This is a genomic window from Arenibaculum pallidiluteum (assembly GCF_017355985.1).
Lineage (GTDB): Bacteria > Pseudomonadota > Alphaproteobacteria > Azospirillales > Azospirillaceae > Arenibaculum > Arenibaculum pallidiluteum.
The window spans coordinates 1-55,063 of record NZ_JAFIQU010000009.1 but is presented as its reverse complement, the minus strand read 5'-3'; the positions used below and the strand labels follow the sequence as shown (position 1 = coordinate 55,063).

Genomic DNA, 55,063 nt, shown 5'->3' with positions numbered 1-55,063 from the left:
GGATCTCGGTCTCGACCTCAAGCACGAAGGGCCGGTCGGGCACGCCCGGGATCTCCAGCCGCTCCTCGCCGACGCGGTACGCGCCGGGGGCGAGCGGCGCCCCGTCGAGCGACAGCGCCACCAGGACCAGATCCTGCCCATCGAGGACCAGCGTGGCCGCCGAGCCCTGCGCGGCCGGATTGGGCCGCATGGCCAGGCGGGAGCGCACACGCGTCGCTTCCTCGCCGAGCTCGAAGCGCAGATCGACATCGTCGATCAGGAAGGCGGGCGGCCGGTAGTCCTTCAGGTAGATCGCTTGGGGGGCGCCCTTATCCATCATCGTCTCGCAGCATCGGAATGGGACGGCGGAGCATATCAGCCGGCCGGGACGGTCAAAACCACTGCCGTTCGCAGGGCTCCTCGTCTATAAGGTAAGGTCAGCACTGGGTTCTCGAGGGCAGTCGAGCCAAATGGGTTCCGAAGCGAGCGTCGACCATGACGGCCAGGACGTGCCCGGCGACGGGACGCCCTCCTCGGACCAGGTCCTGCCCGGCGACGACCGCAGCAGGCATTTTGCCTTCGAGCACAAGGTCTTCACCGTCGACGGCGGCTTCTTCGCCCCGATCAGCACGACCGGCGAGGCCGCATTCCACATCCCCCTGGGCGATCTCAAGGGCGCGGTGCCGCTGGAGACATTGCGCTTCGAGTTCAACCTGGGCCCTGACTCCCTGGACGGGCGGCTGCTCGATATCGTCGAGAAGAGCCTGCGCTACGTGAAGGAGATCCGCCCCGGGGACTCGATCCCGCACGAGCTGCTCGATGGAAGCGCGTCCTGGAAGGTCGAGGAGAAGCACCGGGAGATCGCCAAGAACCGCCTGACGGTGCAGCTCGTCTCCTGGCTCACGGGCGGCGAAGCGGTGATCGTGGACCTGACGCAGCTCGAGCAGATCGCAGGGGACCCGACGACCCGGCAGAAGGTCAACGAGGCCTTCACCCGCGCGGCGGAGAAGCTGGGCCTTGGCAAGGACCGCCGCGAGGAGGTCGTCAACATGGTCGACACCCTGGCGCGCGAGCTCTCCTTCATCGAGGCGCTGCGCGACCGTTTCGGCTATGTGAAGCAGATCCAGCGCAACTTCGACGTTCTGTCGAACCTCTACCGCCGCGACCAGGGCATCCGGAACGAAATCTTCCGCATGCAGGCGCTGATCAAGACGCCGGTCATGAATTTCGAGGGGATGTTCGGCCAGACCGACGCGCAGACCGGCGAGATCCTGGCCGTGCTGCGGAACATCCAGGCTCAGATCAAGTTCATCCGCGACGTGCGGGACGACCTGCATTTCCGCCTGATGCTGTGGGACGACCTGATCGCACGCTGGACCGCGACGCCGATCGAGAAGTCGCCCGAGATGGAGGCGCTGCTGAAGGAGACCTACCGGTTCCTCGCGCGCCACTTCTCGAGCCAGGTGGAGTGGCCGCTGGCCGGGCGGCGCTGAAGCCACCCGCGGCGGAGCATAGCCGCCGCGGACGAAGGGGCCGGATCCGACCCCTGCCTCGGACCTCAGACCGAGAAGCTCTCGCCGCAGCCGCAGCGGGCCTTCTCGTTGGGGTTGCGGAAGACGAAGCCCGACTGCAGCTTGTCCTCCTGGTAGTCCATCTCGGTGCCGATCAGGAACATGGTCGCCGCGGGGTCGATCAGGATGCGCACGCCCTTGTCCTCGATGACCTCCTCGAACTTCTTGGTCTCCTTCGCGTAGTCGACCGTGTAGCTCATGCCCGAGCATCCGCGCGCACGGACGCCGATGCGTAGCCCGATCACATCCTCGCCGGCCTTTTCCATCAGCCGCCGGACCCGTTCAGCCGCGGCATCCGTCAGACTCATCACCGCCCTGGTGGTGGATCCCATCGCTCCGATCTCCAGTCTCAGTACATATCCAGCGCGACCCTGGCTTCCTCGGACATCATGTCCGGGCGCCATGGCGGATCCCAGACCAGCTCGACCTTGCAGGAGCTGACCTCGTCCACGGACTCAACCGCCTGCTGCACGTTGACCGGGATCTCCCCGGCCACGGGGCAGGACGGCGCCGTCAGCGTCATGTCGATCTCGACCTCGTTCGAGGGCGTGACGTCGACGCGGTAGATCAGGCCAAGCTCCCAGATGTCGACCGGGATCTCGGGGTCGTAGACCGTCTTCAGGGCGGCTACGACCTTATCCATCAACGCGTTGGCCGGCGCGTCGGCACCGGCGCCTTCCGCCGCGTGCTGCGCCGCCTCGGTGGCGCGCGCTTCGGTGGTGTCCGGGCTCACGACTTGCCTCCGTCCGTCTCGCTGCTCGCCCGGTCCGCGCCGGCCATGGCGGCCGACAGCGTGTGCCAGGCGAGGGTCGCGCACTTCACCCGCATCGGGAATTGCCGCACGCCCGACATCACCTCCAGCCGCTCCATGTCCGACGCGTCCACATCCGGAAGATGGGTGTGGTCGGCGCCGGTGCACAGGGCCTGGAAGCCGCGGAACAGGGCTTCGGCGGCCTCGGGCGTCTTGCCGGCCACGAGCTCGGTCATCATCGATGCCGAGGCGACCGAGATGGCGCAGCCGCGGCCCTCGAAGGCGGCGTCGGCAATCACGCCGTCCCGCAGCGTCAGGAACACTTCGACCCGGTCGCCGCACATCGGGTTGTCCCCGCGGGCATGGTGCGTCGGGTCCTCGGGATGGCGATGGTTCCGCGGGTGCCTGCCGTGGTCCAGGATCACTTCCTGGTAGAGATCGCGCAGTTCGTCGCTCATCAGCCGAAGATCTCCCGGACCCGCTCCAGGCCCGCGACAAGCGCATCGACCTCCTCGCGGGTGCTGTAGAGGCCGAAGCTCGCCCGGGCCGTCGCCGGCACGCCGAAGCGGTCCATCAGCGGCTGGGCGCAGTGGTGGCCGGCGCGCACCGCGACCCCGGAGCGGTCCAGGATCGTCGCGAGATCGTGCGGATGCACGTCCTCCATGGTGAAGGACAGGATGCCGGCTCGCTCCGGAGCGGTTCCGACGACCCGGACGCTGTTGAGCTCCTGCAGCCGGCGGCTCGCATAATCGAACACGTCCTGCTCATGGGCGCGGATGCGGTCGAGCCCCAGGCCGGAGACGTAGTCGATCGCCGCACCGAGCCCGATCACCTCGACGATCGCCGGGGTGCCCGCCTCGAACCGTTGCGGAATGTCCTTGAACGTCGTCTCCTCGAAGGTGACGCGTGCGATCATGTCGCCGCCGCCCTGGTAGGGCGGCATCTGCGAGAGCAGCTCGGCCTTGCCGTAGAGCACGCCGACGCCCGTGGGCCCGTAGAGCTTGTGGCCCGAGAGGACCAGGAAGTCGCAGTCGAGCGCGCGCACGTCGACGCCCAGATGGGTGACGGCCTGGCAGCCGTCCACCAGCACCGGGATCCCTCGCGCATGGGCGAGTTCGATCACCTCGGCGATCGGCGTGATCGTGCCCAGGGCGTTGGACATGGCGGTCATGGCCACCAGCCTGACGCGGGGCGAGGCGAGCAGGCGCTCGTACTCCTCCATCACCAGCGCGCCCCGGTCGTCCACCGGCACGACCTTCAGCACGATGCCCTTCTCGGCCCGCAGCATCTGCCAGGGCACGATGTTGGCGTGATGCTCCAGCCAGGAGATCACGACCTCGTCGCCCTCGCGCAGGTTCGCCCGGCCCCAGGACGAGGCTACGAGGTTCACGGCCTCGGTCGCGTTGCGGGTGAAGACGATCTCGCGGTCCTCGGCGGCGTTCAGGAAGCGCGCGACCTTGGTGCGAGCCTCCTCGAAGCGCCTGGTGGCGGCGGCCGACAGCCAATGGACGCCGCGGTGGACGTTGGCGTACTCCGCCGTCATCACCTCGGTCATGGTGTCGATCACGTGCCGCGGCTTCTGTGCGGAGGCGGCGCTGTCGAGATAGACCAGCGGCCGGCCGTGCACCTGGCGCGACAGGATCGGGAAGTCCGCCCTGACCGCATGCACGTCGTAAGGCATCGTCGCGGGCGTCTTGGCTGCTGCGGTCAAGCGTTCCTCCGTTCGCCCGCGGCGCGGGCATCAAGCCAGCCACGGACCTTCTCGGCGAAGCCGTCGCGGACGGCCTCGATCCGGATCTCCTCGACCGCCTGCATCAGGAAGCCCGCGATCAGCAGGCTGCGCGCAGCCGCCCGGTCGATGCCGCGGGCGCGCAGGTAGAAGATCTGCTCCTCGTCCAGGTCGCCGACGGTGGCGCCGTGGCTGCAGCGGACGTCGTCGGCGAAGATCTCCAGCTCCGGCTTGCTGTCGATCTCGGCCTGGTCCGAGAGCAGCAGCGCCCGGTTGAGCTGGTAGCCGTCGGTCTTCTGGGCGTCCTGGTGCACGTTGATGCGGCCCTGGAAGACCGCCCGCGCCTGGTCGTCAATCACGCCGTGATAGACCTGCCGGCTCGTGCAGTGCGGCGCGGCGTGGTCGATCACCGAGGTGTGGTCGGCATGCTGGCGGCCGGCGACCATGTAGGCGCCCGACAGCCTGCATTCGATTCCGGGCGCGCCGAGCCAGGGGCGCAGCTCGCTGCGCGACAGCCGCGCGCCCTGGGTCAGGACGAAGCCGTCATAGGCGGCGTCCCGGTCCATGGCGAGGGTCGTCGTGGCCACGTGGAAGGCCTCGGCGCCCTCGGCCTGGAGCTTGTAATGATGCAGGCGCGCGCCCGCCTCGGCCACGATCTCGACGGCTGCGTTGCTGAAGTAGACGCCGCCCAGGCCCGCGTGATGTTCGATCACCGTCGCCTCGGCGCCGGCTTCGGCGACGATCAGGATGCGGGGGTGGTGCGCCGCCGGGGCTTCGCCGCCGACGCCGAGGAACAGCAGCTCGATGGGTCGGTCCAGCGCGGCTCCGCGCGCGAGGTGCACGAAGGCGCCGTCGGTCCAGAGCGCCGCGTTCAGCGCGGCCAGCGGCGTGTCCGGGGACGGGCGGACGCGCCCGAGATGGGGCTCCAGCCGGTCCGGCATCGTCTCCAACGCGGCAGCCAGACTTGCGACCGTCACGCCTTCGGGCAGCGACCCGGCCGAGGACAGTTCCGCGCGGAAGGCACCGTCCACGAAGACCAGCCGCGGCCCGCGGGACGCATCGTCCAGGACCGAGGGCAGGCGGTCGATCCCGACCGCGGCCGCCGGGGGCGCCGCGAAGGGAAGGCGCGCCACGTCGCGCAGGTCGGTGTAGCGCCAGGCCTCGACCTTGCGGGTCGGGAAGCCCTGCTCGGCGAAGCGCTGGATGGCGGCCTGCCGGCGTTCGAGAAGCCAGGGAAGCCGCGCGCCCGGCAGGCCCGCGGCCTCGGACCGGAAGCGGTCGACCCAATGGCCCGCGGATCCGGCGGCTGGGGAGGTTTCAAGCGATGCCATGGCGACCTCAGGCGGCTTCGTCCGCGGCGAACTCGGCATAGCCCTTGCGCTCGAGCTCCTGGGCGAGCTCCTTGTCGCCGCTGCGCACGATGCGCCCCTGGGCGAGGACATGGACCCGGTCCGGCACGATGTAGTCGAGCAGCCGCTGGTAGTGGGTGATGACAAGCATGGAGCGGCCGGGGCCGCGCAGCGCGTTCACGCCGTCGGCGACGATGCGCAGGGCATCGATGTCCAGGCCGCTGTCGGTCTCGTCGAGGACGCAGAAGGCGGGATCGAGCACCGCCATCTGCAGGACCTCGTTGCGCTTCTTCTCGCCGCCGGAGAAGCCGACGTTCACGAAGCGCTTCAGCATCTCGTCGCTCATGCCGAGCTGCTTCGTCTTGGCCTTGACGAGCTTGAGGAACTGCATGGCGTCGAGCTCAGGCTCGCCGCGGCCGCGGCGCAGGCTGTTGAGGGCCGTCTTCAGGAACGTCATGTTGGTGACCCCGGGGATCTCCACGGGGTACTGGAAGGCCAGGAAGAGGCCCGCCGCCGCGCGCTCCTCGGGCTCCATGGCGAGCACGTCCTGGCCGCGGAACAGCACCTCGCCCTCGGTCACCTCGTAGCCCTCGCGGCCGGCCAGCACGTAGCTCAGCGTGCTCTTGCCGGCGCCGTTGGGGCCCATGATCGCATGGACCTCGCCGTCGCCGATGACGAGGTCGACACCCTTCAGGATGGGCTTGTCGTCGACCGTGGCGTGAAGGTTCCTGATCTCAAGCATGTCTCTTCGATCCTTCCTGCTCAGCCGACGCTGCCTTCGAGGCTGATGCCGACCAGCTTCTGCGCTTCGACCGCGAATTCCATGGGCAGCTCCTGGAGGACCTGCTTGCAGAAGCCGTTGACGATCAGCGCCACGGCGTCCTCGGCCGACAGGCCACGCTGCCGGCAGTAGAAGAGCTGGTCCTCGCTGATCTTGGCGGTGGTCGCCTCGTGCTCGACACGGGCGCCGCGGTTCCGGTTCTCGATGTAGGGCACCGTGTGGGCGCCGCACCTGTCCCCGATCAGCAGGCTGTCGCACTGCGTGAAGTTCCGGGCGCCGTCGGCCTTCGGCATGATCTTCACGAGGCCGCGGTAGGTGTTCTGCGCCTTGCCCGCCGAGATGCCCTTGGAGATGATCCGCGAGCGCGTGTTGCGCCCGATATGGATCATCTTGGTGCCGGTATCGGCCTGCTGCATGTTGTTGGTGATCGCGACGGAGTAGAACTCGCCCTGCGAGTTGTCGCCGCGCAGGATGCAGCTCGGATACTTCCAGGTGATGGCGGAGCCGGTTTCAACCTGCGTCCACGACACCTTGGAATTCCGGCCACGGCAGTCGGCGCGCTTGGTCACGAAGTTGTAGATGCCGCCCTTGCCGTTCTCGTCGCCGGGATACCAGTTCTGGACCGTCGAGTATTTGATCTCCGCGTCGTCCAGCGCCACCAGCTCGACCACCGCGGCGTGGAGCTGGTGCTCGTCGCGCTGCGGCGCCGTGCAGCCCTCCAGGTAGGAGACGTAGCTGCCGGCGTCGGCGATGATCAGCGTGCGCTCGAACTGGCCCGTGTTCTTGGCGTTGATGCGGAAGTAGGTCGACAGCTCCATGGGGCAGCGCACGCCCTTGGGGATGTAGACGAAGCTGCCGTCGGTGAAGACCGCCGAGTTCAGGCAGGCGAAGAAGTTGTCAGCCGCCGGGACGACCGAGCCCATGTACTCCCTCACGAGGTCCGGGTGGTTCCGGATCGCCTCGGAGATCGAGCAGAATATGACGCCGACCTCCTCGAGCTTCTTCTTGAAGGTCGTGGCGACCGAGACGCTGTCGAACACGGCGTCGACCGCCACGCGCGGGTTCTCGACGCCGGCCAGGATCTCCTGCTCGCTGAGCGGGATGCCGAGCTTCTCGTATGTGCGCAGCAGCTCGGGGTCGACTTCGTCCAGGCTCTTGGGCTTGGCCTTGGTCCGAGGCGCCGAATAGTAGTGCGCGTCCTGGTAGTCGATGGGCGGATAGCCCAGCTTGCCCCAGTGCGGCTCGGCCATGGTGAGCCACTGCCGGTAGGCCTTCAGCCGCCCTTCCAGCATCCATTCCGGCTCTTCCTTCTTGGCCGAGATGAAGCGGACGATGTCCTCGTTCAGGCCCTTGGGCGCGGTGTCGGCCTCGATGTCGGTGTAGAAGCCGTACTTGTACTTCTGCTCGGCGAACTCGCGGACGGGATCGACGCTGGCAGCCATTCAACTCTCCTCAGGAATTCCTTGCGGCCCCGATGCGGCCTTCGCCGTCGGGACGGCCGGCGCGCGGCGCCATGAAGTCGGGGAAGCTCATCATCTCGGCGAGGCTCACGCGCTCCAGCGCGTCGCGCACCGCGCCGTTGACCCGCTCCCAGTTGCCGCGCATGGGGCACATCCGCTCCGCGTTGCATGCCTGGTCGGACCCTTCGACGCAGGCGGTCAGCGCAATCGGACCCTCGACGGCGGCGATGATCTCGGCTACGGAGATGTCGGTGGCTCCGCGCGCGAGGACATAGCCGCCCTGCGCGCCGCGGTGGGACACGGCAAGCCCCGCCGGCGTCAGCAGCTTCATCAGCTTGGCGACCGTCGGCGCGGGAAGGCCCGTCCGCTCGGCGAGCTGCGGGACGGTCTGCACGGCGTCGCTGCGGCGCGCCATGTCGGACAGCACCACGACGGCATAATCCGTCAGCTTGCTCAGCTTGAACATCGTCACGTCAATCCGTACCGGATCAGTACGGATTAATTGGGGCCGCGGCAGGCCCAAGTCAAGCGGATCCAAGATAGGCGGATCCGGGATGAGCGGGTCCAGGATGAGCGGGTCCGGGGCGGGCGCATGAGGGGCGGGCCCGCGCAGGTTGCCGCGACGCGCGCCCACCTGCTAGACACGCGCCGGTCCGCCGCAGCAGGGGGTGTCATGACCCGTACCATCACCGACATCGATCCCGCCGCCGCGGCGGCGGAACTCCTCACCGTCCGCGACTTCCTCCGCCATGCGGTCAGCCGCTTCTCGGAGGCGGGTCTCGTCCACGGGCACGGCGCTACCACGGCCCTCGACGAGGCGGCGTTCCTGGTCCTGGAGACCCTGAGCCTTCCCATCGACCAGCTCGACCCGTGGCTCGACGCCCGGCTGACCGCGCCCGAGCGCGCCAGGCTGGCCGAGGTCATCGACGCCCGGGTGCGCACCCGCAAGCCGGCGGCCTATCTGACCCGGCGGGCCTACATTCAGGGCGTTCCGTTCTATGTGGACGAGCGTGTCATCGTGCCGCGTTCCTTCATCGGAGAGCTGCTGTTCTCCGACCTTTTCGGCGGTGATGACTTCACGCTGGTCGAGGATCCGAGCTCGGTCCGGCGTGTGCTCGACCTGTGCACGGGCTCCGGCTGCCTGGCGATCCTGGCCGCCCGCGTCTTTCCGGAGGCGGAGATCGACGCCGTCGACTTGTCGGCCGCCGCGCTCGACGTCGCGCGCATCAACCTGGCCGAGCATGGGCTCGAGGACAGGATCACGCTGCACCAGGGCGACCTCTTCGGTCCCGTGGCAGGGCGGCGCTACGACCTGATCATCACCAATCCGCCATACGTTGACGCCGAGGCGATGGCGGCGCTGCCGGAGGAATACCGGCACGAGCCCAGCATGGCGCTGGCGGGGGGCGAGGACGGCCTCGACATCGTGCACGGGATCCTGGAGGGAGCCGCGGCGCATCTGACGCCATCGGGCGGCCTGCTCTGCGAGATCGGCACGGGGCGCGAGGTGCTCGAAGCCGCGCATCCGCGCCTGGATTTCCTGTGGCTGGAAACCGCCGAAAGCTACGGCGAGGTGTTCTGGCTGACGCGCGGCCAGCTCGGCCGCGCATAGGCGGCCGGGGAGGCGGCCGGGGAGGCGGGCCGGGGAGGCGGCATGCGCCTCCCCGGCGGCTCGGCTCAGGCCCGCGAGGCGGTGCCGCGATCCTGCCCTGCGTTCTGGGCGCCCTGGGCTGCCGCCTGCCCGCTGCCCTGGATGCCGGCCTGGGCGTCGGGACCGCCTTGGCGCTGGCCCTGGCTGCCCTGGCTCCCCTGGCCCTGGTTGGCGTCCTCGCGCACGGCCTCCCTGGCCGCCTCGTAGCCGGCCTCGGCCGCGTGGCGGGCCACCTCCGTCGCGCGTCCGACGACGTCCGAGCCGTAGCCCGCGCCACGCTCGAGGAGCGAGTCCCGGTACCGCCCGAAATACTGGTCCTCGTACCGGGAGGAGGGGATCGCGGTGCCCGCTGCGGCGCCAATCGCGAAGCCGATGACGCCGCTCACCAGCGGGTGCCGCTCCACCATGTCCCAGAGCCCGCCGGTGCCGGCCGAGTAGTTCCTGTCGCCGCGGCCAGCCACGATCTCGCGGGCGCGGCCGGCGTATTCGGAAACGGTTTCCATCGCGTCGCCGGCATAATCCGACGCGGCCGAGCGTAGGGCGGCGGTCCTGCCGCGGCCTTGCGAACCGCGCTCGGTCTCGCGGTAATGGTACTCGGAGCCCGCCGTGGCGGTGATGTCCTCGCTGCCGTAGGCCATGCCGAGGTCGTTCCGATACCGGTCCGGTAGGTTCCGGATGTCTCCGGCGGCTGCCGGATTGCCGCCATAGCCCGTCCGCCGACGCGCCCAGGAGCCGGCCTGACGCAGCTTCCGGTCCGCCGCGGGATGGCTGGTGGTCGACCAGACCAGCCAGCCGATGCCGAGGCCGATCAGGGCGATCGGCAGCATGTTGTCGCGCATCCCCTCGGTCACGTGCCCGACATCCACCGAGGGCATTCGACGGTGCGAAGCGGCCCCGCGGCGGCCGGTGCTCCCTTGGTCGGCGCCCTGGGTATGGCGCCCCTTGCTGCTTCCGAACATGTGGCTCACCTGTTCCATAAGGCGCTGCGGCCGGATGCGAGTCTGGATCTCGTCGATTGTCCGGCTCATGCGGGCCTGGGTTTCATGGATCTCGCGCTGAATCCGGTCGGGATCGCGGTTCTGTCCGGCCATCCCGTCCTCCTCAGCGGCCGAGCTGGGACTCGGCCCAGCGCTTGTCGTCCTTCAGCGTCTCGATGGTCCTGCGCGGCTCGAAGCTCGTGGCCGAGAGCTTGCGCTTGCCCACCAGCAGCATGACGACGCCGACGAGGGTGACCACCGCCCCCACGATCAGCGCGGCGGCCCAGTCGGGGACCACGCGCGTGAGGCCGTAGACCGCGGCCAGGAGCAGGAAGATCAGGCCGGCGAAGGCCACCAGGCCGCCGGCCGCGAGGGATACCGCCCCCGCGGTCGCCTGGCCGACCTTCTCGGAGACCTCGGCGCGGGCGAGTTCGACCTCCTTGCGCACAAGCGTGGTGGTCTCCGTCGCCAGGTCGGACAGGAGCTGGGTCAGCGGCCGCTCGCCCCCGGTCGTGCGGGGCTCGGGGCGCAGCGTTTCGCCCCGGATCGGTTCGTCGCGATCGTTGCCGTAGGCCGTCATGCGCCGCCCCCCTGGCCGGAGCCGCCGCCGGATGCGCTGCTGCCCGAACTCGTCGGGTCCGGCCTGTCCGTAGCCGACTTGTCGGAGCTGCCGCCGGTACCCGTGCCAGTGGCGCCAATGCCGCCAGTCCCTGTCGAGCCGGTGCCAGTCGAGCCGGTGCCAGTCGAGCCGGTGCCAGTCGAGCCGGTGGCCGTCGAGCCGGTGCCAGTCGAGCCAGTACCCGTCGAGCTAGTACCCGTCGTGCCGCTTCCAGGGGTGCCGGTCGTGCCGGCCGCAGCGACGCCGCTCGGCATCGCCGAGGCGCCGGACCCGCCATGCACCTGCGGGAAGGTGCTGGAGGCATTGTCGGCCCGGGCCGGGTTGCCCGGCATCGTTGAGCCGCCGAGCCCGCCCGTTGACGTTCCAGCCGTCAGGTCGCCTCCGACCTCGCTGCCGGCGCCGCTGCCGAGCACCGCCGTGTTGCGGTCCATGGCTCCGCTGGTGCCCGCCGTGGCGCCCGTGATCCCGCCGCTGGCAGTGCCTGTCTGCCCGCCCGCGGGACCGGCCGTTCCACCGCCGGCGCCGGCCGTGCCGCCGATGGACGAGCCCGTGAAGGAGCCCGCGGCGGTGCCGGTGCGCGAAGCCGCAGTGCCCATGCCGGTGCCCGGCATTCCTGCGCCGGGGGCTGCCGAGGCGCCATAGCCGCCGGTCGCGCCGCCGGGACGATAGGTGCGGCCTTCATCGGCGCCGACGTCCCGGGCCCGGTACCGGTAGCCGCGGTCCTGGTAATCCTGCTGGGAGGCGCGGTAATCCTCGGGGTAGTCGCCCTCCTCGCCATAGGCGTAGCCGCCGTCCCAGGCGTGGCCGCTGTGCCGCTCGTCGTAGCGCCGGTCCTCGTAGCGGCGGCCGCCGGTGCCGGCGACGCGCCAGCGCTGACCTGGCGTCGTGCTGGCGCGGGCGAAGCGGGCGAACAGGAAGCCGGCGGCGACGGCGCCCAGGACGAACAGGCCGGGCTGGCGCTCGGCGAACTGCGTGACCTGGTCCATGAGCTCGCCGGGATCCTTGTGGCGGAGCCGCTCGGCGAACTGGTCGACCTCGGCCGCGGCCCTTTCGGCATAACGCGCGGCGACGCCGGCATTGTGCTCGTCGAGCTGCTGCGCCGCCTGATGCAGCGCACGGGCGACGCCGCCAACCTCGTCCGCCGCGCGGTGCTGCTGCTCGGAGAAGACCGAGCGGACCTGCTCGCGCGCGGCATCCGCGAAGCGGGAGCCGACCTCGCGGACGTCGTTCTGGATACGTGCCGCCGCCTCCTGCGCATCGTGCCTCAGACGGTCAGGCCCATTGCTCCGGCCTTCCTGTCCGCTTCCCCCGGCGGAGGCGCCCTTGTCCGCTCCCTCTTCGTTGTGGGCTGCCATTTCTCGGACCTCCTGACGATCGATTGCCATCGCTGACCCAGTCTCGGGTTCCAAAACAGGGGGCCGAACTGTGAGGTTCCCGGGACTTTCGAGGGATGTTCGATCCATGGAAGGCGCCGCTCCGGCCGAGTCGGGGCGCTTTGCGCAATGGTGGTAGTTTGCTTGGCGCCGCGGATCCGTTAAGCTTCCATTCACCAGTTTGCCCGCAAATGATCATACGCTGTATACAGGGGATCGGGCCAAGAGAACTCGGGCTGAGACCGGGGCGGGGCCTAGAGGATCCGGAGTCGGGATGGCGTTCCGCAGTATTGTGCGGGATCTTTGTGAAGGAAAGATTTCCTGATTCTGCCGGGTTCGGCCCAGCGCGACTGCCCGGAGGAGGGGTGCTTTGCGTAAAATAGGCATAGATTTTATGCTTTCAGCACTCTTGCTCGCTGGCTGCAGCGTCGGTACTGAGAAGCAGGAGCCGGCGGCCGACCCCAAGCCGCAGGCTCGCGTCGAGGCGCCGCTGCCCACGCCGCCGCGCAGCAAGCCGCGCCCGGCTCAGGTTGCTGCCGCCCCGAAGACGGCTCCGGCGGGGCAGGCCGAACAGGCTGGTGGGGGCTCTGGCGGGACCGGTGCGGGCCGTGCGGCCGCGCTTGGCCCCGAAGGAAGTCAGGCCAAGGCGGTCTCGCCGAAGAGCCTGGTCGGGCTGGACGAGGCGGCGATGCGTCGCCTGCTCGGCGAGCCCACCTGGGCCGAGGACGTTCCTCCCGGCCGCTACTGGCAGTACGCGTCAAGGTCCTGCGTGCTGAGGGTCTTCTTCTTTCTCGAGATGGATACCCAGCGTTACCGCGCGCTCTCCTATGAACTCACAAGCACGGAAAATGCGCCCGATGTCGACGAACAATGCTTTGATCAATTCCTCCGCCAAGCCCCTGACGGCAAGGCCGCCTTCCTCGATCGCCCCTGAGCCCGCGGTGCGGGTCGCGCTGGTCGACGACGACGAGCTGTTCCGGGAATCCCTGGGCCTGAACCTCGGCGACGAGGGCTTCGAGGTCGTGTCCTTCGAGCGCGGCCAGCCTGCGCTGGAGTGGTTCCGTCAGGGCGGAACGGTCGACATCGTGCTGCTCGACTGGCGGATGCCCAAGATGGACGGGCTCGAGGTCCTGCGGGAGATGCGGTCCGCCGGCATCGACACGCCGGTGATCTTCCTGACCGTGCTGTCCGACCAGATCTACGAGGAGGCCGCGCTTGCGGGCGGCGCCGTCGACTTCGTCGAGAAGTCCCGATCGCTGCCGATCCTGCTGAAGCGCATCCAGATCATCCTGGACGGCCGCAAGGGCGACGTCGTCGCCGATCCCGTCGAGCGCGAGACCGGCACGGTGCGCTTCGGCGAGCTTGAGCTGCGTCTCGACGGCAGCCGCGCGTTCTGGAAGGGTGTCCGGGTGGACCTGACGCTGACCGAGTTCAACATCGTCCGCGTCCTCTCGGGCAAGGCCGGCCAGGATGTCTCCTACCGGGACATCTACGACCTCGTTCATGGCAAGGGCTTCATGGCGGGCTACGGCCCTGCCGGCTACCGCGCCAACGTCCGCGCCTTCATCAAGCGGATCCGGCAGAAGTTCCGGGCGGTCGACGACGGTTTCGACATGATCTTCAACTATCCCGGCTTCGGCTATCGGTGGAGCGACGGCACGGATGTTCCCGTTCCGGCGGGCGCCGAGGAGGATTGAGGTGACGGTGCGGGCCCGGACCGGGCTCGCCTGGCTGCTGCGCTCGCTGGCAAGCCAGCTCGTCCTTCTGATGGTCGTGTTCCTCGCGGTGCCGGTGCTGATCTATAACCAGCTCCGCGAGGCCGACGCCCATAAACAGGCGCTTCTGCTCGAAGGAGCGGCACAGCAGGGCTGGACCACGGCTCGGGCGCTCGCCCCGGTCCTGCTGCGCGCCACGCCCGCGAGCCTCCCGCACATGGGCGAGGAGCTCGCGCGCTTCGCGGGGCCGGGGACCGGCCTCAAGCTGCTGCTGCGGCCCACCGGCGTGCCGGGCGCGCAGGGCTTCTTCTACGTTGCCGCCGCCCCCGCGACCCCGAACGACTATCTCGATCTCGAGCGCAGGCATCTCCTGGATGGCGGCGTCCTCGCGCGGCTCGCCCAGGGCTGCGAGGGCGAGCAGCCCCTGGCGATCCGGGTGCCGACCCCTGCAGGGGGGCTCGAGCTGCTGACCTCCATCACACCGGTCCGGGCGCCCATGGGCTGCTGGGCCGTCGTCACGTCGAGCACGGCACCGGCATCGCTGCTCGGCACCTCGCTGGGAAGGGCCTACTGGCAGGCGCCGGAGATGCAGGCGGCGGCGGCCGTCTACATAGCCCTCGCGGCCCTGGTGCTCGCCGTCTTCGCGGGCGTCTGGGGCAACCTGCGGCGCTTCGGCGGCCTGGCCCGCCGGATCGGCGACCAGCCGGGCCGGCCGCATTCCTTCGCGGCGCTGAACACGGTTCCCGAGCTGGCCGGCGTCGCGGAGGATTTCGACCGGCTCGTCAACACGCTGCGCAGCTCGGCGGAGACGATCCGGCGAACGGCCGAGGACAACGCCCATGCCTTCAAGACGCCGATCGCCGTGATCCGGCAGTCGCTGGAGCCGCTGAAGCGCTCGCTGCCGGAGACCGATGCGCGCGGGCGCCGCGCAGTCGACATGATCGAGCGGTCCCTCGACCGGCTCGACGGCCTGGTCTCGTTTGCGCGACGCATGGACGAGGCGGCCGCCGACCTGCTGGAACCGCCGCGCCGCAAGGTCGAGATCTCGGATCTCGTGCAGCGCATGATGACGGGCTACGGCCCGCTTCTCGCGGAACGGCGGATCCGCCTGGCCGCGACCATCGAGCCCCGGCTGGTCGTGCTCGCGGGACGCGAGCTGCTGGAGACCGTGATCGAGAACATCGTCGAAAACGCGATCAGTTTCTCGCCGCCGGGATCGGTCCTTGCCGTGTCGCTGGCCCGCCAGAGCGGGCGGGCAGTCTTCGCGGTCCAGGACCAGGGGCCCGGCGTGCCCGAGGGAGACCTGGAGCGCATCTTCGAGCGCTATTTCTCGAAGCGCGAGCACGAGCCCGGGCGGACCCTTCGCACGCCAGCCCCGCTCCCCGATGCGGGCGAGGTGGCCGTCGCTCCCGCCGAGGGCTCAGCGCGGGAGCCGCATTTCGGCATCGGCCTGTGGATCGTGCGCCGCAACGTCGAGGCGGTGGGCGGCACGGTCAAGGCTGCGAACCGGGCAACTGGCGGCCTTGAGGTGCGGATCGAGCTGCCGCTGGCGCCCTGACAGCGATCGCCGCGGACCCGCATGTCACAGGATTGTCCCTCTCCCACCAGGGGGGCAGATCTAGATTCGGCGGGAACCCGTGGAGACCTGATCGCATGGCTGATCAGTGGAATTCCTCTATGCGCCCGCCGTCGGTGGCTGCGGGATCCGACGAGATCGCCTGGTCCCTCCGCCTTCTCGCGACGACCGGCATCCATATCTCGCTCCTGCGGATCTGCATTCCCGCTCTGGCCGCGGACCACGTGCTCGACATCGCCAGCCGCGCCTTCGGGACCGACGGGATCTACGGGCGGCGCGAGGGCAGCACGGTCGTCGTCCTGCTGGTCGACAGTCCCGAGGACGAGCTGACAGCGGAGACGCGCGCGATCGAAGCGGTGCTGGAGGCCGCCCTGATGCTCGGCGCGGACGGCGTGCTGGAGATCTCCTGCTATCACGCCTTCGCCAACGAGATCTCCGACGTGGACGACGCGCTGCTGAACCTGAGCCTGATGGCTCCGCGCGCGCTGCACATCCCGATGCGCGGAGGATCGGCCGTCGCCTGATGCCGCTGGCGCGGCTCGGAAGGGGGCTTCGCCGCCGGCTTCTCAGCGCCGGTTGACGAGGGCGACGCCCGCGGCGGCGATCCCCATTCCGAGCAGGGCGACAGGGCCCAGCGTCTCGTCGAAGAGCAGCCACGCCGTGAGCGCCGTGCAGGGCGGCACCAGGTAGAATAGGCTCGCCACCGATGCTGCGGCTCCGCGCCGGATCAGTGCGAAGAGCAGGAACACCGCCCCGACCGACAGCACGAAGCTCAACCAGGCGAGGGCAAACAGGAACTCCCCGGTCCAGCGCACCTCCATGGTCTCGGCCAGTGGCGCGGCAATGGCCAGCGCCGCCGCCGTCGCGGCGTACTGGATCGCCGTCCCGCTGCGCAGGTCCATGCCCGTGCAGAAGCGCTTCTGGTGGAGCGTTCCCAGCGTGATCCCCACCAGCGCTGCGGCGGCGAGGCAGAGCGCCGCGGCATCCTCGGCACGGAGCGCGATCTTCTGCTGCACCACCAGGAGCACGCCGGCAAGGCCGAGGACCAGACCGGCCCATTGCCGCCTGGTCACGCGCTCGCCCAGCAGCGGGCCGACCAGCGTTGCGGTCAACAGCGGCTGCAGGCCAACGATCAGTGCGGTCAGCCCGGCTGGAAGCCCATGGGCGATGGCGGTGAACACGCCACCGAGATAGACCCCGTGGACCAGCAGCCCGACCAGGACGATATGGCCCCAGTCGGCAGCGCGCCTGGGCCAGGGCGCCCGCATCGCCAGCGCGACCGCCCCGAGGACCACCGCCACCAGACCCAGGCGGATCAGAAGGAAGGTCAGCGGCTCGGCATAGGGAAGGCCGTACTTGGCGCCGATGAACCCGGTGCTCCACAGCACCACGAAGAAGGCCGGCATTCCGGCGGCCTGCGCCAGACCATGCCGGCGTCCGGCGGCGGCGGGAGGCATGGTGGCAAAGGATGCGCCTGGGGCGCGGTGCGGGCTCGACATCATCGGGCGGATGCTCGGGGGCACGCCCGGCAGGATCAAGGACGGAAATCTCAACCCAGCCTTAACCGCAGGGATGGCATCAGGGATCATGCGCCGCGCTCCGATCCCGCCCATCCCGGCGGCCCTGGCCGCCGTCCTGGCTGCCGCCTCCGCCCTGCCGCCGCCGGCTGTCGCGGCCGAGGCGCGAAAGGCGGGCTCCACTCAGACCATGAACGGCACGGCCAGCGCGCTGGAAGGCGACGTGCTGTCCCTGAACGGCACCAGGATCAGACTCAGCGGCATCGACGCGCCCGACCTCGGGCAGACATGCAATATTGGGGGTGGACGCGAGTACGATTGCGGCGAAGTCGCCCGGCGCACCCTTGCCGCGATCCTGGATGGGCGTCAGATCGAATGCATCCTGTCCGGTCCCGCCGCGTCCGACGGGATGCGTTCGGGGTCCTGCCGCTCGGAGGGCAAGAGCATAGCGGGCGCTATGGTGGTGCGCGGGTGGGCCTTCGCAGCCATCAAGCTCTCGCACGAATTCGTGGCGCTGCAGGCCACGGCCCAGAGCCGCAAGGCCGGCATGTGGGCCGGGCGTGTCGATGCGCCCTGGGTCTGGCGCAGCTTGAAGCTCCAGAAGGATCAGTGAGCGGCGCGGCTCGGAGCGGATCGCGACCTGGTATGGACGCCAGATCGCCTGAAATGCGATGAGCCAGGGGCGCTCCGAGGTTCAAGGTGAACCTCAATTCGCTCTAGGCCGCCGCCGCCGCCAGCGCCCCCGCGATGGCCCGGCCAATCGCGTGTTCAGAAAAGGGCTTCGCGACCACGGGTCCGAGATCGGCCACCCCTCGGCGGTCCAGGTCCGACGAGAACGCGCTGACGAAGATGATCTTGGTCCCGAAACGCTCCCGGATCTGCCGGGCGGCGGCGACGCCGTCGCTGAGACCGAGGCGGATGTCCATGAGGACGAGATCGGGGCGGTGCTGCTCGGTGCGGAGCACCGCGTCGGCCGCGGTCGTGGCGTAGCCGACCAGGTCGTGTCCGAGCGCCAGGATAATGTCGCCGAGATCCAGGGCTACGATGCTCTCGTCCTCGACGATCAGGATGCGGGCTGTGCGCTTGCTGGGCATGGGCTTTCGAGACGGTATCGACCTGGAATGAACGGCCTCGCCCGCCCTTTGTTCACAAAGGGGTGCCCTTACCCGAAAGAGCGGCCCCCGCGCCGGCCGCTCCTTCGGGCCCGAGGGCCGCGCCGTTAGGCCGCCCGGCGGCCGACCACCATGCGGTAGATGACCAGCAGGATGATGGCGCCCACCACCGCGCCGATGAATCCCGCGCCGTCGCCTGCCCGGTACCAGCCGATGGCCTGGCCCAGATAGGTCGCCACGAAGGCACCGGCGACGCCGAGAAGCATCGTGACGATGATCCCACCGGGATCCCGGCCAGGCATGATGAGCTTAGCCAGGGCGCCGGCGATCAGTCCGATGATGAGGGTCCCGATGATACCCATGTCCAGGCTCCTTGTTTGTCCTTCGATCCCTACAACCTGCAAACACGGCTTTTGGTTCAACCATCCTCAGGGGGCAGGGTGGGGAACACGCGGCTGGGCCGGGTGTTGACGGCGGAACGTCGCTGGAGGGGAAGGCGATGCCCATCATCGGTATCTCGGGATCCTACGGCGGGCTCAATCTCGGCGACGAGGCCATCCTCGCCTCGGCCTGCGAGCAGCTCCGCGCGGCCGTGCCGGGAGTCGAGATCGTCGCGTTCTCGCGCGATGCCGAACACACGCGCCGCCATCAGGACGTCGACCGCGCGATCAGCGCGCGGGCGGCGATGCGCGCGCAAATCCTCCCGGAGGTCGAGCGGCTGGACCTGCTGCTTCTGGGCGGCGGCGGCATCCTCTACGACAGCGAGGCCCAGACCTATCTTCGCGAGGTCGCCATCGCCCAGGAGCTGGGCGTGCCGACCTGCACATTCGCGATCGGCGTCGGCCCATTGCGGGAGCGCGAGGAACGGCGCGCCGTTCGCGACGGGCTGAACCGCATGAACGCCATCACCGTGCGCGAGGTCACGGCGAAGCGCCTGTGCGAGGAGATCGGCGTCACCGTCCCCGTGCGCGTCACCGCCGATCCGGCCCTGCTGCTGCGCCCCTCGGAATTCGACGACGAGATGCTGCGCGCGGAGGGGATCCCGCTTGACCGGCCGCTGATCGGCTTCTCGGTGCGCGAGCAGGGGCCCGCCGCCCCGGACCTCGACCGTCACGCCTATCACGACCTGATCGCGCAGGCCGCGGATTACGTGATCCACCGCTTCGAGGCGGATGCCGTGTTCGTGCCGATGGAGCAGGCGGACCGGCGCGAGATCCACAAGGTCATCGCGCGCATGGCGGCGCCCCAGCGCAGCCATGTCCTGAAGCGGCCCTACGGCCCCCGCGAGATCATCGGCATGGTCGGCCGGCTCCAGATGGCGGTGGGCATGCGCCTGCATTTCCTCGTCTTCGCCGCGCTGATGGGCGTGCCCCTCATGCCGCTGCCCTACGCCTCCAAGGTGACGGATTTCCTGGCCAGCCTGGGCCTGTCCCGCACGCCGCTCGAGCACGAGCATGCGGGCGCGTTCCTGGCCGACCTCGACCGGCTCTGGGACCATCGCGGCGAGCAGATCGCAACGGTCGCCGACCGCCTGCCCGAGCTTCAGGCGGTCGCCGCGCAGACCGTCCCCCTGGGCCTTTCGGTGATCGGACTCGGACCGGGCCGGGACGGCACACCCCCCAGCCGCAGCGGAGAGGATCTTGCCGGTATTGCCTACGCCTTCTGAACGGGACTCCGAGGCCGTGGACCTGCCGGGCCGGCGCGCGCCAATCGTCGCCCGTTGCGACGTCGTCATAGCCGGCGGCGGCCCTTCGGGAATGGGGGCGGCCCTCGGGGCCGCCTGGGCCGGGGCTTCTGTCGTCCTGGTGGAGCGCTTCGGGTTCCTGGGCGGCAATCCGACAGCCGCGCTCGTGAACCCGCTGATGTCCTGGCATACGCAGGGTGCCGTCCAGCAGGACGTCGACGACACGCGCCTGCTGCCACAGGACCACGGGCCCGGCGATCCCGTCGTGGCAGGTGCGCTGCAGGTCTTCCTGGATCGCCTGATCGCGGCCGAGGGCGCGGTGTCGCCGAGCCTCGAGACCGGTTACACGGTGCCGTTCGATCCCGAGACTTACAAGTCCGTGGCGCTGGAGCTCCTCGACGAGGCCGGCGTGCGCATGCTGTTCCATGCCTTCGCGTCCGGCATCCTGGCCGATGGAGGCCCGGCGATGCAGGGCCGGGCCGCGGCCGGCGCCCGCGGAGTTGTGCTCGAGACCAAGTCGGGCCCAATCGCCGTCGCCGCGCCGGTGGTCATCGACTGCACCGGCGATGCCGATCTGGCCGCGCAGGCCGGCGCCCGGTTCCAGGTCGGGCGGGAAGGCGATGGCCGGGTCCAGCCCATGACGCTGATGTTCCGGCTCGGCGGCGTCGACCAGGACCGCTTCAACGCGTATATCCGCGACAATCCCGGGCAGTGGCGCGGCGTCCACGGTCTCTGGGACCTGGTGGCGAAGGCGTCCGAGGCGGGGGACCTGGATCTCCCGCGCGAGGACATCCTGTTCTTCGCGACGCCCCATCGCGGGGAGCTGTCGGTGAACTGCACCCGCGTGACGGCGGCGCTCGGCACCGACGTGTTCGACCTCAGCCGGGCCGAGATCGAGGCGCGCCGCCAGATGCGCCAGATCGCCGCCTTCTTCCGCAAATACGTCCCGGGCTTCGCGTCGAGCTATGTGATCCAGAGCGGCACGACCGTCGGCGTGCGCGAGACGCGCAGGATCGAGGCAGACTACGTGCTGACAGCGCAGGACGTGCTGGAGGCGCGGAAGTTCCCGGACGCGATCGCCCGAGCAAGCTATCCCATCGACATCCACAACCCGACGGGAAAGGGCACGGTGCTGCGGAAGCTGCCGCCGGGCGAATGGTACGAGGTGCCGATGCGCAGCCTTCTGCCCCGCGGCGTCGAGAACCTGCTCGTCGCTGGCCGGGCCATCGGCGGGACGCACGAGGCCCATTCCTCCTACCGTGTGACCCCGACGGCCATGGCGACCGGCCAGGCAGCCGGGGTCTGCGCGGCGCTGGCAGTGCGCCAGCGCCGCGGGTTGCGGGACGTGCCGACGGCGGAGGTGCAGGCGGAGCTGCGGCGTCAGGGCGCCGCCGTCTGAGGGCGGCCCCGAACGCTCATCGGGGGCGGTTCAGCAGGGGGCGTTCAGCGCCGGCGGCTCAGCGGGCCGTCAGCAGCTTCGGTCCGCGGCCGGGCAGGGGGGCGGGGCTCGCTGTGCTGCCCACGATGTCCCCGGCGGCGACGACCCGCCGCGTGCTGCGCGACCAAAAGAGACCACCGGTGGTCGCGCGCAGCGGCGTGCGCGCCCGGTCGCCGTGCTCCGCGGCGGGATCGACGATCTCGGCGACGACGGTCCCGGGCTCCACGAGATCTCCGATCTCGGCCTTGTAGGCGACGACGCCGGAGAGCGGCGCGACGATGCGTTCCACGCCGGCGAGCGGCGTCGCCTCGCAGCGCGCGGGCGGCAGGGGGCCGGCCTGTCCCGAGATCACGCCGCGCCGGACCAGGAACCGGAACAGGTTGTCGGAGTCCTCGCGCGCGAGCTCGTCCGAGACATCGGAGCGTCCGCGCAGCTCGACGGTCGTCGCCAGGCAGGCAGCACCCAGCGCGTCGCGGCCGAGCCCGAGCCGGTCGCGCAGCTTCCACCAGACGGCCGAACAGGCCTCGTCGAAGGGGTCGCCACCGGAAACCTCCGCCAGGAAGACCGCCCGGGCGCCAAGCTGGGCCGCAAGGTCGGCCGCGCCGGGCCAAAGCTCCGTCCCGGTATAGAGGTGCATCAGCGATTCGGAGTCGCAATGGAGGTCGAGGACGACGTCCGCATCGATGGCGAGGCCAAGCAGGGCATGGCGGAGCGCGGCGACCGGTGTCTCGGGCTCGATCCCGGCCAGGGCGGCCTTCAGGGCTTCGCGGACCAGCGGGACGTTCGCCGCGGCCTCGGCGCCTAGCCGGCCTTGCAGGCGCTCGGCCGCAGCCTCGGTCAGGTCCGGAAAGTCGCGGTTGAAGTTGCCGGAACCGTCCAGCGCGAAGCGGCCGACCGCCTCGCCCAGCACGAACTGCTCTAGCCCGATGGGATTCGCGATCGGCACGACGACGATCTCGCCCTGGATCGCACCGGCTGCGTCCGCCGCGTCGAGGCGATCCAGAAGGTGCCGCGCCACGAGCATGCCCGGGACCTCGTTCGCGTGGAGGCCCGCCTGGATGTAGACCTTCGGCCGGGCGCCCGGGCTGCCGTAGCGGTGCACCGCAAGGGTGCGCCGCGTGCCGAGGCGGTTCCGGGACAGGGGCAGTTCGCTGACGCTCTTGGACATGTCGCGCTCGCCTGGGATCGGGCGCGCCACTCTGGCCCCGGCGAGCCGTCCGCGCAATCCCGACCCGACGCCCGGCGCCGGTCACGCCTGGTTACGCTGCCTGCCGAAGTTCTTGGCCATCAGGAAGGCGATCAGGAAGGACCGCACCGCACCGGACAGCGAGCCGCTGGGCGAGCGGACCTCGTCGATGCGCGTCACCAGCTCGCTGACCGAGATCCCCTCCTCCTCGGCGGCGAGTTCCAGGGCACGCCAAGTATCGTCGTCGAGTCGCATGCTCGTGCGGCGGTTCCCGACATACACGTTGCGAAGGACGGGGGGCTGGATCGCGAAGACGTCGTCCATGAACTTACTCCCAGACTTGCCGGCGCCCGGTTGGGACGGGGCTGGCACGTGGCAGATCAAGGGGTGAGGCGGCCGCGTTGGAGACGGCCAATGGCAGGCTGCGGCACGTGCCGGACCGGATGCATCCGGCCAGGCGTCGCGGGGGTACGGGACTCGGTCTGGCCTGCATGGAGGCTCTCCCCTGAAAAAGCCTTCGGTTGCATCCGACGGTCCGCCAGCCCTCGATGTCCAGCGCGCCTCACCTTGCGTTGGATCCGGCATGGTCCTGTGGGACCCGCCAAGGTCCGGACGGGCCCGGGGCATGCCTCATCGGCCCACGGCAAAGGCGCGGCGAAATCGGGGCGGCCTTCCTATCCTAATTGGGACATAAGGATGTAGCGACGTAAAAAAAGTTGCAGGAGCGCATGAGCCCCTGCATTTATTACTTGCGTATGAAATCTTTTAGTTCGAAAGGACGAGATTTGTCCGAGCGTGGCGGAAGCGGCATGCCGCCCACGCGCCTCAGGCCTCGTGAACCTCGTCCACCCGCTCGCCCCCCAGCGCCTTGATCAGCTCGAAGGCGCGCCGCCGGATGGTCGCGTCGGTGATGCGATAGTAGGCGCGCACCAGTTCCAGCGTCTCGCGCCGCGCCATGGCCTCGAACTCGTCCGGCTCCTCGGGGAGGCGGACCAGCGGGGCCCCTTCGGCCGCCGGCTCGCCCATTGCGCTCATCTCCTCGAAGAAATAGCCGATCGGCACGTCCAGCACCTGCGACAGGTGGTAGAGACGGCTGGCGCTGATGCGGTTCGCCCCGCGCTCGTACTTCTGCAACTGCTGGAATGTGATTCCGACTGCCTCGCCAAGCTTCTCCTGGCTGAGGCCAAGGAGCGTGCGGCGCATCCGGAGGCGGGAGCCAACGTGGATGTCAATCGGATGCGGCCCTTCCCCGCGGCGCGAGATGATGTTCGCGCTGACGGGCCGCATGTTCTTGCTCTTCATCTCAGACCCCAAATAGTCGTGCTCCGGTTGGCCCCGGGCTAGAACTTAGATTGCAAAAGAACTGAATGCCCTCCCATTGTCAACACTCGCGCCGCGGTCAAGATGCAGGATTCACGCAACCTTGATTGAAAGATTGATTCTTCCGGATGACAGCATCTCGGCAGGGAAGCTGCCGCATGAAAGCTACAGCGCGGAAAGAATCATCTTTCCGCATCGAGCAGCATCGAGATATGGAATTCCGTAACAGGAGGTTGCGCAGGGGCCGTAGCGGTCGCGCGCTGCGCTTCGGGGGCAGGGTGCCCCCGAGCTTGCTTCGGTTTGCCCCCGGGGCGGGAGCGGCGATCCGCCCTATCGCCGGGCGGTGCGGCCATCCAGCGTCAGGATCGGTCCGTACAGGTCCGGGCGACGGTCCCGGAACACGCCCCAGGACGACCGGATCTCCTGCAGGCGGTCCAGGTCGAAGCTCGCCGTGAGGACGGCTTCGCCCTCGCGTCCCGCCTCGGCCACCTTCTCGCCGTGGGGCCCCGCGATGAAGGAAGAGCCGTAGAAGGTGATCGCGCAGGCATCCCCCTGCTCGCGTCCGAAGCGATTGCTGGCGACCAGCGGCATCACGTTCGCGCCGGCATGGCCCTGCATCACGCGCTGCCAGTGATCGCGGCTATCGAGGGACGGGTCCTGGGGCTCGGAGCCGATCGCCGTCGGGTAGAGCAGGATCTCGGCGCCCTGCAGCGCAAGGACCCGCGCGGTCTCGGGGAACCACTGGTCCCAGCACACGGCGGCCCCGACCCGGCCAAACCGGGTCTCGTAGACCTGCAGCCCGGTGTCGCCGGGGCTGAAGTAGAACTTCTCCTGATAGCCGGGGCCGTCCGGGATGTGGGACTTCCGGTACACGCCCAGCATGCGGCCGTCCGCGTCGATCATGGCCAGCGAGTTGTAGTAGGCGGTATTCGCCTTTTCGAAGAAGCTGACAGGAAGGACGACGCCGAGTTCCGCCGCCAGCGCGCTCATCCGGCGCAGGACCGGATGGTCCTCGGCCGGCGCGGCCAGGCGGAAGTAATCGTGCTTCTGGTCCTTGCAGAAGTACGGCGTCTCGAACAACTCCTGGAGCAGGATGATGTTGGCGCCGCGCGCAGCGGCCTCGCGGACCATGCGCTCGGCGTTCGCGACGTTGGCGTCGCGGTCCCAGCTGCAGGCGAATTGGGTGGCGGCGAGAGTGACGGTCCGCATGGGGGCTCCCGGTCGGCGGGTGGTGGTTGGGCGCCCTTTAGATAGTCAAGACTGCGTCCCTGAAAAGGACCATTGCGATCGGCGGCCGGCGGTGTCCCGCGCGGGTCAGCGCGGGCGCAGCGGGATCACCTTGGCCTGGTGCGAGACCGTCTCGGCCACCGCCGAGATCGCCGCGGCGAGTTCCTCCTGGAGGTATGGCTTGGTCAGCCGCGGCAGGGCCAGCTCGTCGGTCTCCGACTGCGGGAATTCGGCATAGCCCGTTGCGAGGATGATCGGCAGCGAGGGATGGCTCTCGCGCAGGCGGCGGGCCAGCTCCATGCCAGTCATGCCGGGCATCGCGTGGTCCGTGATGACCACGTCGATGCGCGGGCTGGTGCGCAGAAGCTCGATGGCGTCCGCGCCCGAGTTGGCCTCGATCACCATATGGCCGAGATCCTCCAGCATCGCGGCCGTGCCCGTGCTCACGAGCGCGTCGTCGTCGACCAGGAGGATCGTGCAGGGGGCCGTCTTCGACACCGCATCCTCGCCGGGCGCGCGGTCCTCGACCGCGCCCTCCCGCGAGGTCTCGGGCGTGGCGCGGGGCAGCCACAGGTCGACCATCGTTCCCTTGCCGGGCTGGCTGGAGATCCTCAGCATCCCGCCGGACTGGGCTGCCAGGCCGTGAACCATCGAAAGCCCCAGCCCCGTCCCCTTGCCGGGACCCTTCGTCGTGAAGAACGGCTCCGTGGCCTTCGCAAGCGTGGCCTCGTCCATGCCGATCCCGGAATCACCGACGCTGATGCGGACATAAGCCCCTGGCTTCAGCCCGGGAACCGATGCCGCGGTCTCGTTGCAGGCGGCGATGCCCAGCGTGCCGCCCAGCGGCATGGCGTCCCGCGCGTTCACGGCCAGGTTCAGCAACGCCAGCTCGAGCTGGTTGGCATCGACGCGGACCTGGGCGAGGTCGGCCGGCAGGCTCTTGCTGATCCGGACGCCCGGGCCGAGGGCGCGTTCCAGCAGATCCTCCATGCCGCTGACCAGGCGCGGCACGTCGACGGATTCCGGCTTCAGCTCCTGGCGCCGCGCGAAGGCCAGCAGGCGCTGGGTCAGCGCCGCGCCACGTTGTGCGCCCTGCAGGGCGTTGTCGATGAGGCGCATCGTTCGCGGGTCATCCGGCAGCCGCTTCTTGACCAGCGCCAGGCTCCCCATGATGGCCATCAGCAGGTTGTTGAAATCGTGCGCGACGCCGCCGGTCAACTGACCGATGGTGTCCATCTTCTGAGCTTCCAGAAGCTGGGCCAGCGCGGTCTCGCGCTCGCGGGTGCGCTCCTCGATGCGGCGCTCGAGCTCGCCGTTCAGGTCGCGCAGGGCATGCTCGGCCTTCTTGCGCTCCGTGATGTCGTAGGTCACCCCGCTCAGGCGCACGGCGCGGCCCGAGGCGTCCAGGGTGGGGGCGGCGCTGGCGATGCACCAGCGCTGCTCGCCGTTCGGCAGGATGATCCGGAACTCCACGTCCGAGGCGCGGCCCGAGGCCAGGATCCGCCTCGCCCTGGTGCTCAGGCGCCCGCGGTCCTCGGCATGGACCGCGCGGAGCGCCGCCTCGGCGGAGGGCATGAAGGTCGCTGGATCGACACCAAAGATGCGGAACTGGCCCTCGTCCCAGTGGCACTCGCCGGTGGCGACGTCCCAGTCCCACGAGCCCATGCGCCCCGCAGCCAGGGCCAGCGTCCGGCGCTGCTCGCTCTGCTGGAGCCTTTCCGTCGATGCCTGCAACTCGGCCGTTCGCTCGGCAACGCGCTGCTCGAGCTCCGCGTTCAGCCGCTCCAGCTCGCGGGTCTTGCGGTAGAGCTCGGCGAAGACCTTGACCTTGGCCCGCAGGACCTCGGGCACGACGGGCACCGGGACGTAGTCCACGGCGCCCGCCTCGTAGCCGCGCAGCCGATCCGGATCGGTGATCTGAATGGCCGAGACGAAGATGATCGAGGTCTTCTGGAAGCGCGGATGCTCGCGGATCATCGCCGCAAGCTCGAACCCGTCCAGTTCGGGCATGCAGACGTCGATCAGGATCACCGCGATCTCGGTCTTCAGCAGATGCTCCAGCGCCTCGCGCGCAGAGCCGGCCTTGATCAGGTTCTCCCCAAGCTCGCCGAGGATCACCTCGTAGCTCAGCAGCTTCGCCGGCTGGTCGTCGACGAGAAGGATGTTGACCCGGTCGGGTCGCATCGCGCTCATGCGAACCTCTCCCACCTCAGCGGTGCAGCCACATCCGCAGGGCGGACAGAAGCTGCTCGGTATTGACGGGCTTGGCCAGGTAGTCGGAGGCGCCGGCTTCCAGGCACTTCTCGCGGTCGCCCTTCATGGCCTTGGCCGTCAGGGCGATGATCGGGAGCCGCCGGAAGGCCGGGTTGGCACGGATCACCTGCATGGTCTCATAGCCGTCCATGCCGGGCATCATGATGTCCATCAGGACGATCGCAACATCGTCGCGCGCCTCGATGCTTGCTATGGCCTCGTTGCCGGTCGTCGCCGTCAGCACGTGCATGCCGCGGCGTTCCAGGACGCTCGACAGCGCGAAGATGTTGCGCGCGTCGTCGTCGACAAGCAGCACCGTCCGGCCGACGAGATCGTCGTCCGAGCTGTGCAGGCGCTCCAGCATCCGCTGCTTCTCCTCCGGGAGGTCCGAGACGACGCGGTGCAGGAACAGCGCCGTCTCGTCCAGCAGGCGCTCCGGCGATTCCACGCCCTTCACGACGACGCTGCGCGCCATGGTGTGCAGGCGCGCGTCCTCCTCGGGCGACAGTTCGCGCCCGGTGAAGACGACCACCGGCACGTCGCGGACCTTCTCGTCGTCGCGAAGCTGCTGCAGGACATCGAAGCCCGACATGTCCGGGAGCTTCAGGTCCAGGACGACGCAGTCGACGGGCTCGGTGCGCAGGGCCTCGAGCGCCTCGCTGCCGGTGCCCACGGTAACGATGTCGATGTCGTCATGGCCCAGCAGGGCCGTGACGCTCATCTGCTCGGCGGCGTTGTCCTCCACGACCAGCAGGCGCTTGCGACGCGGCTGGGCGTATTCCTTGATGCGGAGCAGCGCCGCCTCGAGCCCTTCCGTAGTCGTCGGCTTGTTGATGAACGAGAAGGCGCCGCGGGCCAGCCCGTGCTGCCGGTCCTCGTCCAGGGTCACGATCTGGACCGGGATGTGGCGGGTGGCCGGGTCCTGCTTGAGCTGGCTGAGCACGGTCCAGCCCAGCATGTCCGGCAGGAAGACGTCGAGCGAGACCGCAGTCGGCCGGTACTCCCGGGCGAGGGCCAGCGCATCCGCGCCGCGCATCGCCACCAGGACCTTGAAGCCCTTGTCGTGAGCCAGGTCGACCATGACGCGGGCGTAGTGGGGATCGTCCTCGACGATCAGCAGCACGGAGTCCCCGGGCTCCAGCGCGTTGCGGTCGTCCGAGACGTGATCGAGCGGAAGCTCGGCCAGCCGCGACGCCGACATGACGGCCGGGACGCCCGTGGCCCGCACCGGCAGCTGGTCGAGCGCCGGCCGGGTCGGGATGGAGGCGCCAACATAGGTCAGCGGCAGGTAAAGCGTGAAGGTGCTGCCGACGCCCGGCTGGCTGCGCAGATGGATCTCGCCGCCCAGGAGGTTCGCAAGCTCGCGGCTGATGGCGAGGCCCAGGCCCGTGCCGCCGTACTTGCGGCTCGTGCTCGCGTCGGCCTGCTGGAATGCCTCGAAGATGATGCGCTGCTTCTCGGGCGGAATGCCGATGCCGGTATCGGAGACCTCGAAGGCCACGACCGACGGCGCGTTCTTCAGGCCCGGATGGTCGGGGCTCCAGCCGGTGGTCGCTGGGAAGACGCTGAGCTTGACGCCGCCCTTCTCCGTGAACTTGAAGGCATTGGACAGCAGGTTCTTGAGCACCTGCTGCAGCCGCTTCGAGTCCGTGATGATGCTGCGCTCCAGGGTTGGCGCCGTAGCGACCTCGAAGGACAGGCGGCGGTTCTCGGCCTCGTGGCGGAACGGCCGGGCCATCACCTCCAGAAGGTTCGAGAAGACGATCTCCTCGGCATCGACCGAGACCGTGCCGGATTCGATCTTCGACAGGTCCAGGATGTCGCTGATGAGGTTCAGCAGGTCGGTTCCCGCGCCGTGGATGGTGCGGGCGAACTCCACCTGCTTCTCCGACAGGTTTCCTTCCGGGTTCTCGCTGAGCTGCTGGCCAAGGATCAGGATGCTGTTCAGCGGCGTGCGCAGTTCGTGGCTCATGTTGGCCAGGAACTCGGACTTGTACTTGGAGGTCAGCGCCAGCTCGGTCGCCTTCTCCTCGAGGGCGCGGCGGGCCTGTTCGATCTCCTGGTTCTTCGCCTCCACCTCGACGTTGCGCTCGGCGAGCTGCTGGGCCTTCTGCTCGAGCTGCTCGTTGGTCTGCTGCAGCTCACGTTGCTGCGACTGCAGCTCGGTGGCGAGCTGCTGGGACTGCTTCAGCAGGCCCTCGGTCTGCATCGTCGCCTCGATCGAGTTCAGCACGATGCCGATGCCCGTCGTGAGCTGCTCGAGGAAGGTCATCTGCAGTTCGGTGAAGGAGCCGAGCGATGCCAGCTCGATCACCGCCTTGACCTGCCCCTCGAAGAGGACCGGCAGCACGATGGCGCTGCGCGGCACCGCCTTGAAGACGCCCGATCCGATGGGCGTGGCGTGGTCCGGCATCTCGGTGATCAGCATGCGGCGGGCGTCGCGCGCGCACTGGCCGACGAGGCCCTCGCCGAGCTGAAGGCGCTCGGGGCGGGAGCCCACGGGCGAATCCGCGTAGGCCGACAGCAGCTTGAGGAAGGGCGAGGATGCCTCGACCGTCTCCACTTGGTAGATCACGCCATGCTGCGCATCGACCAGCGGCGTCAGCTCGGACAGCAGCATGCGGCCGACCGTCGCCAGGTCGCGCTGGCCCTGCAGCATGTTCGTGAAGCGCGCCAGGTTGGTCTTCAGCCAGTCCTGCTCGGTGTTCCGCTCCGTCGTCAGGCGGAGGTTGCCGATCATGGTGTTGATGTTGTCCTTGAGCTCGGCCACCTCGCCGCGCGCCTCGACCTGGATCGACCGCGTCAGGTCGCCCTTGGTCACCGCGGTCGCCACCTCGGCGATGGCGCGCACCTGCGTGGTCAGGTTCGCCGCCAGCAGGTTCACGTTGCCCGTCAGGTCCTTCCAGGTGCCGGCGGCACCCGGCACGTGCGCCTGACCGCCCAGCCGGCCTTCCACGCCGACCTCGCGCGCGACGGTCGTCACCTGGTCGGCGAAGGTCGCCAGCGTGTTCGTCATGTTGTTGATGGTCTCGGCCAGCGCCGCGACCTCGCCCTTGGAGGCGACGGTCAGGTTCTGCTTCAGGTCGCCGTTGGCGACCGCCGTCACCACCTTCACGATGCCGCGGACCTGCTCTGTCAGGTTGGCGGCCATGACGTTCACGGTGTCGGTCAGGTCCTTCCAGGTTCCGGCGACGCCGGGCACCTGCGCCTGCCCGCCGAGCTTGCCTTCGGTGCCGACCTCGCGCGCCACGCGCGTCACCTCGCCCGCGAAGGCGTTCAGCTGGTCCACCATCGTGTTGATGGTGTTCTTCAGCTCCAGGATCTCGCCCTTCACGTCCACGGTGATCTTGCGCGAGAGGTCGCCGCGCGCCACCGCCGTCGTCACCTCGGCGATGTTGCGGACCTGGGTGGTCAGGTTCGCGGCCAGCAGGTTCACGTTGTCCGTCAGGTCCTTCCAGGTGCCGGCGACGCCGGGCACGACCGCCTGGCCGCCGAGCTTGCCTTCCGTGCCGACCTCGCGCGCCACGCGCGTCACCTCGCCCGCGAAGGAGCGAAGCTGGTCCACCATGGTGTTCAGCGTCTCCTTCAGCAGGAGGATCTCGCCGCGCACGTCCACCGTGATCTTGCGCGACAGGTCGCCGTTCGCGATGGCGGTCGCGACCTCGGCGATGTTTCGGACCTGGCCGGTCAGGTTGCCGGCCATGGAGTTCACGTTGTCGGTCAGGTCCTTCCAGGTTCCGGCGACGCCGGGCACCTGCGCCTGACCGCCGAGCTTGCCCTCGGTTCCGACCTCGCGCGCCACGCGCGTCACTTCGGATGCGAAGGCGTTCAGCTGGTCCACCATCGTGTTGATGGTGTTCTTCAGCTCCAGGATCTCGCCCTTCACGTCCACGGTGATCTTGCGCGAGAGGTCGCCGCGCGCCACCGCCGTCGTCACCTCGGCGATGTTTCGGACCTGGCCTGTCAGGTTGGACGCCATGGAGTTGACGTTCTCGGTCAGGTCCTTCCAGGTTCCGGCGACGCCGGGCACCTGCGCCTGACCGCCGAGCTTGCCCTCGGTGCCGACCTCGCGCGCCACGCGCGTCACTTCGGATGCGAAGCGGTTGAGCTGGTCCACCATGGTGTTCAGCGTTTCCTTCAGCTGAAGGATCTCGCCGCGCACGTCGACGGTAATCTTTTTGGACAGGTCGCCGTTGGCGATGGCGGTGGACACCTCGGCGATGTTGCGGACCTGGGCCGTCAGGTTACCCGCCATGGAGTTCACGGAGTCCGTCAGGTCCTTCCAGGTGCCGGCGACGCCGGGCACGACGGCCTGGCCGCCCAGGCGCCCTTCGGTGCCGACCTCGCGGGCGACGCGTGTCACCTCGCCCGCGAATGAACGCAGCTGGTCCACCATCGTGTTGATGGTCTCCTTGAGCTGCAGGATCTCGCCGCTGACGTTCACCGTGATCTTCTTGGAAAGGTCGCCCTGCGCCACGGCGGTCGCGACCTCGGCGATGTTGCGGACCTGGGCGGTCAGGTTCGACGCCATGGAGTTCACGGAATCCGTCAAGTCCTTCCAGGTGCCAGCAACGCCCTTGAGCTGCGCCTGACCGCCGAGCTTGCCCTCGGTGCCGACCTCGCGCGCCACGCGCGTCACTTCGGATGCGAAGGCGTTGAGCTGGTCGACCGTGGTGTTGATGGTCTCCTTCAGCTGAAGGATCTCGCCGCGCACGTCGACGGTAATCTTTTTGGACAGGTCGCCATTGGCGATGGCGGTGGACACCTCGGCGATGTTGCGGACCTGGGCCGTCAGGTTACCCGCCATGGAGTTCACGGAGTCCGTCAGGTCCTTCCAGGTTCCGGCAACGCCGAGCACGTTCGCCTGGCCGCCCAGGCGGCCTTCCGTTCCGACCTCACGTGCCACGCGCGTCACTTCGGATGCGAAGGCGTTGAGCTGGTCCACCATCGTGTTGATGGTTTCCTTCAGCTCCAGGATCTCGCCGCTGACATTCACCGTGATCTTGCGCGAAAGGTCGCCGTTGGCGATGGCCGTCGCGACCTCGGCGATGTTGCGGACCTGGGCCGTCAGGTTACCCGCCATGGAGTTCACGGAATCCGTCAGGTCCTTCCAGGTTCCGGCGACGCCGGGCACCTGCGCCTGACCGCCCAGGCGCCCTTCGGTGCCGACTTCGCGCGCGACGCGCGTCACCTCGCCCGCGAAGGCGTTCAGCTGGTCCACCATCGTGTTGATGGTGTTCTTCAGCTCCAGGATCTCGCCACTGACGTCCACGGTGATCTTGCGCGAGAGGTCGCCGCGCGCCACGGCCGTCGTCACCTGGGCGATGTTGCGGACCTGGGCCGTCAGGTTGCCGCACATCGCGTTCACGGAGTCCGTCAGGTCCTTCCAGGTGCCGGCGACGCCCGGCACCAGCGCCTGGCCGCCCAGGCGTCCCTCGGTTCCGACCTCGCGCGCCACGCGCGTCACCTCGGATGCGAAGGAGCGCAGCTGGTCCACCATCGTGTTGATGGCTTCCTTGAGCTGCAGGATCTCGCCGCGCACGTCGACGGTGATCTTCTTGGACAAGTCGCCGTTGGCCACCGCGATCGTCACGTCGGCAATGTTGCGGACCTGCGCCGTCAGGTTGGACGCCATGGAGTTCACGCTTTCCGTGAGGTCCTTCCAGACGCCCGTCACCTCGCGCACCTGCGCCTGGCCGCCCAGCTTGCCGTCGGTGCCGACCTCGCGCGCGACGCGCGTCACCTCCGAGGTGAAGATGCTGAGCTGCTTGATCATCGTGTTCACGATGGTCGCCGAGCGCAGGAACTCGCCCTTCAGCGGCCGGCCGTCGACGTCCAGCGGCATGGTCTGCAGCAGGTCGCCCTTGGCGACGGCGGTGATGGTGCGCGTGACGGCCGTGGTCGGCCAGAGCAGGTCCTCGATCAGCGTGTTGACCGAGGTCTCCATGTCGACCCAGGCGCCGGAGGACAGGCCGAAGCGCACGCGCGTCCTGGTCTTGCCCTCGCGGCCGACGACCTGGCCCACATGCTCGAGCTGCTGGGCCATGCGCTGGTTGGCGGCGACGATGTCGTTGAAGGTGTCCGCGACCTTGCCGAAAAGTCCGGTCTGGTTGCCCGGCAGCCGGACCGAGAAGTCGCCGGCGCGCATGGCTTGCAGCGCGATCAGCAGGTCGTTCAGGTCCATGCCGTCCTCGCGCATGTGCGGGCCGCCGTGCATGGGCATGCCGTCACCCTCCGCAGGAGCCGTCGCCACCAGCACCTCCGCTCCGCGCGAGGCAGCGCCGTTCGCATGTGCGACCTTCTCGGGATCGTTCTTCATGGTCTTGCTCCCAGGGGCATTCTGTTGGCGGGCACTTCGTTGCGCGGGATCACCGGTTCCAGCAGCCGGCAGGGTACGTCAGGAGGCCAGCGGACACACGACAGGCCCGCCGTGCGATTCGCGGGCGGGCAAGGCAGATCGGCACTTTCCGGACTTTGCACGGCCGGCGAGACATTCAGTGCGAAGCGGTGCGGCATGGCGGACTGTCTCGCGCGACGCGTGTCCCGGTGATTGCCACAGTCGATCTATACGGTCGATACGTCCGTTGTGGGTATGACCCCACCCGAAAGTGCCGAACCGCGCTCCGTCCTACCGAGACGGAAGATGACGTTCCGCCTAAGCCGTTGCCGAAGTGGAACGTTTTTCTCGCTCCAACGAATGCCATTGCGCTGGGATCGCGCGCCGATGTCTCGGCTATGCGGGTGCCGGAGGGAAAGATCGGGACGCAGGGCGAGGAATCATATTTCCCGGCCCGCATTCGATCCTTACAAACGGGTTGCGCGCGGCGCAGGATGTCGGCAAATCTTAGGTTGCTCAACGCGACGGGGTGCTCCCGGTATGGCACGGCGGCATCGAGCCACCGGGCACGCCAGGGGCGCGCGCTGGGGCCGGGCGGCGCCGATGGGCCGTCCGAACCGACAAGGGGGGAACGATGCCGGCTCTCACCAACACGCGCACCAGCGGCGTCTTTCTGGCGCCCGACCGCATGGCAAGCAGCCACCGGGCCGCCGCACCGATCGGTCATCTGGTCCGCGACCTGAACAAGGCCTTCGCCCGCTCCCTTCAGAACCGCATCGCGCTGCACGGCGTCAGTATGGGGCAGTGGTTCTTCCTGCGCGCGCTGTGGGAGCAGGACGGCCTGACCCAGCGGGAGCTGAGCCAGCGCGTCGGCATGATGGAGCCGACGACCGTGACTGCCCTGAACGGGATGGAGCGCCGCGGCCTGGTGGAGCGCGTGCGCAACGTCCACGACCGCCGCAAGGTCAACATCTACCTGACGGCCAAGGGACGGAGCCTGAGGGAGGTGCTGCTTCCCTGCTCCGACGCCGTCAGCGAGCAGGCCCGGCGGGGGATCGACGCCGAGGCACTGAACACCGCCATGGCCGTGCTGGAGCGCATGATGGGCAACTTGGAGCGTGGCGCCGACTGAGCGCCACGCCGGCGACCTCAGTCCTCGTCCTGCGGGATCTCGGGCATCGCCGCGCCCGTCAGGATCGCCCCGTCGAGCTTGGCGCCGCGGAGATTGGCGTCGATCAGGTTCGCGTCCGTCAGGTTGGCGCCGCTGAGATCCGCATTCGTGAGATTGGCGTTGCGCAGGTTCGTGCGCACGAGACTGGCCCCGACCAGCTTCACGTCGCTGAGATTGGCTGGCCACATGCGTCCGGTCGGCTTGCCATCGGGGCCCTTGATGTCGACCGAGCCGATCTCCGCCCCGTCCAGCCTGGCGCCGCTCAGGTCGGTGCCGCGGATGTTGCAGCCGTCCATGACGGCCTTCGTCATGTCGGCCTCGCGCAGGTCGCCCGCCGACAGGTCGGACATCACGAACAGCGCCTCGCGCAGCTTGGCGCCGACCAGGGAAGCGCCGCGCAGGTTGGCGCCGGAGAGGTTCACGCCCGTCAGGTCGATGTGGGACATGTCCTCGCCGATCATCTCGGCCCGGTAGCCCGTGGTGCCGCCGGAGTTGATCCAGGTGAAGTGCTGCTCCAGGCTTCGCTGGATCGACTGCGAGAAGTTCTCGGCCGAGCGTGCGATGTTGGCGCCTGCGCAGTCGGCGGAGGTCAGGTCGACCCCTTCGAGCCTGGCACCGAGCAGGTCCGCGTTGCGCAGGTTGGCGCCGGCGAGGAGGGCGCCCGACAGGTTGCAGTCCCGCAGGTTCGCGCCCGAGAGGTTCGCACCGCTGAGATTGACGCCCTTGAGATCCGCCTTCGCGAGGTTCGCCCCTTTCAGGTTCGCGCCACCGAGATTGACGCCGGTCATCAGCGCCCCCTGGCAGTCCGCATTGGTGAGGCTGCACTCGGACATGTCCGCGCCTGAGAGGTTGGCGCGCGCCAGCGTCGCGTCGTCGAGCTGCGCGCCCGACATATCGGACTTCTGCACGTTGGATCGGTCGGAGCGCCGGTCGATCAGCGCGCCGCCGCGCAGATCGGCCTCCCGCAGGATGGCGCCCTTGAGCCTTGCCCCGCGCAGATGGGCGCCGCGCATGTCGGCGCGGTAGAAATTGCAGTTCGTCAGCTCGGCCTTCTCGAGCTGGGCTGCGAACAGGTCCGCGTAGCTGAGATCGGCCTTGCGCAGGTCGGCGCCCGTCAGGTCGGCGCCGGCGAGCTTTGCGGATTGGAGGTTCGCCCCGGCGAGGTGGGTCGAGCGCAGATCCGTCATCGCGAGATCCGCGCGGGATCCGCCGGACCGCTTGTTCAACCAGCGCTCGTGCCTCTCAAGGATGGCCACCAGTTCGTGCGGTGTCATGGTCCGGCGTCCATCTCCAGCGAGGCGAGGTAACCCCAATGGTGTTGTCACCCAAACTGCACCCGCGGCGCAAGCCCCGGCTGGACGGTGTTGTACCGATTGCACCAGACGCGCACTATATTGTTGCGCCATGTGATCGGTTGGGGACACCTGGCGTCACAGGAAGGGACATGGAATGCAGCAGACCGGACACACTGTGGCCGCCTTCGACACCGAGCTGGAGGCGCTGCACGGCCATGTCCGCCGCATGGGCGAGCTGGCCTCCGAGCAGCTGCGCGCCGCGATCGCGGCCCTTGCGGCGCGCGACGAGACGGCGGCGGCGGCGGTGATCGCCGGCGATGCCGAGATCGACGCAGGCGAGCAGGCCGTCGAGGCGCTCGTGCTGCGCATGCTTGCGCTGCGGCAGCCCATGGCGCGTGACCTCCGCGAGGTCGTGGCCGCGCTGAAGGTCGCTCACAACCTCGAAAGGATCGGCGACTTCTCCCGGAACTGCGCGAAGCGCACCATGGCCCTTTCCCAGCTTCCCCCGGTCGGTCCGCTGAAGTCGCTGGAGAGGATGGCCGATCTCGCCGGCGAGATGGTCCGCGCCGTGGTCGACGCCTATGTGGAGCAGGATCTCGAGAAGGCGCTGGCCGTGCGGGCGCGCGACGCCGAGGTGGACGCGCTCTACACCAGCCTGTTCCGCGAGCTGCTGACCTACATGATGGAGGGGCCGCAGCAGATCACGCCCTGCACCCACCTGCTGTTCGTCGCGAAGAACATCGAGCGCATCGGCGACCACGCGACGAACGTGGCCGAGGCCGTCTGCTTCCTGGTGCGCGGCCGGCGCCCGGAGCAGGAGCGCGCCAAGGAGGACCACTCCAGCTTCGCGGTTGTCGACCCCGGCGCGCGCAGGAACTGATCCCAAGGCCGGAACCCCCGACGCGCGCCGGAGGTTCTTCGGGATTCCGAGGCCCAGGAGGAATCCCATGACCGTCGTTGAAGTCATCGTCGACGATCACCGTGCCGCCCGCGAGATGTATGCCGAGGCGGGGAACGCGCCGCAGCAGGCCAATTCCGAGCGCGCCGACAAGGTGGCGCAGCTCGGCGCGCTCTGGCGCGCCCACAATGCGATGATGTCCGAGGTGGTCTACCCGGCGCTGCAGGCCGTCGATGCGGAGCTGGCCCGCAGCGCGCGGGAACGGCAGGACGAGGTCGCGATGCGGCTTGCGGCACTCGCCTCCGGCGCGGGAGCTGAGGCCGGTCTCGCCGGGGACTGGCTCGCGGATTTCGAACGGTTCAAGGCGGTGCTCGAGGAGCAGTGCCGGATCGAGGACACGCAGGTGGTGGCGGCGATCCGGAACGCGCTGCCGCCCGATGAGACCGCGCGCCTGACGCGCGCCGCGCTGGACCTGCGGCGTGCGCAGGGGATCTGACGGGACCGGCGATGCAAGGGGAAGGCGGGCTTGTGCCCGCCATCCGGGTTTCAGCCGACGACGAGCAGGAGCCCGCTTGCGGCCACGGCTGCGCCGGCGATCCGGACGCCACCGGAGCCGAGGCGTGCGAAGCCGCTGAGGCCACCCCGCGCTGCCGCCACGCCGAGGGCGTGCAGGACGGCCGTCGCCGCCAGCATGCCGAGCCCGTATAGGAGGGGCGAGGCGGCTGCCGGCAGCTCGGTCCCATGGGCGTGGCCGTGGAAGAGCGCGAAGGCCGCAACGGTCGCCATGCCGAACCAGAGCGCCGGGCGCAGGGCCAGGGCGACCGCGGCCCCGAGCACCATCACCGAGGCGGCGATCCCGGTCTCGACCATGGGCAGGCCGATCCCTGCGGTTCCGAGCAGGCCGCCGGCGGCCATCGCCGCCATGAAGCTGGCCGGAAGCGCCCAGACGGCCCGGCCGCCGCGCTGGGCCGCCCACAGGCCGACGGCGACCATGGCCAGCAGGTGGTCGACGCCGCCGAAGGGATGGACGAGACCGTCGACGAGGCCGGCGCCGTGCTCGCCGAAGGGATGCGCCTGCGCGACCGAGGCGGCGAGGGTGGTCGCCACCGCCAGCAGGCCGGCGGTCCAACGGCTTTTCACGGTCATGTCGCTTTCTCCCAATGCTGCCCCGCCGGCGCTGCCCGGCCCGGAATCCCTCTTACGCTGCGCCAGCGAAGGGGTCAACGGCCGTCGGCAAGGGCCGGGGCAGGTCTCGGGCCGCGACACGAAGCGGTCAGGCGCCGGCGCGCAGTGCCGGCCGCCGAATCCCGCCTGCCTCGGCGACGTAGGATTCGAGCTCCAGCGCACGGTGATGCGCGGTGTGCGCCTTCATCACGCGCTCCCTTCCGGCGCGCGCGATGGCCCGGCGTTCGGCTTCGGGCATATCCCGCAGGCAGTCCAGCACCTGCTCGCTGGTGTCCCGGATCAGGATCTCGCGGTCGGGCTCGAAGAGCGCATCGAGCCCCTCCCAGCGGTCCGAGATGATGGCGGTGCCGCAGGCTGCCGCCTCGAAGAGCCGGACGCTCGGCGACCATCCCGCGGCGATCATGTCCGCGCGCGTTACGTTCAGGGTGAAGCGCTGGGCGTTGTAGAAGCCGCGATGGGCCGAGGGGGGCAGATGGTCCTGGCGCCCGACATTGGCTGGCCAGACGATGTCGCCGGGATACTGGGGGCCGACGACCTCGAATCGACCGGCGCTCCAGCGCCGCGCGGGCTCCAGCAGCATGCGCTCGAGGGCAGGCTGGCGGTCGGGGCTGTAGGTGCCGAGATAGCCGAGGTCGATGCGCGGCTCGGTGGGCTCGGGATAGTAGCCATCGGGGTCGACCGAGCAGTAGAGCGCGCGGGCCGCGGGCGAGCCGAGCTCCCGCTCGATCCGGTCGAGGGTCGGGCCTCCGGTGAAGCTGAGATAGAGGTCGTAGCGTGGAATCAGGTCCGGGTGCAGGTATTCGTGGTCGCCGCGCACGAGCTTGGCGAGCGTGACGGGCGTGTCGATGTCGTAGAAGGCAGTCAGGCCTCCGGCCGTCTCGGTGACCCATTCGCCGGTGCGCACGCCGTCAGGCACGTAGGATCCGACGATCACGAGGTCGGCCGCCGCGATCAGCCCCGACCAGTCTCGCCGCAGCTCGTCGAGGTCGCGGTAGAGGGCGAGCCGGCACCACGGCGGCGCGGGCAGGTCGCGATTGTCCGCGTACCAGGGCTTGTCGCATTCGAGGAAGGTCACCCGATGCCCGCGCCGGTCCAGGGCCTTCACCAGGGATCGATAGGTGGTCGCGTGGCCGTTGCCCCACGACGAGGTGATGGAAAGCCCCAGGATCACGATGTCGAGCTGTGTGCGGGCTCGGCGCTGCATGGTTTCGCTCACGGTCTTCGGGTGGCAGGCGGTCGCGCGGATGCTCAGGCCGTCCGGCGGACCGGATGGTCTGCGGTGCCGGTCAGCAACGCCACGACCTCCCCGGCGCGGTGGGCATAGGTGTGCTCGGCCAGCATGCGCCGCCGCGCGGCCTCGCCGATCCGGCGCGAGCGCTCGGGCGTCAGCGCCTCCACATGGGCCGCGACCTCGGCACCGTCGCGGGCGACCAGCACCTCGGTCCCGGGCTCCAGGAACATCTCGATTCCCTCCCAGGCATCGGTCACGAGGCAGGCGCCCGCGCCCGCCGCCTCGAAGACTCGGGTGGGGGGCGAGAAGCCGGTCTCCGCCATGCTGTCGCGGGTCACGTTGAGCACCGCGAGCGCCGAGCAGTTCAGGGCGTTGTGGTCGCGCGTGTAGACATGGCCGACGTAGCGGACGTTCGGGCTCATGGGCTTCCCGTCCCAACCGTTGCCACCCAGCAGGAAGCGCCGGCCCGGGGCCAGCTCGGCCGCCTTGAAGAAAAAGGCGTCGCACCGCCGCTCGCGGTCGGGAAGGCGGCTCGCCATGAAGCCGAGATCGGCGGCGAAGCGCGGAGCGGCCGGCACCGGATGGTGCGTCTCCGGATCCAGCGCATTGTAGATCGGCACGCAGAGCCGTGCGCCGAACCGGCCATAGGCGTCCACGACCGGCTGGCCGCCGCCATAGGTCAGGACCATGTCGTAGCGCGCCACCTGAGCCCGGAACGGGTCGTCTTCGTCCTTGCGCATGCGGGCGAGGGTGGCCGGGGCGTCGACATCCCAGAAGATCTTCAGCGCTCCCGTTCCCGCGACGTCCGGAAGGGCGGCCTCGAGCAGCGCGTCGTTGACGCCGACGCCGCTCGCCTTGACCAGCACGTCCGCGCCGCGCGCCAGCTCCAGCGCTCTCAGCGCGCTCGCCTCGTCCGCCTCGTAGACGACGACGCGCGCCCAGGGGGGATCGTCCATGTCCCGGTGCTTCTGTCGGTCATAGGCATCGGGCTCGTAGAAGGTGATGCGGTGCCCGTGCGCCGCCAACGCGCGGATGATGCCCCGATAATAGGTCGCGGCCCCGTTCCAGTAGGCGGAGACCAGCGAGGAACCGAAGAACGCGATGTCCAGACCGGCCATCAGCGGGCCTCCTCGAGAAGGGATGCGCCGGAGCCCAGGCTCCGGCAGACGGCAAGAAGCTCTTCGGCGCGGTGGCCGCAGGTGTGGCGGGCGCGGATCGTCTCGAGCCCGCTTCGGATCAGCTCGGTGCGCAGGCCCTCGTCCGAGAGGACGTCGCGCAGGCGCCGGGTCATCTCGTCCCCGTCGCGCACGAACAGGAAGTCTTGGCCGGGCCGGAACAGGCCCTCGCTGTCCTCCCACGGCGCGCTCAGCAGAGGGATGCCGCAGGCCAGGGCCTCGAATGGGCGGATCGTGGGGATCCCCGACAGGACCCGCGAGTAGTAGCGGCGCGGCACGTGCACCGTGACCCTGTGGCGCGCGAAGGCCGCGGGCGCCTCGTGGTTCGGCAGATAGCCCCGGTACTCGATCCCGGCCTCCGCCAGGGCGTGCCTGGCCTCGTCGGGGTAGCGCACGCCGTGAACCGCGGCGCGCAGGCCGAGCGCGCGCACGGGACCGAGCAGGAACTCGTGCAGCTCGGCCGTGCGCTCGTCGTCGCCCCAGTTGCCGATCCAGACGAGATCGCCCCTCGCCACGCCGCCTGCCGGCGCGTCCAGGGGGCGGAACAGCGCCGTGTCGGCGGCCTCGTGCCAGACCCAGGCACGGCGGCCCCAGCCGGCCTTGCGGTAGATCTCGGCGATCACTGCGCCGTAGGCGAGAACCCCGTCATAGGCCGAGAGGTCGTAGCGGGCCATGGCCTCGGGATCGCTGACCGACCGGTGGTGGGTGTCATGGAAGAGCAGGCTGAAGGTCCCGCCCGCCGCCCGCTTGCGCCCGATCGCTGCGACGAGATCGTGGTCGTTCCATTCGTGGACGATCACGACGTCGGCGCGTTCGAGCGCCTGGTCCAGGTCGAGCGAGGCGGGATCGTAGGTCTCGGACGAGAGATGCGGGAAAGCCCGCCGGAACTCGGCCTCGGCGGCCGGTCCGCGGTCGGCCAGCAGGTTCGTGCGGCTCCAGCCGCCCGCAGGCTCGAACAGGCGGACCTCGTGGCCGCGCTCCTGGAGCTCACGGACGACGCCGCGCAGGAAATGCGCGTTGCCATGGTTCCAGTCGGATACGAGGGAGTGGGTAAAATAGACGAAGCGCATGGGCTCTCAGCAGGGGACGGAGTGGATCGGGCTGCGCATCAGGTCGCGATAGGCGCCGAGATAGCCCGCGACCATCGCATCGCTGCCGAAGTGCTGCGCACGGTCCAGGGCCGCCGCCGCCAGAGCGGCCAGCCGACGGGGTTCCCGCGCCAGGTCCTGAAGGGCACCGGCCAGCGCAGTGCCGTCGTCGGGTGGCACGAAGACGGCGGCGTCGTCCCAGGTCTCGCGCAGGCTGGGGATGTCGCCGAGCACCAGCGCGCAGCCGCTGAGCGCGGCTTCCAGCACAGAGAGCCCGAAGGGTTCGTAGCGCGCCGGCAGCGCGAAGACCGATGCGCGCGCCATCTCGCCGGCCAGCGCGGCGGAGGGCAGCACGCCGAGCCATTCGGCATGGCTGAGCCGGCGCGGGCCGCCGTCGGGGCCACGCAGGCTTCCGGCAACGCGGACCGGCCAGTCGAGCCGGTCGGCGATCGCGTCCAGCGCCCCGATGTTCTTGGCCTCGTCCCAGATGCGGCCGGCCGAGAGGATGAAGGGCTCGTTGCTGCCGGGTCGGAAGCGCGCGGGCGAGCGGCCGTTCGCGAGCACCCGGCCATGGGGCAGCGGCCCGTAATGCCGTTCCGCTGCCGCCAGCATGGCGCGGGTCGGGGCCGCGACCAGCGCCGCCGCCGCCAGCCCCTCGGAGACGCGGCGGGCATAGGCCTGCCACTCCGCCGGCGCAGGCCCGCCGCGGACGGCCTGCCACCACGACAGCACGCAGGAATGGGCGACCGCCATGACCGGAGCCCGGAAGGGAAGGGCGGCCTGGGCATAGCCGTTCACATGGACGAGGTCCGGCCTCAATCGCGCTTCCAGCTCCAGCAGCCAGGCGGCCGAGCGCTCCAGATCGGCCTCGCAGCCGTCCATCCATTCCAGCCGGCAGGGCAGGACGTGCAGCGATACGCCCGGAAGGGCCGCGGCGGCCGCCTCTCGCTCGGGCCCGGGCGGGTCGCCGAGGACCGCCAGGTCGACGGCGACGCCCCGGCGCCCGAGGCCGTCCGCGAGCTCCAGCGCGTAGTCCCAGACTCCGCCCATCGCGTCGCAGGTCATCAGAAGCCGGGACGGGAGTGCCGCGGCGGTCATGCCGCGGCGGGCCGGGCTGAGGGCTGCGGTCCGGAGGGGATCACGACGCGGCCCGCCGCGGGGCGGCCTGCCGCAGCCCCGGCAGGCGGAACTCGCTCAGCCAAGCGGCGAGATCGGCGAGCCCTGCATCCACCGAGAGCCGCGGCCGCCAGCCGGTCGCCTCGCGGAAGCGGGTCGTGTCCGACACGTAATAGAGCTGGTCGCCGGGCCGCCAGGCGCCGAAGCCGATCTCCGGCCGCGTGCCCGTTTGCGCGGCGATCCGCGAAAGCAGCTCCAGCAGGCTGACGGCGTTCCCGGGCCCGCCGCCGATGTTGAAGGCTTGGCCGGCGATCGCGTCCATGCGTTCGCGCGCCAGCTTCAGCGCGCGCACCAGGTCGTCGACGTGAAGGATGTCGCGCACCTGCTTTCCGTCCCCATAGAGGGTGATCGGCCGGCCGGACAGGGCGCTGATCAGGAAATGGGCGACCCAGCCCTGGTCCTCGGTCCCGAACTGGTGCGGCCCGTAGATGCAGCTCATGCGGAAGACGGCGGCCGGAAGCCCGTAGGTGCGGGCATAGTCCAGCACGTACTGATCGGCCGCGCCCTTGGAGCAGCCATAGGGACTGTAGAAGTCCAGGGGCCGGTCCTCGGCGATGCCGTGCTCGCGCAGGGCCGGGTCGGCCGGCTGCCAGCGCTCGCCCGCCTCCTCCAGCGCGACGTCGCCGAGCTTCCCATAGACCTTGTTGGTCGAGGTGAAGATCAGGGGCACCGGCTCCTTGCGGGCGCGCAACGCCTCCAGCAGGAGGATGGTGCCCCGGGCGTTGGTCTCGAAGTCGTCCAGCGGATCGACCAGGCTGGTGGTCACCGCCACCTGGGCTGCGAAGTGATAGACCGCGGAGGCTTGCGCCACGACATGGCCGACGACGGCTTCGTCGCGGAGGTCTCCGAGCTCCACCGAGACGGCATCGCCGTGCTGGGCCTTGAGCCAGGCGAGGTTTTGCTCGACGCCGGGGCGCGCCAGGCTGTCGAGGATCAGGACGCGCTGCCCGTCGCGGGCCAGGCGGTCGGCCAGATTGGTGCCGATGAAGCCGGCGCCGCCGGTGAGCAGGACGGGACGGTCGGTAGCGCCGCCGCCGCGCAGCAGCGCCGGCGCCGGGCGGGCGACCCTGTCGAACTCGCGCACGGCGGCGATGCCGCCGGCCTCGAGCAGGCGGGCGAGCAGCGGGGCCGGCTCGACCGCGTGCAGCGGTTGAGCCCAGTAGACGCGGTCGACCGGGGCGGCGAGCGCGTCCATCAGCGCCCGCACGGGATTGCGCCGCGCCGGCGGCGCGACCTCGATCCAGATCTGTCCGAGCGCGCCCTGGCGCTGCAGCACGTTGCGGCAGAGAGCGGCGGTGGCGGCCCAGCCCTCCTCGGCCGGGCCTTCCAGCAGCAGCGCGTCGGCCTTGGCGGGCAGCCCGGCGAGGCGCTCGAGACGTTCGGGATCGGTCGGGCCGCGCAGCACCACGCGCACGCCGAGCTGGCGGCAGCGCTGAACGGCCGGGGCCGCCGCATTGTCCAGGGGCAGCTCGACCCAGCGCATCAGCGGGCCGTGGGCCTCCGCGATCTCGATGGCGCGGGACGGCTCGGCCGCGACGACCACGCCGAACTCGCTGGCCAGCCGCGCCAGGAGCCAGCCCGTCCATTTGTCGTCGCCCGTGCCGGGGTCCAGGCGCAGCTCGCGCACGCCGAGGCGCTTCAGGGCCGCGGCGGCCGTCTCGACGGCCTCCCGGTCGCCGGGAGCGAACTGCGCGTGGAGGCCGAGGGCGGGTGTCGTCGGTACTGTCTCCGCCGCGCTCATACGGCCAGCCCCCGCGAGGTGAGCTCGCTGCGCATCACGTCGACCCTGTCCACCGCCACCTGGCCGCGCAGCCAGTCGACGAGCTCTTCCAGGCCCTCGTCGAGGCTGACCTGGGGCCGGTAGTCCAGAAGCTCCTGCGCCAGGGAGATGTCGGCGAAACAGTGCCGTATGTCGCCCACGCGGTGCTTGTTGGTGATCTCGGGCTGCAGGCGCGGCTTGCCCATCAGCTCGGCCAGCTTCTGCGCGACCTCGCGCACCGTCACGACCTCGTCGGTCGAGACGTTGAAGACCTGGCCGTTGGCCCGGTCGGACTGGAGCGCCTTGACGCAGCAGCGCGCGACGTCGGACACGTGGACGAAGTTCCGGCGCTGGAGCCCGTCCTCGAAGATCATCGGCGGCTTGTCGTTCAGCAGGCGCGAGGCGAAGATCGCAAGGACGCCGGTATAGGGGTTGCTGAGCGCCTGGCGGGTTCCGTAGACGTTGAAGAAGCGCAGCCCGACCGTCGGGATGTTGTAGGCCTGCCCGATCAGCATGCACATGCGCTCCTGCACGAACTTGTTGAGCGCATAGATCGAGGCGAGGCTCGGCGTCTTCGTCTCGGGCGTCGGTACGGGGGTCAGGTCGCCGCCATTGCCGCTGGCGGGCTCCCACTGGCCGCGCCGGATCCGGTCTGCAGCGCGCTCGCCGATCGTGACCTTGTGGCCGTGGGCGTCGAGGTACAGGCCCTCGCCGTAGACGCTCATGGAGCTCGCGACCAGCAGCTTCTCGACGGGGTTCTGCAGGATCGCCTGCAGAAGCACGGCCGTCCCCTGGTCATTGATGCTGACGTAGTCGTCGACCTGGAACATGCTCTGCCCGACGCCAACGATCGCCGCGAAATGGTACACGGCGTCCACGCCAGCCAGTGCCTTCTTCACGGTGTCGGGGTCCCGGACGTCGCCGACCATCAGCTCGACATCGGGGGACAGGTAGTCCGGCCGCTGCCGGCCGGGGCCGTGGACCTGCTCCGAGAGGCAGTCGAGCGCCCGGACCCGATAACCCTGGGACAGGAGTTCGTCGGCAACGTGCGAGCCAATGAACCCGGCCCCACCGGTGATCAGGATGGTCTTCGGCATGGCGTCCCTCTTCTTCTAAGTACCTCGGGGAACAACGGGGCTCCGAGTAAAGTTCCAGCCGATTTTTCGGTGTAAGCCGGGGGTATTCCGAACGGATTGGAGGGTCGGCAGAGGGGCGGGACCGGCTCTCTGTGGCCGGGCCACGATCATGGCACTGTCGGCCGGCGCGGCGCGTGACTTGATCGGGGTGCGGACCACGCAACGGGGGCACCGCGCCCTGATCCGGGGTAGCCCGGGAGGTGGGCGCGGGCCTGGATCGGGGCGCAGGCGGCGCCGGCCGCCTAGAGGAACGCCGGGACGATCGAGAGGACGAGCAGGGCAGCCATGACGAGATTGAATCGGCGCAGGCGTCGATCGGTGTCGAGCCAGCGGCCGATCAGCGTACCGAATGCAGCCCATGACGCGCTGGAGGGAAGGCCGACCAGGACGAAGGCCGCGCCGATGGCAAGCACCTGCGCCGCCAGGCTCCCCTCGGGGCTGGTGAAGGTGGCAACGGCCCCGACCGCCATGATCCATGCCTTCGGGTTCACCCATTGGAAGGCAGCCGCACGCCAGAACCCGATGGGCCGCCCGCCGGCCCTGTCGCGGTCGCCATGGCCGGACCTCGCGACCAGCCAGGCGAGGTAGCAGAGATAGACGGCGCCGATCACCTTCATGCCGGCGTGGAGCATCGGGTGGGCGATCAGGGCCGTCCCGAGGCCCAGCCCGACGACCACGACCATGGCAGGGAATCCCAGGGCGACGCCCAGGACATGCGGCAGCGTCCGGCGAAAGCCGAAGGTCGCCCCCGAGGCGGTCAGCATCACGTTGTTTGGACCCGGCGTGAAGCTCGTCACCGCGGCAAAGACGAGAAGGGCTGCGAAAAGGTCGGGCATGGGGCACCGGCGGATCGTTGCGCTGGCTGCGCCCAGACTGGACGTGGGACACTTCGTGAGTCAATTTACGAAGTGTCCTATGACAAGGTTGTTCGTGCGCGAAGCTTCCCCATGGATGCCCTGGCTGGCGGAGGGCGCAGGATCAATCGCCGAGCGGCTTGCCCGCGCGGTGGCGGAGGACATCCGCGCGGGACGTCTGTCCCCGGGGAGCCGCCTGCCGCCGCATCGCGAGGTCGCGCATGCGCTCGGGATCAGCGTCGGCACGGCCACGAAGGCCTATGCCACGGTGGAGCGCTGGGGCCTCGGCCGCGGGACGAAGGGGCGCGGCACCTTCGTCGAGCTGCCGCCAGATGCGCAGGGTCCGGACGCGCCGATCGACCTGTCGCAGAACCTGCCGCCGCCGGTCCTGACCGATGCCGCCCTTGCGGACGCCCTGGCCCGCCTTGCTCGGCGGGTCGGCGGCCTGGGGTTCGGCGGTTATCCTCCCCCCGCTGGGCGCCCGGCGCTCCGCGAGGCGCTGGCGGGCTGGCTGGCGGGGCACAGGCTGCGGATCTCCGTCGACCGTGTGGTGGCGACCAACGGGGCGCAGCACGCTCTTTCGGTCGCCTTCGCTCTCCTGTGCCGCCCGGGCAGCACCATCCTGACCGAGGCAGCGACCTATCCCGGGATCAGGGCGATCGCCGCCCATGCCGGGTACCGACTGCAGGGCGTCGCGCTCGACGCCGAGGGCGTGGTGCCCGACGCGCTCGAGAAGGCGCTGCGTGCGGCCGCGGAACCCCGGGTCCTACACCTCGTCCCGACGCGCCAGAACCCGACGGCCGTCACCATGGGCCCCGGCCGGCGCCGGGACGTCGCGGCGCTGGTCCGGCGGCACGGCGCCTGGATCGTCGAGGACGACGTCTATTCCGTGCTCTCGGACGCTGGCGAGCCCACATTGGCCGAACTGGTGCCCGAGCGGACCCTTTACGTGAACAGCCTGTCCAAGGCGCTCAGCCCGGGGCTGCGCGTCGGTTTCCTGGCCTGCCCCGAATCCCTTGTCGGCGACGCCGTGCGCGGCGTCCTCGCGACGACGCTGACGGCCAACCCTCTTACCTCCCTGCTGGCCTCGGCCTGGCTGTCCGACGGTACGGCCGCGACGCTCGGCGCCGCGATCCGGGCCGAGGCGACGCGCCGGACCGCTCTCGCGATCGCAGCTTTTCCGGGACTGATCCCGGAAGGGCAGGGACCAAGCCATCATGTCTGGCTGCCCATGGCGGCGCCGGAGGCGGAAAGGTTCGCGCGCCGGGCGCTGTCGGCCGGGGTGCTCGTGACGCCGCCGGAGGCGCCGGTCGTGGACCCGGCCCTCGCGAGCGGCGTGCGGATCTGCCTTGGGGCGGCTGTCAGCGTCGAGGCTCTCGGCCGCGCGCTGGAAGTGCTGCGGGGCGTTCTCGCGGCGGGCGGATCGGGAGAGGCGGTGGTGTGACGGGCAGCCTGGTCCTGCGCCGGGCTCAGGCCGGCCGGCGGCGGAACCGCTTGGCCACGCTCACCGTCACGACCACCAGGACGAGCACGAGCAACAGCCCCAGTCCGACGCCCTCGGCCATTGGCCCCAGCACGTGCTGCAGCGCGGCGCCGGCCAGATAGCCGCCGCCCGCGAAGGCGATGGCCCACAGTCCGGCCGCCACGAAGTTTAGCGTGGCGAAGCGCCGCCAGGAGATGCTGCTCATTCCCATGGCGAAGGAGCTGACGTTGCGGACGCCATACACGAAGCGGAAGGTCAGGATGAAGCCGGTGCTGTAGCGGTCCAGCAGGGACAGGGCCTTGTCGACGCCGCACTGCATGCGCGGCCAGCGCCGCAGCAGCGCCGGGCCGTAGCGGCGTCCCACGTAGAAGTAGAGCTGGTCGCCGAGGAAGCTGCCGCCCCAGGCGCATGCGATCAGGGTGCCCAGGTCGAGCATGCCCTCGCGCGCGGCGACGCCGGCAACGAGGACGACGGTCTCGCCCTCGAGGAAGGTCCAGACGGCAACGATGGCGTAGAAGAACTGCCCGTAGTCGCGGATGAGTTCGAAGATGTCCATGCGCCGTGCGTCGGAGCCTCCGCATCGGCTGCCCCCGCGGCGCCGTACCGGTCCCAGAACATAGAGGCGCGGCGCCGCGCGCGATAAATGAAATCGCCGTAATCTTGCGGCGCGAACGGGGTGGATTGCCCACCTGCGACCTTATCCCGCAGCTTTATCCCGGAGCCCTAACCCATTGCAGCGGCGGCTTGGCGGACAGCCGTCATGAATAGCCGCACGGCGGCAGGCGGATCGATGTCGGCGCGTGTGGTCAGCCCGACCGGGCCGCTTGTGTCCGTGGTGTCCACCGGCAGCTCCGACAGGACGCCCTCCCGCAGGTCGGGTTCGGCGACCCCGCGCGAGATGATCCAGACGGCATCGCTGGTCCGGGTGATGCCGCGTCCGAAGGACGTGGACACGGTCTCGATGCGGTTGGGAAGCACGGCGACCCCGTGGGCCGCGAGCATCCGGTCCACCGCGGGCCGGATCAGGGCGTCGGCGTCGGGCAGCACGACCGTGTAGCGCGCGAGCCGCGTCAGGTCGAGCGGCCCCGGCCCGAGCAGGGGATGGCCCGGCCGCACCAGCAGCGCAACCCGCTCTGAGTAGAGGTGGACGAAGGCGACGTCGCGCATGTCGTCGGGCTGCCCCAGCCGGCCGACCACCAGGTCGAGATCGCCCTGGCGCAGCCGGTCCATCAGGTAGCGGTTCGGCCCGCTGACGAGGCCGACGACCGTCTCCGGCGCCTCCCTCTTGAAGCGCAGGACGGCGTCCGGCGCCAGACGCGAGGCGACGGTCGGCAGGACGCCGACGCGGATTGGCCGCTGCGCGCCGTCGCGCGCCTGCGCGATGCTGTCGAGGCCCTGTCGCAGAGCGGCCATGCTGGCGCCGGCATGCCGGAGGAAGACCTCGCCGAAGGCGCTGAGGAACACGCCGCTGCGGCTTCGATCCATCAGCGAGACACCCAGGATCTCCTCGAGCTCCTTCAGCGTCTTCGACACCGCCGGCTGGCTGAGCGCGAGCGCGACGGCCGCCTTTCCGACGCTGCGCCGGCGCGCGACCTCGAGGAAGCACTGGATGTGACGCTGCTTGATCCGGGCATCGATCATGGATGGCGGCCACGCAAGTACAGGAGGGTGAGGTTTTCATTACCAGCGGTAATGCGTGCGGCAGAGAAGACCATTTTTCATGGCGATATGCGATGGCATAGAAAGAGTGCGTCACGCCGAATGTTTGCAGGGAGGAGCGTCATGGCCGATACCGACGACCGGAGGCATGCCGAGGGCATGAGGACGCGGCGCGCCGTTCTCGGCGATGCGCATGTCGACCGCGCGGAGGCGAACCGGACGGAGTTCGACACGGATTTCCAGCGCTTCATCACCGAAGGCGCCTGGGGATCGGTGTGGAGCCGTCCGGGCCTCACGCGGCGGGAGCGCAGCCTGATCACCATCGCGCTGCTCGCCGCGGGCGGGCACCACGAGGAGGTCGCCATGCATGTGCGCGCCACCCGGAACACCGGTGCCAGCGCCGAGGACGTTAAGGAGGCCCTGCTGCACGTCGCCGTCTACGCCGGCGTGCCGGCCGCCAACAGCGCCTTCCGCATCGCGAAGGAAACTTACGCGGCCCTGGCGGCCGCCGAGCGCAAGGGAGAAGCTCGATGAGCACGTCGCCGCGGGACTGGTCGTCCCATCCGCCCTACGTCTATCCCGACTACAAGTCCACCGTCCTGCGCGGGCCGACCAGACCCCTGATCCCCCTGAAGCACACGCTGTCCGAGCGCACCGGGCCTGTCTACGGGCACGACAGCCTGGGCGCGCTCGACAACGACCTGACGCGCAACGGCCGCAGGAACGGCGAGCCGCTGGGCGAGCGCATCGTGGTGACCGGGCGCGTGACGGACGAGGCGGGCCGGCCTGTGCGCAACACCCTGGTCGAGGTCTGGCAAGCCAACGCCGCGGGCCGCTACGTCCACAAGGTCGACCAGCACGACGCGCCGCTCGACCCCAACTTCCTCGGAGGGGGGCGCTGCGTCACCGACGATGAGGGGCGCTACAGGTTCTACTCCATCAAACCCGGCGCCTATCCCTGGGGCAACCACCACAACGCCTGGCGGCCGAACCACATCCATTTCTCCCTCCTGGGGCCGAGCATCGCGACCCGGCTGGTGACGCAGATGTACTTCCCGGGCGACCCGCTGCTCGACCTGGACCCGATCTTCCAGGGCACGCCCGAGGCAGCGCGCAGCCGCCTGATCTCGAAATTCTCCATCGACGTGACGGAGCCGTCCTTCGCGCTCGGCTACGTCTTCGACATCGTGCTCCGCGGCGCGTCCGCGACGCCCATGGAGGTGTGACGCCATGGCGTTCAGGCAGACCCCCTCGCAGACCGTCGGCCCCTACTTCGCCTATGGCCTGACCCCCCAGCAATACGGCTACGACTTCGCCAGCATCGCGACGCCCGTGGTTGCCGACGAGACGGTGTCGGGACAGCGCATCCGGATCGTCGGGCGGGTGTTCGACGGAGCCGGGGCTCCCGTCAACGACGCGATGATCGAGATCTGGCAGGCCGACGGGCAGGGCCGCTACGCGGCGCCCGGCGGGGCCTCCAACGCGGCCTTCCGCGGCTTCGGCCGGTGCGGCACCGGCACGGATCCGCAGAACCGGTACTTCTTCGACACAGTGAAGCCGGGCGCCGTCGGCGACGGCCAGGCGCCGCATGTCGCCGTGACCGTGTTCATGCGCGGGTTGCTGACCCACGCGTATACGCGGATCTACTTCTCCGACGAGGCCGAGGCGAATGCCGGGGATCCGGTCCTCGCCAGCGTGCCGGCGGAGCGGCGCGACACGCTGATCGCGAAGCGCGAGGAGGGCGATTCCGGGATCGTCTACCGCTTCGACATCCACATGCAGGGCGAGCGGGAGACGGTCTTCTTCGATGTCTGACGCCGGAGGGCCGGAGCGGCCCCCGCTCCGGCCCTCCGTGCCCTCAGTGGACCGTGCCGGCGGCGCGGCCGCGCGGCGCGCGCTTGCCTGCCGCGCCTTTCGCCGCCGTGGCGCCAGCGCCCTTGCCGCCGGCGGCAGCCGTATCGGACGGCTTGGTGTCTTTCGCACCGGCCTTGGCGCGCGGTGTGCGGGATCCCTTGGCGGGGGTATCGGTCGCGCTGCCGGCGGACGCGCCCGTCCCGGCGGCGTCCTTGCGCCGGCCCCGCTTCGGCTTGGCGGCGTCCTCGACCACCGAGGCGGCCGCGCCGACCGCCGCCGAGATCGCGTTGGCGGCCGTATCGATCACGCCGCTGGCGACCTCGACGAGGACGCCCTTGGCCTTGCGGGTGGCGCGGGTGGTCGTGCCGCCCGCGGCCTCGGTCTTGGCGGCAACGCGGCCACGGCCGCGGCCGCGCGCCGGGGCAGTCTGGCCGGGTTCCTGAACCGGTTCCTGGACCGAGATCCGCGCCTTCACCGCGTCCTCCTCCTCGATCTCCCGCACCGCCTGGTGCCAATGCTCCGCGTCGCGGCCTTCGGGCCGTCCCTCGCGGTGCCAGATCTCGTAGGCGCGCGCCTCGATGCGTTGATGGCGGTCCATGCCCCTATCCTTTTCCGCAAATTGCGTTTGAGCCGGAACGCACAGGCGGGCGGATCGTTCCCGCGCCTTATTGGCGCGGCCTTGCGGCTGCTAGGTCACGGTAGCGAGGTCGCCCGCGGCGCCAGTCTCCCACAGCCAGCGCCGCGCCGACGGGACGCTGTCGAAGATACGGACCAGGAGCTGGTCCTGGGAGACCTTGTCGACGACGGACTGCACGGCAACCACGTTGAAGTAGAAGACCGGCTGGACCAGGGCGACGTGCCGGACACCCGCCGCGATGAGGCGCGGGATCCAGTTCTCGGTCAGCCAGCGCTGGTCCTCCGCCCCGATCAGTGTGAAGTTCGTGATGTCGCCGAGCAGCTTCGTTGCGGCGGCTTGGCGCACCGCGTCTAGCACCCGCTCGTTGGCCTCGCGGAACCGCTGGCTCGTGAAGTAACCATTCCACGACATGGTGAGGCATGGGACCTTGGGATCGAAGGTCACCACGCATTCGGATCCATCGCTTCCACCCGTCATCGCCAGATCCTGCTCCGCCGGCCTTTATCGGACAGACGGTAGCGAAGCGCTTCGGCGCGTCAAACGGGATGATCGGCAGATGGCCGCGCCGCCGACGGTCACGGCGGCCGGAGCCCAGCCAGCCCACTGTGGGGACGAGTTCCACCAGGCTGGATGGTGGCGGGGCTGGTGCCGGGTGTCGGGATCGAACCGACGACCTTCCGCTTACAAGGCGGGTGCTCTACCAGCTGAGCTAACCCGGCGCCCTGGCCTCACGGCGGCGGAGACTAGCGCTCCACGGCCGGTCCGACAAGCAGCAGGGCGGGGCGGGGAGCCCCGGCCTCATCCCAGGCGCGCGATCTCGTAGAGCGCGACGGCCGCGGCGTTGGACACGTTCAGGCTGCCGATGGGGCCGCGCGTCGGCAGGCGGGCGACGGCATCGCAGCGTTCCATGGTCAGGCGGCGCAGGCCGCTGCCCTCGGCGCCGAGCACGATCGCGACACGGCCGTCCAGGCGCGTCTCGGCCAGGGTCGCGGGTCCGCTCTCGTCGAGTCCGACGCACCAGTAGCCGCCGTCGCGCAGCTCGGTCAGCGCGCGCGCCAGGTTCACGACCCGAACCAGCGGCACCACTTCGAGCGCGCCGGAAGCGCTCTTGGCGAGCGTGCCGGTCACCTCGGGAGCATTGCGGTCGGGCAGGACCACGCCGCTCGCCCCGAAGGCCGCGGCCGAGCGCAGGATGGCCCCGACATTGTGCGGGTCCGTCACCTGGTCGAGCAGCACCAGCACGTCCCGCTCCCGCGCGGCGCCGGCGCGAATGAGATCCGCGAGATCGAGCTCGGGCAGGGGGGCCGCGTCCAGCACGGCGCCCTGGTGCACGGCATCGGGCAGCATGCGGTCCAGCGTCGCGCGATCGGTGCGGCCCGGTGCGGGGCGCGACAGACCCTTGGCCGCGGCCTCCGCCAGGGCCGGGGCGAGCGCCTCCAGCGCGGCCTCGGTCGCCAGCAGGCGGCGGATTCGCCGCTCCGGATTCGTCCAGGCGGCGGCGACGGGGTGGATGCCGAAGAGCAGCGCGTTGCCGCCGGCGGCGCGGGCTGGGCCCTTGCCCGACGGCTTCCCGGCGGCCTTGCCCGGCTGGCGCGGGCCGCGCGAATCCCGGGATGGCTCCTCGCGCGCCGCGGCGCCGCGGGGATCGCGCGGCCCCTCCTGCGGCGCGGGCGCGGCGGGCCGGGGGCCGGGCCGGCGCTCGTCGCGCCCGGCCGGATTGCGGGAGGCGGCCTGGGGGGACGCCGGGCGGTTCGGCCGGGGGCCGCGATGCTGTCCGTTCCTGCTCATGACGGGCCCCAATGTGCCCGGCCGGGGCCGTGCGCGCCAGCGGCTTCGCCCGGGCTTTTTGGCGTTGACATCGCGTTCGGAATTCTCATAGTGCGGCTTCTCCGTTCCGGGGCAGCCCGGACGGGGCGGAGGGGTTGCCGAGTGGTTAAAGGCAGCAGACTGTAAATCTGCCCGCGTCAGCGTTCGTTGGTTCGAATCCAACCCCCTCCACCATCAGTTCTGCGACGGCGGTCCCGGCCGGCGCCCGACCCGAAGCGGGAAAGGCAGCGGTGCGGAGCGTCGTTTCGTGCACTTGGTCCGCGGGTGTAGCTCAATGGTAGAGCAGGAGCCTTCCAAGCTCACGACGGGGGTTCGATTCCCCTCACCCGCTCCAGCCGCCGCACGGGACCCGTCGCCTAGGACAGACCGGACCGGAACAGAGACGTCGGCATAGGCCCACGGGGACAGAGAAGCGATGGCGAAGGCGAAATTTGAGCGGAACAAGCCGCACTGCAACGTTGGCACGATCGGTCACGTGGACCATGGGAAGACGTCGCTGACGGCGGCGATCACGAAGGTTCTTGCGGAGACTGGCGGGGCGACGTTCACGGCGTACGACCAGATCGACAAGGCTCCCGAGGAGAAGGCGCGCGGGATCACGATCTCGACGGCGCATGTGGAGTACGAGACCTCGAACCGCCACTACGCGCATGTGGACTGCCCCGGCCACGCGGACTACGTGAAGAACATGATCACGGGCGCGGCGCAGATGGACGGCGCGATCCTGGTGGTTTCGGCGGCGGACGGCCCGATGCCGCAGACGCGCGAGCACATTCTGCTGGCGCGCCAGGTCGGCGTTCCGGCGATCGTGGTGTTCATGAACAAGGTCGACATGGTGGACGACCCCGAGCTTCTCGACCTGGTCGAGCTCGAGGTTCGCGAGCTTTTGTCGAGCTACGACTTCCCTGGCGACGACATTCCGATCGTGAAGGGCTCGGCGCTGTGCGCTCTGGAGGACCGGAGCCCGGAGATCGGGCGTGAGGCGATCCTGAAGCTGATGGCCGAGGTCGACCGCTACATTCCGCAGCCG

The 55,063-nt window shown here is 69.8% G+C and carries 52 protein-coding genes and 3 tRNA genes (1 of these 55 cut by a window edge); 19 read left to right on the top strand and 36 right to left on the bottom strand.

Annotation, left to right across the window (positions count from 1 at the left end):
• Positions 1–316 carry the start of an aminopeptidase N gene (gene pepN / locus JUB13_RS18295; RefSeq protein WP_207481516.1) on the bottom strand. Its footprint begins 2,336 nt before the window's first position, so only the first 316 of its 2,652 coding nucleotides appear in the window; it begins with the start codon at positions 314–316; its stop codon lies off the left edge, out of view.
• A 133-nt stretch (positions 317–449) separates the two neighbouring features.
• On the opposite strand from pepN, the gene JUB13_RS18290 reads away from it, so the two are divergent.
• Positions 450–1,472, top strand: a complete 1,023-nt coding sequence (locus tag JUB13_RS18290; RefSeq protein ID WP_207481513.1) for a hypothetical protein — start codon at positions 450–452, stop codon at positions 1,470–1,472.
• Between the two features lie 65 nt (positions 1,473–1,537).
• On the opposite strand, the gene JUB13_RS18285 is transcribed toward JUB13_RS18290, so the two are convergent.
• From JUB13_RS18285 to JUB13_RS18250, 8 genes are read right to left on the bottom strand one after another with little or no spacing between them, the layout of a single operon-like run.
• The gene (locus JUB13_RS18285) at positions 1,538–1,882 is read right to left on the bottom strand and encodes a HesB/IscA family protein (RefSeq protein ID WP_236025051.1); all 345 of its coding nucleotides are present in this window, start codon (positions 1,880–1,882) and stop codon (positions 1,538–1,540) included.
• A gap of 17 nt (positions 1,883–1,899) precedes the next feature.
• Positions 1,900–2,283 (bottom strand): SUF system Fe-S cluster assembly protein, encoded by a 384-nt coding sequence (locus tag JUB13_RS18280; protein ID WP_328702962.1) that lies wholly within the window; start codon positions 2,281–2,283, stop codon positions 1,900–1,902.
• Entirely contained in the window at positions 2,280–2,759 is a 480-nt protein-coding gene (gene sufU / locus JUB13_RS18275; RefSeq protein WP_207481511.1) for a Fe-S cluster assembly sulfur transfer protein SufU, read from the bottom strand. The genes JUB13_RS18280 and sufU overlap by 4 nt, the downstream gene beginning before the upstream one ends.
• On the bottom strand, positions 2,759–3,982 hold the full coding sequence (locus tag JUB13_RS18270) for a cysteine desulfurase (protein WP_207481722.1): 1,224 nt from the start codon (positions 3,980–3,982) through the stop codon (positions 2,759–2,761). The genes sufU and JUB13_RS18270 overlap by 1 nt, the downstream gene beginning before the upstream one ends.
• A gap of 26 nt (positions 3,983–4,008) precedes the next feature.
• Positions 4,009–5,361 (bottom strand): Fe-S cluster assembly protein SufD, encoded by a 1,353-nt coding sequence (sufD, locus tag JUB13_RS18265; protein WP_207481509.1) that lies wholly within the window; start codon positions 5,359–5,361, stop codon positions 4,009–4,011.
• A gap of 7 nt (positions 5,362–5,368) precedes the next feature.
• Positions 5,369–6,121 carry a Fe-S cluster assembly ATPase SufC gene (gene sufC, locus JUB13_RS18260; protein ID WP_207481507.1) on the bottom strand — a complete coding sequence of 251 codons (753 nt, stop codon included), beginning with the start codon at positions 6,119–6,121 and terminating at the stop codon, positions 5,369–5,371.
• 20 nt (positions 6,122–6,141) lie between these two features.
• Entirely contained in the window at positions 6,142–7,602 is a 1,461-nt protein-coding gene (gene sufB, locus JUB13_RS18255) for a Fe-S cluster assembly protein SufB (protein ID WP_207481505.1), read from the bottom strand.
• Between the two features lie 10 nt (positions 7,603–7,612).
• Complete coding sequence (locus JUB13_RS18250) at positions 7,613–8,086, bottom strand: SUF system Fe-S cluster assembly regulator (protein ID WP_207481504.1); 474 nt, start codon at positions 8,084–8,086, stop codon at positions 7,613–7,615.
• 207 nt (positions 8,087–8,293) lie between these two features.
• Between JUB13_RS18250 and prmB the strand changes: the two genes are divergently transcribed.
• The gene (prmB, locus tag JUB13_RS18245) at positions 8,294–9,232 is read left to right on the top strand and encodes a 50S ribosomal protein L3 N(5)-glutamine methyltransferase (protein WP_207481503.1); all 939 of its coding nucleotides are present in this window, start codon (positions 8,294–8,296) and stop codon (positions 9,230–9,232) included.
• A gap of 65 nt (positions 9,233–9,297) precedes the next feature.
• Here prmB and JUB13_RS18240 read toward each other — a convergent pair whose 3' ends face one another.
• Genes JUB13_RS18240 through JUB13_RS18230 form a run of 3 tightly spaced genes read right to left on the bottom strand, consistent with a single transcriptional unit; the run spans position 9,298 to position 12,222 of the window.
• The gene (locus JUB13_RS18240; RefSeq protein WP_207481502.1) at positions 9,298–10,362 is read right to left on the bottom strand and encodes a DUF3618 domain-containing protein; all 1,065 of its coding nucleotides are present in this window, start codon (positions 10,360–10,362) and stop codon (positions 9,298–9,300) included.
• A 10-nt stretch (positions 10,363–10,372) separates the two neighbouring features.
• Positions 10,373–10,828, bottom strand: a complete 456-nt coding sequence (locus JUB13_RS18235; protein WP_207481501.1) for a phage holin family protein — start codon at positions 10,826–10,828, stop codon at positions 10,373–10,375.
• Positions 10,825–12,222 (bottom strand): hypothetical protein, encoded by a 1,398-nt coding sequence (locus JUB13_RS18230; protein WP_207481500.1) that lies wholly within the window; start codon positions 12,220–12,222, stop codon positions 10,825–10,827. Before JUB13_RS18230 ends, JUB13_RS18235 begins: the two co-directional genes overlap by 4 nt.
• 412 nt (positions 12,223–12,634) lie before the next feature.
• Here JUB13_RS18230 and JUB13_RS18225 point away from each other — a divergent pair, with 412 nt between their 5' ends.
• The 4 genes from JUB13_RS18225 (at position 12,635) to JUB13_RS18210 (ending at position 16,055) form a co-directional block, all read left to right on the top strand.
• Positions 12,635–13,174, top strand: coding sequence for a hypothetical protein (locus JUB13_RS18225; protein ID WP_207481498.1), 540 nt, complete (start codon positions 12,635–12,637; stop codon positions 13,172–13,174).
• Complete coding sequence (locus JUB13_RS18220; protein WP_207481496.1) at positions 13,089–13,937, top strand: response regulator transcription factor; 849 nt, start codon at positions 13,089–13,091, stop codon at positions 13,935–13,937. Before JUB13_RS18225 ends, JUB13_RS18220 begins: the two co-directional genes overlap by 86 nt.
• 1 nt (position 13,938) lies before the next feature.
• A complete protein-coding gene (locus JUB13_RS18215) occupies positions 13,939–15,513 on the top strand; it encodes a sensor histidine kinase (RefSeq protein ID WP_328702960.1) in 1,575 nt (524 codons plus the stop codon).
• 95 nt (positions 15,514–15,608) lie between these two features.
• Positions 15,609–16,055: a hypothetical protein gene (locus JUB13_RS18210; RefSeq protein ID WP_207481493.1), complete on the top strand. Its 447-nt coding sequence runs from the start codon at positions 15,609–15,611 to the stop codon at positions 16,053–16,055.
• A gap of 42 nt (positions 16,056–16,097) precedes the next feature.
• Here JUB13_RS18210 and JUB13_RS18205 read toward each other — a convergent pair whose 3' ends face one another.
• Positions 16,098–16,937 carry a DMT family transporter gene (locus JUB13_RS18205; RefSeq protein WP_207481491.1) on the bottom strand — a complete coding sequence of 280 codons (840 nt, stop codon included), beginning with the start codon at positions 16,935–16,937 and terminating at the stop codon, positions 16,098–16,100.
• Positions 16,938–17,118: 181 nt separating this feature from the next.
• Here JUB13_RS18205 and JUB13_RS18200 point away from each other — a divergent pair, with 181 nt between their 5' ends.
• Positions 17,119–17,661, top strand: a complete 543-nt coding sequence (locus JUB13_RS18200; protein ID WP_207481489.1) for a thermonuclease family protein — start codon at positions 17,119–17,121, stop codon at positions 17,659–17,661.
• A gap of 103 nt (positions 17,662–17,764) precedes the next feature.
• Here the strand turns inward: JUB13_RS18200 and JUB13_RS18195 are convergent, their stop codons facing one another.
• Together JUB13_RS18195 and JUB13_RS18190 are read right to left on the bottom strand one after the other, a co-directional pair.
• Positions 17,765–18,142, bottom strand: a complete 378-nt coding sequence (locus JUB13_RS18195) for a response regulator (RefSeq protein ID WP_207481487.1) — start codon at positions 18,140–18,142, stop codon at positions 17,765–17,767.
• Between the two features lie 125 nt (positions 18,143–18,267).
• Positions 18,268–18,522: a GlsB/YeaQ/YmgE family stress response membrane protein gene (locus JUB13_RS18190; protein ID WP_207481485.1), complete on the bottom strand. Its 255-nt coding sequence runs from the start codon at positions 18,520–18,522 to the stop codon at positions 18,268–18,270.
• A gap of 137 nt (positions 18,523–18,659) precedes the next feature.
• Here JUB13_RS18190 and JUB13_RS18185 point away from each other — a divergent pair, with 137 nt between their 5' ends.
• Positions 18,660–19,826 carry a polysaccharide pyruvyl transferase family protein gene (locus JUB13_RS18185; protein ID WP_207481483.1) on the top strand — a complete coding sequence of 389 codons (1,167 nt, stop codon included), beginning with the start codon at positions 18,660–18,662 and terminating at the stop codon, positions 19,824–19,826.
• On the top strand, positions 19,801–21,243 hold the full coding sequence (locus JUB13_RS18180) for an FAD-dependent oxidoreductase (protein ID WP_236025050.1): 1,443 nt from the start codon (positions 19,801–19,803) through the stop codon (positions 21,241–21,243). Before JUB13_RS18185 ends, JUB13_RS18180 begins: the two co-directional genes overlap by 26 nt.
• Before the next feature lie 58 nt (positions 21,244–21,301).
• On the opposite strand, the gene JUB13_RS18175 is transcribed toward JUB13_RS18180, so the two are convergent.
• The 6 genes from JUB13_RS18175 to JUB13_RS18150 form a co-directional block, all read right to left on the bottom strand.
• Entirely contained in the window at positions 21,302–22,450 is a 1,149-nt protein-coding gene (locus JUB13_RS18175) for a succinylglutamate desuccinylase/aspartoacylase family protein (protein WP_207481481.1), read from the bottom strand.
• An 81-nt stretch (positions 22,451–22,531) separates the two neighbouring features.
• Entirely contained in the window at positions 22,532–22,792 is a 261-nt protein-coding gene (locus tag JUB13_RS18170) for a ribbon-helix-helix domain-containing protein (RefSeq protein WP_207481480.1), read from the bottom strand.
• 501 nt (positions 22,793–23,293) lie between these two features.
• On the bottom strand, positions 23,294–23,770 hold the full coding sequence (locus tag JUB13_RS18165; protein WP_236025049.1) for a helix-turn-helix domain-containing protein: 477 nt from the start codon (positions 23,768–23,770) through the stop codon (positions 23,294–23,296).
• Between the two features lie 348 nt (positions 23,771–24,118).
• Positions 24,119–24,997 (bottom strand): N-carbamoylputrescine amidase, encoded by an 879-nt coding sequence (gene aguB / locus JUB13_RS18160; RefSeq protein ID WP_207481478.1) that lies wholly within the window; start codon positions 24,995–24,997, stop codon positions 24,119–24,121.
• Positions 24,998–25,102: 105 nt separating this feature from the next.
• The gene (locus tag JUB13_RS18155; protein ID WP_207481476.1) at positions 25,103–27,208 is read right to left on the bottom strand and encodes a response regulator; all 2,106 of its coding nucleotides are present in this window, start codon (positions 27,206–27,208) and stop codon (positions 25,103–25,105) included.
• Positions 27,209–27,224: 16 nt separating this feature from the next.
• Entirely contained in the window at positions 27,225–33,587 is a 6,363-nt protein-coding gene (locus tag JUB13_RS18150) for a HAMP domain-containing protein (RefSeq protein ID WP_207481474.1), read from the bottom strand.
• Between the two features lie 652 nt (positions 33,588–34,239).
• On the opposite strand from JUB13_RS18150, the gene JUB13_RS18145 reads away from it, so the two are divergent.
• Positions 34,240–34,737, top strand: a complete 498-nt coding sequence (locus JUB13_RS18145) for a MarR family winged helix-turn-helix transcriptional regulator (protein ID WP_236025048.1) — start codon at positions 34,240–34,242, stop codon at positions 34,735–34,737.
• Between the two features lie 17 nt (positions 34,738–34,754).
• Here the strand turns inward: JUB13_RS18145 and JUB13_RS18140 are convergent, their stop codons facing one another.
• On the bottom strand, positions 34,755–36,050 hold the full coding sequence (locus JUB13_RS18140; RefSeq protein ID WP_207481472.1) for a pentapeptide repeat-containing protein: 1,296 nt from the start codon (positions 36,048–36,050) through the stop codon (positions 34,755–34,757).
• A 175-nt stretch (positions 36,051–36,225) separates the two neighbouring features.
• On the opposite strand from JUB13_RS18140, the gene phoU reads away from it, so the two are divergent.
• Both phoU and JUB13_RS18130 read left to right on the top strand, forming a co-directional pair.
• Positions 36,226–36,951: a phosphate signaling complex protein PhoU gene (gene phoU, locus JUB13_RS18135; protein WP_207481470.1), complete on the top strand. Its 726-nt coding sequence runs from the start codon at positions 36,226–36,228 to the stop codon at positions 36,949–36,951.
• Between the two features lie 67 nt (positions 36,952–37,018).
• On the top strand, positions 37,019–37,465 hold the full coding sequence (locus tag JUB13_RS18130) for a hemerythrin domain-containing protein (RefSeq protein WP_207481468.1): 447 nt from the start codon (positions 37,019–37,021) through the stop codon (positions 37,463–37,465).
• A 50-nt stretch (positions 37,466–37,515) separates the two neighbouring features.
• Here JUB13_RS18130 and JUB13_RS18125 read toward each other — a convergent pair whose 3' ends face one another.
• The 8 genes from JUB13_RS18125 to JUB13_RS18090 all read right to left on the bottom strand — a co-directional run bounded on the left by JUB13_RS18125 (position 37,516) and on the right by JUB13_RS18090 (position 46,555).
• The gene (locus tag JUB13_RS18125) at positions 37,516–38,115 is read right to left on the bottom strand and encodes a HupE/UreJ family protein (protein WP_207481466.1); all 600 of its coding nucleotides are present in this window, start codon (positions 38,113–38,115) and stop codon (positions 37,516–37,518) included.
• Positions 38,116–38,242: 127 nt separating this feature from the next.
• Complete coding sequence (locus JUB13_RS18120; protein WP_207481464.1) at positions 38,243–39,358, bottom strand: CgeB family protein; 1,116 nt, start codon at positions 39,356–39,358, stop codon at positions 38,243–38,245.
• A gap of 44 nt (positions 39,359–39,402) precedes the next feature.
• Entirely contained in the window at positions 39,403–40,503 is a 1,101-nt protein-coding gene (locus JUB13_RS18115) for a CgeB family protein (protein ID WP_207481463.1), read from the bottom strand.
• Positions 40,503–41,630: a CgeB family protein gene (locus tag JUB13_RS18110; RefSeq protein ID WP_207481462.1), complete on the bottom strand. Its 1,128-nt coding sequence runs from the start codon at positions 41,628–41,630 to the stop codon at positions 40,503–40,505. The genes JUB13_RS18115 and JUB13_RS18110 overlap by 1 nt, the downstream gene beginning before the upstream one ends.
• Positions 41,631–41,636: 6 nt before the next feature.
• Complete coding sequence (locus JUB13_RS18105) at positions 41,637–42,746, bottom strand: glycosyltransferase family 4 protein (protein ID WP_207481461.1); 1,110 nt, start codon at positions 42,744–42,746, stop codon at positions 41,637–41,639.
• 40 nt (positions 42,747–42,786) lie between these two features.
• Positions 42,787–44,565, bottom strand: a complete 1,779-nt coding sequence (locus JUB13_RS18100) for an NAD-dependent epimerase/dehydratase family protein (RefSeq protein ID WP_236025047.1) — start codon at positions 44,563–44,565, stop codon at positions 42,787–42,789.
• Positions 44,562–45,680 carry an NAD-dependent epimerase/dehydratase family protein gene (locus JUB13_RS18095; RefSeq protein WP_207481460.1) on the bottom strand — a complete coding sequence of 373 codons (1,119 nt, stop codon included), beginning with the start codon at positions 45,678–45,680 and terminating at the stop codon, positions 44,562–44,564. The genes JUB13_RS18100 and JUB13_RS18095 overlap by 4 nt, the downstream gene beginning before the upstream one ends.
• Positions 45,681–45,961: 281 nt before the next feature.
• Positions 45,962–46,555 (bottom strand): LysE family translocator, encoded by a 594-nt coding sequence (locus JUB13_RS18090; RefSeq protein ID WP_207481459.1) that lies wholly within the window; start codon positions 46,553–46,555, stop codon positions 45,962–45,964.
• 115 nt (positions 46,556–46,670) lie between these two features.
• Here JUB13_RS18090 and JUB13_RS18085 point away from each other — a divergent pair, with 115 nt between their 5' ends.
• Positions 46,671–48,017 carry an aminotransferase-like domain-containing protein gene (locus JUB13_RS18085; protein ID WP_207481458.1) on the top strand — a complete coding sequence of 449 codons (1,347 nt, stop codon included), beginning with the start codon at positions 46,671–46,673 and terminating at the stop codon, positions 48,015–48,017.
• 25 nt (positions 48,018–48,042) lie between these two features.
• Here the strand turns inward: JUB13_RS18085 and JUB13_RS18080 are convergent, their stop codons facing one another.
• Together JUB13_RS18080 and pcaQ are read right to left on the bottom strand one after the other, a co-directional pair.
• Positions 48,043–48,612, bottom strand: a complete 570-nt coding sequence (locus JUB13_RS18080) for a DedA family protein (protein ID WP_207481457.1) — start codon at positions 48,610–48,612, stop codon at positions 48,043–48,045.
• Positions 48,613–48,779: 167 nt separating this feature from the next.
• A complete protein-coding gene (gene pcaQ, locus JUB13_RS18075) occupies positions 48,780–49,697 on the bottom strand; it encodes a pca operon transcription factor PcaQ (RefSeq protein ID WP_207481456.1) in 918 nt (305 codons plus the stop codon).
• Between the two features lie 141 nt (positions 49,698–49,838).
• Here pcaQ and pcaC point away from each other — a divergent pair, with 141 nt between their 5' ends.
• From pcaC to pcaG, 3 genes are read left to right on the top strand one after another with little or no spacing between them, the layout of a single operon-like run.
• On the top strand, positions 49,839–50,249 hold the full coding sequence (gene pcaC, locus JUB13_RS18070) for a 4-carboxymuconolactone decarboxylase (protein WP_207481455.1): 411 nt from the start codon (positions 49,839–49,841) through the stop codon (positions 50,247–50,249).
• Positions 50,246–50,941: a protocatechuate 3,4-dioxygenase subunit beta gene (gene pcaH, locus JUB13_RS18065; RefSeq protein ID WP_207481454.1), complete on the top strand. Its 696-nt coding sequence runs from the start codon at positions 50,246–50,248 to the stop codon at positions 50,939–50,941. Before pcaC ends, pcaH begins: the two co-directional genes overlap by 4 nt.
• Positions 50,942–50,945: 4 nt before the next feature.
• The gene (gene pcaG, locus JUB13_RS18060; protein ID WP_207481453.1) at positions 50,946–51,530 is read left to right on the top strand and encodes a protocatechuate 3,4-dioxygenase subunit alpha; all 585 of its coding nucleotides are present in this window, start codon (positions 50,946–50,948) and stop codon (positions 51,528–51,530) included.
• A 43-nt stretch (positions 51,531–51,573) separates the two neighbouring features.
• On the opposite strand, the gene JUB13_RS18055 is transcribed toward pcaG, so the two are convergent.
• The 4 genes from JUB13_RS18055 to rlmB all read right to left on the bottom strand — a co-directional run bounded on the left by JUB13_RS18055 (position 51,574) and on the right by rlmB (position 53,994).
• Positions 51,574–52,167, bottom strand: a complete 594-nt coding sequence (locus JUB13_RS18055; RefSeq protein ID WP_207481452.1) for a DUF2934 domain-containing protein — start codon at positions 52,165–52,167, stop codon at positions 51,574–51,576.
• Between the two features lie 90 nt (positions 52,168–52,257).
• Complete coding sequence (locus JUB13_RS18050) at positions 52,258–52,683, bottom strand: hypothetical protein (RefSeq protein ID WP_207481451.1); 426 nt, start codon at positions 52,681–52,683, stop codon at positions 52,258–52,260.
• A gap of 166 nt (positions 52,684–52,849) precedes the next feature.
• A tRNA-Thr gene (locus JUB13_RS18045) sits at positions 52,850–52,925 on the bottom strand.
• Between the two features lie 79 nt (positions 52,926–53,004).
• Positions 53,005–53,994 (bottom strand): 23S rRNA (guanosine(2251)-2'-O)-methyltransferase RlmB, encoded by a 990-nt coding sequence (gene rlmB / locus JUB13_RS18040; protein WP_207481450.1) that lies wholly within the window; start codon positions 53,992–53,994, stop codon positions 53,005–53,007.
• Between the two features lie 127 nt (positions 53,995–54,121).
• Between rlmB and JUB13_RS18035 the strand changes: the two genes are divergently transcribed.
• The 3 genes from JUB13_RS18035 to JUB13_RS18025 form a co-directional block, all read left to right on the top strand.
• Positions 54,122–54,207, top strand: a tRNA-Tyr gene (locus JUB13_RS18035).
• Positions 54,208–54,293: 86 nt separating this feature from the next.
• Positions 54,294–54,367 (top strand) — tRNA-Gly (locus JUB13_RS18030).
• Positions 54,368–54,448: 81 nt separating this feature from the next.
• Positions 54,449–55,063 (top strand): GTP-binding protein (locus tag JUB13_RS18025; RefSeq protein ID WP_207481448.1); only part of this gene is annotated, 615 nt, incomplete at its 3' end.

Excerpts from the sequence above, each read along its gene's own strand:
- JUB13_RS18290 (WP_207481513.1), top strand. The coding sequence starts at position 450 with ATGGGTTCCGAAGCGAGCGTCGACCATGACGGCCAGGACGTGCCCGGC.
- JUB13_RS18285 (WP_236025051.1), bottom strand. The coding sequence starts at position 1,882 with ATGGGATCCACCACCAGGGCGGTGATGAGTCTGACGGATGCCGCGGCT.
- sufU (WP_207481511.1), bottom strand. The coding sequence starts at position 2,759 with ATGAGCGACGAACTGCGCGATCTCTACCAGGAAGTGATCCTGGACCAC.
- JUB13_RS18270 (WP_207481722.1), bottom strand. The coding sequence starts at position 3,982 with ATGCCTTACGACGTGCATGCGGTCAGGGCGGACTTCCCGATCCTGTCG.
- sufD (WP_207481509.1), bottom strand. The coding sequence starts at position 5,361 with ATGGCATCGCTTGAAACCTCCCCAGCCGCCGGATCCGCGGGCCATTGG.
- sufC (WP_207481507.1), bottom strand. The coding sequence starts at position 6,121 with ATGCTTGAGATCAGGAACCTTCACGCCACGGTCGACGACAAGCCCATC.
- sufB (WP_207481505.1), bottom strand. The coding sequence starts at position 7,602 with ATGGCTGCCAGCGTCGATCCCGTCCGCGAGTTCGCCGAGCAGAAGTAC.
- JUB13_RS18250 (WP_207481504.1), bottom strand. The coding sequence starts at position 8,086 with ATGTTCAAGCTGAGCAAGCTGACGGATTATGCCGTCGTGGTGCTGTCC.
- prmB (WP_207481503.1), top strand. The coding sequence starts at position 8,294 with ATGACCCGTACCATCACCGACATCGATCCCGCCGCCGCGGCGGCGGAA.
- JUB13_RS18240 (WP_207481502.1), bottom strand. The coding sequence starts at position 10,362 with ATGGCCGGACAGAACCGCGATCCCGACCGGATTCAGCGCGAGATCCAT.
- JUB13_RS18235 (WP_207481501.1), bottom strand. The coding sequence starts at position 10,828 with ATGACGGCCTACGGCAACGATCGCGACGAACCGATCCGGGGCGAAACG.
- JUB13_RS18230 (WP_207481500.1), bottom strand. The coding sequence starts at position 12,222 with ATGGCAGCCCACAACGAAGAGGGAGCGGACAAGGGCGCCTCCGCCGGG.
- JUB13_RS18225 (WP_207481498.1), top strand. The coding sequence starts at position 12,635 with ATGCTTTCAGCACTCTTGCTCGCTGGCTGCAGCGTCGGTACTGAGAAG.
- JUB13_RS18220 (WP_207481496.1), top strand. The coding sequence starts at position 13,089 with ATGCGCCCGATGTCGACGAACAATGCTTTGATCAATTCCTCCGCCAAG.
- JUB13_RS18210 (WP_207481493.1), top strand. The coding sequence starts at position 15,609 with ATGGCTGATCAGTGGAATTCCTCTATGCGCCCGCCGTCGGTGGCTGCG.
- JUB13_RS18205 (WP_207481491.1), bottom strand. The coding sequence starts at position 16,937 with ATGCCGGCCTTCTTCGTGGTGCTGTGGAGCACCGGGTTCATCGGCGCC.
- JUB13_RS18200 (WP_207481489.1), top strand. The coding sequence starts at position 17,119 with ATGCGCCGCGCTCCGATCCCGCCCATCCCGGCGGCCCTGGCCGCCGTC.
- JUB13_RS18195 (WP_207481487.1), bottom strand. The coding sequence starts at position 18,142 with ATGCCCAGCAAGCGCACAGCCCGCATCCTGATCGTCGAGGACGAGAGC.
- JUB13_RS18190 (WP_207481485.1), bottom strand. The coding sequence starts at position 18,522 with ATGGGTATCATCGGGACCCTCATCATCGGACTGATCGCCGGCGCCCTG.
- JUB13_RS18185 (WP_207481483.1), top strand. The coding sequence starts at position 18,660 with ATGCCCATCATCGGTATCTCGGGATCCTACGGCGGGCTCAATCTCGGC.
- JUB13_RS18175 (WP_207481481.1), bottom strand. The coding sequence starts at position 22,450 with ATGTCCAAGAGCGTCAGCGAACTGCCCCTGTCCCGGAACCGCCTCGGC.
- JUB13_RS18170 (WP_207481480.1), bottom strand. The coding sequence starts at position 22,792 with ATGGACGACGTCTTCGCGATCCAGCCCCCCGTCCTTCGCAACGTGTAT.
- JUB13_RS18165 (WP_236025049.1), bottom strand. The coding sequence starts at position 23,770 with ATGAAGAGCAAGAACATGCGGCCCGTCAGCGCGAACATCATCTCGCGC.
- aguB (WP_207481478.1), bottom strand. The coding sequence starts at position 24,997 with ATGCGGACCGTCACTCTCGCCGCCACCCAATTCGCCTGCAGCTGGGAC.
- JUB13_RS18155 (WP_207481476.1), bottom strand. The coding sequence starts at position 27,208 with ATGAGCGCGATGCGACCCGACCGGGTCAACATCCTTCTCGTCGACGAC.
- JUB13_RS18150 (WP_207481474.1), bottom strand. The coding sequence starts at position 33,587 with ATGAAGAACGATCCCGAGAAGGTCGCACATGCGAACGGCGCTGCCTCG.
- JUB13_RS18145 (WP_236025048.1), top strand. The coding sequence starts at position 34,240 with ATGCCGGCTCTCACCAACACGCGCACCAGCGGCGTCTTTCTGGCGCCC.
- JUB13_RS18140 (WP_207481472.1), bottom strand. The coding sequence starts at position 36,050 with ATGACACCGCACGAACTGGTGGCCATCCTTGAGAGGCACGAGCGCTGG.
- phoU (WP_207481470.1), top strand. The coding sequence starts at position 36,226 with ATGCAGCAGACCGGACACACTGTGGCCGCCTTCGACACCGAGCTGGAG.
- JUB13_RS18130 (WP_207481468.1), top strand. The coding sequence starts at position 37,019 with ATGACCGTCGTTGAAGTCATCGTCGACGATCACCGTGCCGCCCGCGAG.
- JUB13_RS18125 (WP_207481466.1), bottom strand. The coding sequence starts at position 38,115 with ATGACCGTGAAAAGCCGTTGGACCGCCGGCCTGCTGGCGGTGGCGACC.
- JUB13_RS18120 (WP_207481464.1), bottom strand. The coding sequence starts at position 39,358 with ATGCAGCGCCGAGCCCGCACACAGCTCGACATCGTGATCCTGGGGCTT.
- JUB13_RS18115 (WP_207481463.1), bottom strand. The coding sequence starts at position 40,503 with ATGGCCGGTCTGGACATCGCGTTCTTCGGTTCCTCGCTGGTCTCCGCC.
- JUB13_RS18110 (WP_207481462.1), bottom strand. The coding sequence starts at position 41,630 with ATGCGCTTCGTCTATTTTACCCACTCCCTCGTATCCGACTGGAACCAT.
- JUB13_RS18105 (WP_207481461.1), bottom strand. The coding sequence starts at position 42,746 with ATGACCGCCGCGGCACTCCCGTCCCGGCTTCTGATGACCTGCGACGCG.
- JUB13_RS18100 (WP_236025047.1), bottom strand. The coding sequence starts at position 44,565 with ATGAGCGCGGCGGAGACAGTACCGACGACACCCGCCCTCGGCCTCCAC.
- JUB13_RS18095 (WP_207481460.1), bottom strand. The coding sequence starts at position 45,680 with ATGCCGAAGACCATCCTGATCACCGGTGGGGCCGGGTTCATTGGCTCG.
- JUB13_RS18090 (WP_207481459.1), bottom strand. The coding sequence starts at position 46,555 with ATGCCCGACCTTTTCGCAGCCCTTCTCGTCTTTGCCGCGGTGACGAGC.
- JUB13_RS18085 (WP_207481458.1), top strand. The coding sequence starts at position 46,671 with ATGCCCTGGCTGGCGGAGGGCGCAGGATCAATCGCCGAGCGGCTTGCC.
- JUB13_RS18080 (WP_207481457.1), bottom strand. The coding sequence starts at position 48,612 with ATGGACATCTTCGAACTCATCCGCGACTACGGGCAGTTCTTCTACGCC.
- pcaQ (WP_207481456.1), bottom strand. The coding sequence starts at position 49,697 with ATGATCGATGCCCGGATCAAGCAGCGTCACATCCAGTGCTTCCTCGAG.
- pcaC (WP_207481455.1), top strand. The coding sequence starts at position 49,839 with ATGGCCGATACCGACGACCGGAGGCATGCCGAGGGCATGAGGACGCGG.
- pcaH (WP_207481454.1), top strand. The coding sequence starts at position 50,246 with ATGAGCACGTCGCCGCGGGACTGGTCGTCCCATCCGCCCTACGTCTAT.
- pcaG (WP_207481453.1), top strand. The coding sequence starts at position 50,946 with ATGGCGTTCAGGCAGACCCCCTCGCAGACCGTCGGCCCCTACTTCGCC.
- JUB13_RS18055 (WP_207481452.1), bottom strand. The coding sequence starts at position 52,167 with ATGGACCGCCATCAACGCATCGAGGCGCGCGCCTACGAGATCTGGCAC.
- JUB13_RS18050 (WP_207481451.1), bottom strand. The coding sequence starts at position 52,683 with ATGACGGGTGGAAGCGATGGATCCGAATGCGTGGTGACCTTCGATCCC.
- rlmB (WP_207481450.1), bottom strand. The coding sequence starts at position 53,994 with ATGAGCAGGAACGGACAGCATCGCGGCCCCCGGCCGAACCGCCCGGCG.